The sequence below is a fragment of the Burkholderia catarinensis genome (assembly GCF_001883705.2).
In the GTDB taxonomy this organism is placed as follows: Bacteria; Pseudomonadota; Gammaproteobacteria; order Burkholderiales; family Burkholderiaceae; genus Burkholderia; species Burkholderia catarinensis.
This window is the reverse complement of record NZ_MDEQ02000023.1, coordinates 1-53,556: the sequence shown is the minus strand read 5'-3', so window position 1 is coordinate 53,556 and position 53,556 is coordinate 1. Positions and strand designations below refer to the sequence as shown.

59 protein-coding genes, 2 pseudogenes and 1 riboswitch (1 of these 62 only partly in view) are annotated in these 53,556 nt (G+C 66.8%); of the genes and pseudogenes, 36 read left to right on the top strand and 25 right to left on the bottom strand.

What is annotated here, in order from left to right:
- On the bottom strand, positions 1-658 hold the 5' portion of the coding sequence (locus BFF94_RS29090) for a hypothetical protein (RefSeq protein WP_128845365.1). 68 nt of this gene lie to the left of the window's left edge; the window shows 658 of its 726 coding nt (coding positions 1-658); the start codon lies at positions 656-658; the stop codon falls past the left edge of the window.
- A 721-nt stretch (positions 659-1,379) separates the two neighbouring features.
- On the opposite strand from BFF94_RS29090, the gene BFF94_RS29085 reads away from it, so the two are divergent.
- Positions 1,380-1,637: a type II toxin-antitoxin system ParD family antitoxin gene (locus BFF94_RS29085; RefSeq protein WP_128845373.1), complete on the top strand. Its 258-nt coding sequence runs from the start codon at positions 1,380-1,382 to the stop codon at positions 1,635-1,637.
- Positions 1,634-1,933 (top strand): type II toxin-antitoxin system RelE/ParE family toxin, encoded by a 300-nt coding sequence (locus BFF94_RS29080; protein WP_128845367.1) that lies wholly within the window; start codon positions 1,634-1,636, stop codon positions 1,931-1,933. Before BFF94_RS29085 ends, BFF94_RS29080 begins: the two co-directional genes overlap by 4 nt.
- 175 nt (positions 1,934-2,108) lie before the next feature.
- Here the strand turns inward: BFF94_RS29080 and BFF94_RS29075 are convergent, their stop codons facing one another.
- The 4 genes from BFF94_RS29075 to fae all read right to left on the bottom strand — a co-directional run bounded on the left by BFF94_RS29075 (position 2,109) and on the right by fae (position 6,658).
- On the bottom strand, positions 2,109-3,443 hold the full coding sequence (locus BFF94_RS29075) for an MFS transporter (RefSeq protein ID WP_246637451.1): 1,335 nt from the start codon (positions 3,441-3,443) through the stop codon (positions 2,109-2,111).
- Positions 3,444-3,603: 160 nt separating this feature from the next.
- Positions 3,604-5,055 carry an NAD-dependent succinate-semialdehyde dehydrogenase gene (locus BFF94_RS29070; protein WP_128847489.1) on the bottom strand — a complete coding sequence of 484 codons (1,452 nt, stop codon included), beginning with the start codon at positions 5,053-5,055 and terminating at the stop codon, positions 3,604-3,606.
- Positions 5,056-5,069: 14 nt separating this feature from the next.
- Entirely contained in the window at positions 5,070-6,092 is a 1,023-nt protein-coding gene (locus BFF94_RS29065) for an aldo/keto reductase (RefSeq protein ID WP_128847491.1), read from the bottom strand.
- Positions 6,093-6,133: 41 nt separating this feature from the next.
- Complete coding sequence (gene fae, locus BFF94_RS29060; protein WP_031397394.1) at positions 6,134-6,658, bottom strand: formaldehyde-activating enzyme; 525 nt, start codon at positions 6,656-6,658, stop codon at positions 6,134-6,136.
- A gap of 325 nt (positions 6,659-6,983) precedes the next feature.
- On the opposite strand from fae, the gene BFF94_RS29055 reads away from it, so the two are divergent.
- From BFF94_RS29055 to BFF94_RS29045, 3 genes are all read left to right on the top strand, one after another.
- Positions 6,984-7,997 carry a LysR family transcriptional regulator gene (locus BFF94_RS29055; protein ID WP_246637446.1) on the top strand — a complete coding sequence of 338 codons (1,014 nt, stop codon included), beginning with the start codon at positions 6,984-6,986 and terminating at the stop codon, positions 7,995-7,997.
- A gap of 184 nt (positions 7,998-8,181) precedes the next feature.
- Positions 8,182-8,532 (top strand): hypothetical protein, encoded by a 351-nt coding sequence (locus BFF94_RS29050; protein ID WP_128847493.1) that lies wholly within the window; start codon positions 8,182-8,184, stop codon positions 8,530-8,532.
- Positions 8,533-8,684: 152 nt separating this feature from the next.
- Positions 8,685-9,245 (top strand): hypothetical protein, encoded by a 561-nt coding sequence (locus BFF94_RS29045; RefSeq protein ID WP_128847495.1) that lies wholly within the window; start codon positions 8,685-8,687, stop codon positions 9,243-9,245.
- Here the strand turns inward: BFF94_RS29045 and BFF94_RS29040 are convergent, their stop codons facing one another.
- Complete coding sequence (locus tag BFF94_RS29040; protein ID WP_011356411.1) at positions 9,246-10,121, bottom strand: LysR family transcriptional regulator; 876 nt, start codon at positions 10,119-10,121, stop codon at positions 9,246-9,248.
- 161 nt (positions 10,122-10,282) lie between these two features.
- Here BFF94_RS29040 and BFF94_RS29035 point away from each other — a divergent pair, with 161 nt between their 5' ends.
- On the top strand, positions 10,283-11,602 hold the full coding sequence (locus tag BFF94_RS29035; RefSeq protein WP_128847497.1) for a DUF3422 family protein: 1,320 nt from the start codon (positions 10,283-10,285) through the stop codon (positions 11,600-11,602).
- Between the two features lie 29 nt (positions 11,603-11,631).
- Entirely contained in the window at positions 11,632-11,832 is a 201-nt protein-coding gene (locus tag BFF94_RS29030; RefSeq protein WP_128847499.1) for a hypothetical protein, read from the top strand.
- A 73-nt stretch (positions 11,833-11,905) separates the two neighbouring features.
- Here BFF94_RS29030 and cynR read toward each other — a convergent pair whose 3' ends face one another.
- Positions 11,906-12,793: a transcriptional regulator CynR gene (cynR, locus tag BFF94_RS29025; RefSeq protein ID WP_128847501.1), complete on the bottom strand. Its 888-nt coding sequence runs from the start codon at positions 12,791-12,793 to the stop codon at positions 11,906-11,908.
- A gap of 113 nt (positions 12,794-12,906) precedes the next feature.
- Between cynR and BFF94_RS29020 the strand changes: the two genes are divergently transcribed.
- From BFF94_RS29020 to BFF94_RS29010, 3 genes are all read left to right on the top strand, one after another.
- Entirely contained in the window at positions 12,907-13,566 is a 660-nt protein-coding gene (locus tag BFF94_RS29020; protein ID WP_128847503.1) for a carbonic anhydrase, read from the top strand.
- 30 nt (positions 13,567-13,596) lie between these two features.
- Positions 13,597-14,067, top strand: a complete 471-nt coding sequence (gene cynS, locus BFF94_RS29015) for a cyanase (RefSeq protein WP_089491865.1) — start codon at positions 13,597-13,599, stop codon at positions 14,065-14,067.
- Positions 14,068-14,324: 257 nt separating this feature from the next.
- Positions 14,325-14,759: a GNAT family N-acetyltransferase gene (locus BFF94_RS29010; protein ID WP_128847505.1), complete on the top strand. Its 435-nt coding sequence runs from the start codon at positions 14,325-14,327 to the stop codon at positions 14,757-14,759.
- Positions 14,760-14,838: 79 nt separating this feature from the next.
- On the opposite strand, the gene BFF94_RS29005 is transcribed toward BFF94_RS29010, so the two are convergent.
- A complete protein-coding gene (locus tag BFF94_RS29005) occupies positions 14,839-15,735 on the bottom strand; it encodes a LysR family transcriptional regulator (RefSeq protein WP_128847507.1) in 897 nt (298 codons plus the stop codon).
- A gap of 146 nt (positions 15,736-15,881) precedes the next feature.
- On the opposite strand from BFF94_RS29005, the gene tam reads away from it, so the two are divergent.
- Positions 15,882-16,667: a trans-aconitate 2-methyltransferase gene (gene tam, locus BFF94_RS29000; protein ID WP_128847509.1), complete on the top strand. Its 786-nt coding sequence runs from the start codon at positions 15,882-15,884 to the stop codon at positions 16,665-16,667.
- 68 nt (positions 16,668-16,735) lie between these two features.
- A pseudogene (locus tag BFF94_RS38030) lies at positions 16,736-16,939 on the top strand (porin); the annotation flags it as partial.
- Between the two features lie 63 nt (positions 16,940-17,002).
- Here BFF94_RS38030 and BFF94_RS28990 read toward each other — a convergent pair.
- Both BFF94_RS28990 and BFF94_RS38025 read right to left on the bottom strand, forming a co-directional pair.
- The gene (locus BFF94_RS28990) at positions 17,003-19,453 is read right to left on the bottom strand and encodes a phosphocholine-specific phospholipase C (RefSeq protein ID WP_128847511.1); all 2,451 of its coding nucleotides are present in this window, start codon (positions 19,451-19,453) and stop codon (positions 17,003-17,005) included.
- Positions 19,454-19,496: 43 nt separating this feature from the next.
- Complete coding sequence (locus BFF94_RS38025) at positions 19,497-19,634, bottom strand: hypothetical protein (protein WP_226127085.1); 138 nt, start codon at positions 19,632-19,634, stop codon at positions 19,497-19,499.
- A gap of 258 nt (positions 19,635-19,892) precedes the next feature.
- On the opposite strand from BFF94_RS38025, the gene BFF94_RS28980 reads away from it, so the two are divergent.
- From BFF94_RS28980 to BFF94_RS28970, 3 genes are all read left to right on the top strand, one after another.
- Positions 19,893-20,186 (top strand): DeoR/GlpR family DNA-binding transcription regulator, encoded by a 294-nt coding sequence (locus BFF94_RS28980; protein WP_246637445.1) that lies wholly within the window; start codon positions 19,893-19,895, stop codon positions 20,184-20,186.
- A gap of 140 nt (positions 20,187-20,326) precedes the next feature.
- The gene (locus BFF94_RS28975; protein WP_128847514.1) at positions 20,327-20,818 is read left to right on the top strand and encodes a molybdopterin-dependent oxidoreductase; all 492 of its coding nucleotides are present in this window, start codon (positions 20,327-20,329) and stop codon (positions 20,816-20,818) included.
- Positions 20,819-20,936: 118 nt separating this feature from the next.
- Complete coding sequence (locus BFF94_RS28970; RefSeq protein WP_128847547.1) at positions 20,937-21,260, top strand: winged helix-turn-helix domain-containing protein; 324 nt, start codon at positions 20,937-20,939, stop codon at positions 21,258-21,260.
- Positions 21,261-21,283: 23 nt separating this feature from the next.
- Here the strand turns inward: BFF94_RS28970 and BFF94_RS28965 are convergent, their stop codons facing one another.
- Together BFF94_RS28965 and BFF94_RS28960 are read right to left on the bottom strand one after the other, a co-directional pair.
- Complete coding sequence (locus BFF94_RS28965; RefSeq protein WP_128847516.1) at positions 21,284-22,630, bottom strand: DUF2325 domain-containing protein; 1,347 nt, start codon at positions 22,628-22,630, stop codon at positions 21,284-21,286.
- 109 nt (positions 22,631-22,739) lie between these two features.
- Positions 22,740-23,237, bottom strand: a complete 498-nt coding sequence (locus BFF94_RS28960; RefSeq protein WP_128847518.1) for a hypothetical protein — start codon at positions 23,235-23,237, stop codon at positions 22,740-22,742.
- 77 nt (positions 23,238-23,314) lie between these two features.
- On the opposite strand from BFF94_RS28960, the gene BFF94_RS28955 reads away from it, so the two are divergent.
- Both BFF94_RS28955 and BFF94_RS28950 read left to right on the top strand, forming a co-directional pair.
- Positions 23,315-23,539 carry a hypothetical protein gene (locus BFF94_RS28955; protein WP_246637443.1) on the top strand — a complete coding sequence of 75 codons (225 nt, stop codon included), beginning with the start codon at positions 23,315-23,317 and terminating at the stop codon, positions 23,537-23,539.
- A gap of 147 nt (positions 23,540-23,686) precedes the next feature.
- Positions 23,687-24,091, top strand: a complete 405-nt coding sequence (locus BFF94_RS28950; RefSeq protein WP_128847520.1) for a nuclear transport factor 2 family protein — start codon at positions 23,687-23,689, stop codon at positions 24,089-24,091.
- A 123-nt stretch (positions 24,092-24,214) separates the two neighbouring features.
- Here the strand turns inward: BFF94_RS28950 and BFF94_RS28945 are convergent, their stop codons facing one another.
- The 5 genes from BFF94_RS28945 to BFF94_RS28925 form a co-directional block, all read right to left on the bottom strand.
- A complete protein-coding gene (locus BFF94_RS28945) occupies positions 24,215-24,418 on the bottom strand; it encodes a hypothetical protein (RefSeq protein ID WP_246637442.1) in 204 nt (67 codons plus the stop codon).
- 144 nt (positions 24,419-24,562) lie between these two features.
- Positions 24,563-25,519: a flagellar motor protein MotB gene (gene motB, locus BFF94_RS28940; protein WP_128847522.1), complete on the bottom strand. Its 957-nt coding sequence runs from the start codon at positions 25,517-25,519 to the stop codon at positions 24,563-24,565.
- Positions 25,520-25,529: 10 nt separating this feature from the next.
- Complete coding sequence (motA, locus tag BFF94_RS28935; protein WP_128847524.1) at positions 25,530-26,399, bottom strand: flagellar motor stator protein MotA; 870 nt, start codon at positions 26,397-26,399, stop codon at positions 25,530-25,532.
- A 497-nt stretch (positions 26,400-26,896) separates the two neighbouring features.
- On the bottom strand, positions 26,897-27,052 hold the full coding sequence (locus BFF94_RS28930) for a hypothetical protein (protein WP_158062073.1): 156 nt from the start codon (positions 27,050-27,052) through the stop codon (positions 26,897-26,899).
- A 62-nt stretch (positions 27,053-27,114) separates the two neighbouring features.
- Positions 27,115-27,999 carry a helix-turn-helix transcriptional regulator gene (locus tag BFF94_RS28925; RefSeq protein WP_128847526.1) on the bottom strand — a complete coding sequence of 295 codons (885 nt, stop codon included), beginning with the start codon at positions 27,997-27,999 and terminating at the stop codon, positions 27,115-27,117.
- Between the two features lie 187 nt (positions 28,000-28,186).
- On the opposite strand from BFF94_RS28925, the gene BFF94_RS38020 reads away from it, so the two are divergent.
- On the top strand, positions 28,187-28,678 hold the full coding sequence (locus BFF94_RS38020) for a hypothetical protein (protein ID WP_246637441.1): 492 nt from the start codon (positions 28,187-28,189) through the stop codon (positions 28,676-28,678).
- Here BFF94_RS38020 and BFF94_RS28915 read toward each other — a convergent pair.
- From BFF94_RS28915 to BFF94_RS28900, 4 genes are all read right to left on the bottom strand, one after another.
- Positions 28,596-29,981 carry an MFS transporter gene (locus BFF94_RS28915; RefSeq protein ID WP_128847528.1) on the bottom strand — a complete coding sequence of 462 codons (1,386 nt, stop codon included), beginning with the start codon at positions 29,979-29,981 and terminating at the stop codon, positions 28,596-28,598. The genes BFF94_RS38020 and BFF94_RS28915 overlap by 83 nt on opposite strands.
- A 182-nt stretch (positions 29,982-30,163) precedes the next feature.
- A complete protein-coding gene (locus BFF94_RS28910) occupies positions 30,164-31,027 on the bottom strand; it encodes an XAC2610-related protein (RefSeq protein WP_128847530.1) in 864 nt (287 codons plus the stop codon).
- Positions 31,028-31,074: 47 nt separating this feature from the next.
- Positions 31,075-31,443 (bottom strand): hypothetical protein, encoded by a 369-nt coding sequence (locus tag BFF94_RS28905; RefSeq protein ID WP_128847532.1) that lies wholly within the window; start codon positions 31,441-31,443, stop codon positions 31,075-31,077.
- 23 nt (positions 31,444-31,466) lie between these two features.
- The gene (locus BFF94_RS28900) at positions 31,467-31,847 is read right to left on the bottom strand and encodes a winged helix-turn-helix transcriptional regulator (RefSeq protein WP_128847534.1); all 381 of its coding nucleotides are present in this window, start codon (positions 31,845-31,847) and stop codon (positions 31,467-31,469) included.
- Between the two features lie 137 nt (positions 31,848-31,984).
- Here BFF94_RS28900 and BFF94_RS28895 point away from each other — a divergent pair, with 137 nt between their 5' ends.
- Entirely contained in the window at positions 31,985-32,623 is a 639-nt protein-coding gene (locus BFF94_RS28895) for a glutathione S-transferase N-terminal domain-containing protein (RefSeq protein ID WP_128847536.1), read from the top strand.
- A gap of 5 nt (positions 32,624-32,628) precedes the next feature.
- Here BFF94_RS28895 and BFF94_RS28890 read toward each other — a convergent pair whose 3' ends face one another.
- Entirely contained in the window at positions 32,629-33,639 is a 1,011-nt protein-coding gene (locus tag BFF94_RS28890; RefSeq protein ID WP_128847538.1) for a sodium:calcium antiporter, read from the bottom strand.
- A gap of 61 nt (positions 33,640-33,700) precedes the next feature.
- Positions 33,701-33,876, bottom strand: a riboswitch (yybP-ykoY riboswitch).
- 115 nt (positions 33,877-33,991) lie between these two features.
- On the opposite strand from BFF94_RS28890, the gene BFF94_RS28885 reads away from it, so the two are divergent.
- From BFF94_RS28885 to BFF94_RS28870, 4 genes are all read left to right on the top strand, one after another.
- Positions 33,992-34,267 carry a metal/formaldehyde-sensitive transcriptional repressor gene (locus tag BFF94_RS28885; protein WP_128847540.1) on the top strand — a complete coding sequence of 92 codons (276 nt, stop codon included), beginning with the start codon at positions 33,992-33,994 and terminating at the stop codon, positions 34,265-34,267.
- A gap of 12 nt (positions 34,268-34,279) precedes the next feature.
- Positions 34,280-35,329: a CDF family Co(II)/Ni(II) efflux transporter DmeF gene (gene dmeF, locus BFF94_RS28880; protein WP_219140112.1), complete on the top strand. Its 1,050-nt coding sequence runs from the start codon at positions 34,280-34,282 to the stop codon at positions 35,327-35,329.
- 2 nt (positions 35,330-35,331) lie between these two features.
- A complete protein-coding gene (locus BFF94_RS28875) occupies positions 35,332-35,517 on the top strand; it encodes a DUF1289 domain-containing protein (RefSeq protein ID WP_128841483.1) in 186 nt (61 codons plus the stop codon).
- A gap of 96 nt (positions 35,518-35,613) precedes the next feature.
- On the top strand, positions 35,614-36,822 hold the full coding sequence (locus tag BFF94_RS28870) for an MFS transporter (RefSeq protein WP_128841484.1): 1,209 nt from the start codon (positions 35,614-35,616) through the stop codon (positions 36,820-36,822).
- 24 nt (positions 36,823-36,846) lie between these two features.
- On the opposite strand, the gene BFF94_RS28865 is transcribed toward BFF94_RS28870, so the two are convergent.
- Positions 36,847-38,265 carry a heavy metal sensor histidine kinase gene (locus BFF94_RS28865; protein ID WP_219140111.1) on the bottom strand — a complete coding sequence of 473 codons (1,419 nt, stop codon included), beginning with the start codon at positions 38,263-38,265 and terminating at the stop codon, positions 36,847-36,849.
- Positions 38,262-38,933 carry a heavy metal response regulator transcription factor gene (locus BFF94_RS28860; RefSeq protein ID WP_128841485.1) on the bottom strand — a complete coding sequence of 224 codons (672 nt, stop codon included), beginning with the start codon at positions 38,931-38,933 and terminating at the stop codon, positions 38,262-38,264. Before BFF94_RS28860 ends, BFF94_RS28865 begins: the two co-directional genes overlap by 4 nt.
- Before the next feature lie 267 nt (positions 38,934-39,200).
- Between BFF94_RS28860 and BFF94_RS28855 the strand changes: the two genes are divergently transcribed.
- The 10 genes from BFF94_RS28855 to BFF94_RS28810 all read left to right on the top strand — a co-directional run bounded on the left by BFF94_RS28855 (position 39,201) and on the right by BFF94_RS28810 (position 49,571).
- The gene (locus tag BFF94_RS28855; RefSeq protein ID WP_128841486.1) at positions 39,201-39,566 is read left to right on the top strand and encodes a hypothetical protein; all 366 of its coding nucleotides are present in this window, start codon (positions 39,201-39,203) and stop codon (positions 39,564-39,566) included.
- Positions 39,567-39,653: 87 nt separating this feature from the next.
- On the top strand, positions 39,654-39,935 hold the full coding sequence (locus tag BFF94_RS28850) for a hypothetical protein (RefSeq protein ID WP_128841487.1): 282 nt from the start codon (positions 39,654-39,656) through the stop codon (positions 39,933-39,935).
- Positions 39,932-41,428: a TolC family protein gene (locus BFF94_RS28845; RefSeq protein WP_128841488.1), complete on the top strand. Its 1,497-nt coding sequence runs from the start codon at positions 39,932-39,934 to the stop codon at positions 41,426-41,428. The genes BFF94_RS28850 and BFF94_RS28845 overlap by 4 nt, the downstream gene beginning before the upstream one ends.
- 1 nt (position 41,429) lies before the next feature.
- Positions 41,430-42,725 carry a multicopper oxidase family protein gene (locus BFF94_RS28840; RefSeq protein ID WP_128841489.1) on the top strand — a complete coding sequence of 432 codons (1,296 nt, stop codon included), beginning with the start codon at positions 41,430-41,432 and terminating at the stop codon, positions 42,723-42,725.
- A 68-nt stretch (positions 42,726-42,793) separates the two neighbouring features.
- Positions 42,794-43,141: a copper-binding protein gene (locus BFF94_RS28835; RefSeq protein ID WP_128841490.1), complete on the top strand. Its 348-nt coding sequence runs from the start codon at positions 42,794-42,796 to the stop codon at positions 43,139-43,141.
- 14 nt (positions 43,142-43,155) lie between these two features.
- On the top strand, positions 43,156-43,536 hold the full coding sequence (gene copC, locus BFF94_RS28830; RefSeq protein WP_128841491.1) for a copper homeostasis periplasmic binding protein CopC: 381 nt from the start codon (positions 43,156-43,158) through the stop codon (positions 43,534-43,536).
- Positions 43,533-44,489 (top strand): CopD family protein, encoded by a 957-nt coding sequence (locus BFF94_RS28825; RefSeq protein WP_219140110.1) that lies wholly within the window; start codon positions 43,533-43,535, stop codon positions 44,487-44,489. Before copC ends, BFF94_RS28825 begins: the two co-directional genes overlap by 4 nt.
- 205 nt (positions 44,490-44,694) lie before the next feature.
- On the top strand, positions 44,695-46,509 hold the full coding sequence (locus tag BFF94_RS28820) for an ExeM/NucH family extracellular endonuclease (protein WP_128841492.1): 1,815 nt from the start codon (positions 44,695-44,697) through the stop codon (positions 46,507-46,509).
- Positions 46,510-47,248: 739 nt separating this feature from the next.
- A complete protein-coding gene (locus BFF94_RS28815) occupies positions 47,249-49,096 on the top strand; it encodes a S10 family serine carboxypeptidase-like protein (protein ID WP_128841493.1) in 1,848 nt (615 codons plus the stop codon).
- 82 nt (positions 49,097-49,178) lie between these two features.
- A complete protein-coding gene (locus BFF94_RS28810; protein ID WP_246637440.1) occupies positions 49,179-49,571 on the top strand; it encodes a 2-oxoglutarate dehydrogenase in 393 nt (130 codons plus the stop codon).
- 79 nt (positions 49,572-49,650) lie between these two features.
- Here the strand turns inward: BFF94_RS28810 and BFF94_RS28805 are convergent, their stop codons facing one another.
- Entirely contained in the window at positions 49,651-50,655 is a 1,005-nt protein-coding gene (locus BFF94_RS28805) for a helix-turn-helix domain-containing protein (RefSeq protein ID WP_128841495.1), read from the bottom strand.
- 157 nt (positions 50,656-50,812) lie between these two features.
- Here BFF94_RS28805 and BFF94_RS28800 point away from each other — a divergent pair, with 157 nt between their 5' ends.
- From BFF94_RS28800 to glyA, 3 genes and pseudogenes are all read left to right on the top strand, one after another.
- On the top strand, positions 50,813-52,060 hold the full coding sequence (locus BFF94_RS28800; protein ID WP_128841496.1) for a D-arabinono-1,4-lactone oxidase: 1,248 nt from the start codon (positions 50,813-50,815) through the stop codon (positions 52,058-52,060).
- Between the two features lie 45 nt (positions 52,061-52,105).
- On the top strand, positions 52,106-52,885 hold the full coding sequence (locus tag BFF94_RS28795; protein WP_128841497.1) for an SDR family NAD(P)-dependent oxidoreductase: 780 nt from the start codon (positions 52,106-52,108) through the stop codon (positions 52,883-52,885).
- Between the two features lie 245 nt (positions 52,886-53,130).
- A pseudogene (gene glyA / locus BFF94_RS28790) lies at positions 53,131-53,556 on the top strand (serine hydroxymethyltransferase); the annotation flags it as partial.

Genomic DNA, 53,556 nt, shown 5'->3' with positions numbered 1-53,556 from the left:
CGTCGAATGTCATCCAGCGATGTGATCCGGCGACGCGCCAGAATTCTCGCCCGAATCGCGTCTCGTAGAGTGCACGCAGCGACCGAAGCGACCCGTCGGCCAGACCGGCCGGGTCGCCCTGGAAATATTGAAACAGTGCCGCTTCGTCGCCATGCCTGTCGGGAATGGGGGCGTCGAAGCCGAGCCGTGGCCACGCGTAGTATCCGAACAGCCGGCGCCCGCCGGGCTTCGGTGCGGCCTTGCGGCCGCCCGCTGCAAGTGCGCTGATCCGGGCGATCCCCAACATATCGCATGCTCGTACGATTCGCCACAGCATGGCCGCCCCGAGTCCGGCGATTGCGTGATCGACGAGATCGATGGTGCCGAGTTCGAGTGCGGACACGTCCGATTTTCGAAAGACGGATACGCGATTTTCGGATCGGATCAACGTGGGGTGCGTGATGCTGAAAGTCAGCCTGTTCGCACTATCGACGTACGCTTGAATCTCCGACCCGGCAGGTGCTCCGCACAACGAAACGAGCAGTGCGTCGGGAACGTTGCCGTCCACGCCGAGCAACGCGGAGATATCTAGATCGTTTCGATCGACCTCGAGCCGATCGTCGAAGTACGTCGTTTCGTACGGCAGGACATGGCTGAGATCGACACGCTGGGCGGGCATGACCGTGAGCGATGAGTGGAAAGCGCCCAGCTTATCGATGCGAATCCGTCTCGCCGAGTCCGCCGAACGGCCAGTTCGCGAGTGCGCAAGCCGCTCGTCCCGCCCGCCTCACGACCAGTCGAACGTCCGCAGCGCAACGCGGCTGGCCGGTTCGTAGAACAAAATAATCCAGTCCGCGCCCATCGCGCGATATTCCCGGCCGGTCACGCCGGCGACGAAGCGCAAGCGCGCGCCGTCGGGGCCGATCGGCTGGATGTCGTCCGGGTCGCTGTCGTCGACCGGAACGTCGGAGGTGCCCGACCAGTTGCCCCGGTCGACTGGCCCGCCGAGCGGGTCGACGAGGTTGCACGGTTTTTCCCGGCTGAAATCGCGCGCGGCCGGCGCGAACCGGTGGGACGAGTAGAGCCGGCCGTGCTAGGCGAACACGTCGGAATCGGACGGGTAGGCCTTCCGGCCGGGATGTGGCGTGACGATGTCTTCGATCATGATCGGCGTTCGCACGGCGAGGGTCCCGCAAGGGCTACACGAGCGTGCGCGAAAACCGGATGAATGCCCGGTGGCGCCGCAGCCTGCCGGAAATGCGTTCCGTCCCGTTCCGTTCTGTCCGCCCGATCGGCAGCGAAAGCATGCGCGCCGATTCGTCTGGAGATCGCCTTCTTGATAATAGTTGATAACCGGGATACGCTTCATGGATCGAATTCAATGCGGTCGGGAGGTCGACATGATCAGTGCGGAACTGGGCCAGCAACTGGAGGCTTACGTCGCGAAGCTGGTCGAATCGGGGCGCTACGGGTCCAAGAGCGAGGTGCTTCGGGAAGGCGTGCGCCTGATCCAGGATCGCGAGGCGCAACTGAATGCGCTGGACGCGGTGATCGCGCGCAGCCTGGCCGATGCGGAAGCAGGGCGCGGCGCCGATGCGGCGGAGGTGTTCGATCGCCTCGAGGCGAAGTATCGGGCTCAGGCGGATCGTCAGGCATGATCGTCCGCTTGTCGGACTTCGCGATTGCCGAGCTCGAAGCGATTGCCGATTACATCGCGCGCGACAACCCGCAACGGGCCGTGACTTTCGTGCGGGAGATTCGCGACAAGTGCCTTGGCCTTGCCGGGATGCCGCTGGCGTTTCCGCTGGTGCCGCGCTTCGAGCGCCACGGCGTGCGGCACCGCGTGTACGGCAACTATCAGATCTTCTATCGGGTCGTCGGCGATCCGCCGGCGCGGATCGACATTCTTCATATCCTGCACGGCGCGCGGGATTACGCGTCGATGCTGTTCTGAGCGATTTCGCGAATCCCGTCTCGCCGGGAATGCGATCAGCCTCTGGCCCGAATGCACGAACCCGGCCTCGGCCGGGTTCGTTCAAATCGCGTTCCGTATCGTCGCGGCGTATCAGCGACGCATCGATGCGCAAACCTCGAGCATGACGAGGCAGGCATGAAGCCCGCCTCCGTCATCAATGCCCCGACGCCTCCTCCAGCGTCAGATGCTTCGTCTCCGGCGCCCACGCGATCGACACGATCATCCCCACCAGCAGCACGCCCGCCAGCGCGAACATCGTCGCGTGAAAACCGAGCGTCGTGATGCCGACCGGCAGCAGGAACGTGCCGATCGCCGAACCGAGCCGGCTGCACGCGATCGCCAGGCCGACGCCGCTCGCGCGCACTTCGGTCGGGAAGCACTCGGGCGGGAACACGCCGACGAGGTTGCTGAACGCCGACATCGTCAGCGTGAAGATCGCGAACGCGACGATCATCGCGATCGCCGCCGACGACGGCAGCACCGCCAGCGCGACGAGCGACGCGCACGTCACCGCGAACGAGCCGATCAGGAAGCCGCGCCGCGACAGCCGGATCGTCATCCAGATGCCGATCAGCGCGCCCAGCACGAGGAATGCGTTCAGCAGCAGGTCCGCGCCGAAGCCTTCGGCGAGGCCGATCGTCTTCAGGATCGTCGGCAGGAACGTGTAGATCGCGAAATACGGAATCACGAGGCACACGAAGAACGCGCAGTTGAAGATCGTCCGGCGGATCAGGTCGCGCCGGAACAGCCGCGCGAAGCCCGAATTCGCATGCGGCTCGGCCGAGCCGTCGAGCATCACGTGCGGCCCGAAATGCTTCGCGACGATCGCACGTGCTTCCTGCACGCGGCCCTTGCCGAGCAGCCAGCGCGGCGATTCGGGCGTACCGATCCGCAGCACCAGCACGATCAGCGCGGGCAATGCGGCCGACGCGAGCAGCCAGCGCCATGCGTCGGGCGCGGCGTCGCTGTATGCGAGGCCGAGCACGTTCGCGGCGACATAGCCGATCGTCCAGATCACGCTGAACGAACCGAGCAGCGCGCCGCGATGCTTGCGCGGCGAGAATTCGGCGAGGATCGCATGGCCGACCGTGAAGTCGCCGCCCATCCCGAAGCCGATCAGCACGCGCAGCACGCACAGTTCGAGCGGCGACGTGACGAAGAATTGCGCGAACGCAGCCGCCGTGATGATCACGAAGCTCGTCAGGAAAATCTTCTGCCGGCCCATCCGGTCGGACAGCCAGCCGAACACGAGGCTGCCGAAGAAGATGCCGATCAGCGCGGAACTGCCGATCATCCCCATCCAGAATGCGTCGATCGGCATCTGCCGGTCGAGCGCGGCGAGCGCGTAGCCGATCGTGCCGAGCGTGTAGCCCTCGGTGAAATGCGCGCCGAACGTCAGGCCGGCGATCTTCACGTGGAAACGGTTGAGCGGCACGTCGTCGAGCGCGACGGGGCGGTGCGGCGCGTCGGCGCCGCGCGGGAGCGGCAGGGCGTGCGCCGTGCCGGATTGGACGTTGGCTTGAGTCAAGCTGCCTCCAGGATTGTTATGCGTGATGCAGCGGCGCGCGCAGGCGGGACGCCGCCGCGAGAGCCGTGCGAGGCGCCGCGCGGCCGGGCGGCGCGCGGCGCGGATCGACCGCGGGGGGCGGTCAGCGGCCGAGGCCGGCCATCAGCGTGTACTTGAGTTCCACGTATTCGTCGAGGCCGTACTTCGAGCCTTCGCGGCCGAGCCCCGATTGCTTGACGCCGCCGAACGGCGCGACTTCGGTCGAGATGATCCCGTCGTTGACACCGACCATCCCGCTTTCCAGCGCACCGGCCACGCGCCACGCGCGGCCGAGGTCGCGCGTGTAGAAATACGCGGACAGCCCGAACGGCGTGTCGTTGGCCGCGGCGACGGCTTCGTCCTCGGTCGCGAAGCGGAAACAGCCGGCGACGGGGCCGAAAGTTTCCTCTTCGGCGATCAGCATGTCCTGCGTCATGCCGGTCAGCACGGTCGGCTCGTAGAACGTGCCGCCGAGCGCGTGACGCTTGCCGCCGGTGAGCGCGTGCGCGCCCTTCGCGGTGGCATCGGCCACGTGCCGCTCGACCTTGCCGAGCGCCGCTTCGTTGATCAGCGGCCCCTGGTCGACGTCGCCCGCGAGCGCGTTGCCGACACGCAGCGTGCGCACGGCGTCCGCGAGCTTGCGCGTGAACGCGTCGTACACACCGTCCTGCACGAGGAAGCGGTTCACGCACACGCACGTTTGCCCGGTATTGCGGAACTTCGACGCGATCGCGCCAACGACTGCCGCATCGAGATCGGCATCGTCGAACACGATGAACGGCGCGTTGCCGCCGAGTTCGAGCGACAGCTTCTTCAGCGTGTCGGCCGACTGCTTCGCGAGCAGCTTGCCGACCCGCGTCGAGCCCGTGAACGACAGCTTGCGCACGACGGACGAACTCGTCAGCGTCTCGCCGATCGCGACCGCGTCGCCCGACACCACGTTGAACACGCCGGCCGGCACGCCCGCGCGCTCGGCGAGCACCGCGAGCGCGAACGCCGACAGCGGCGTTTCCTCGGACGGCTTCAGCACCATCGTGCAGCCGGCCGCGAGCGCGGGGCCGGCCTTGCGCGTGATCATCGCGAGCGGGAAATTCCACGGTGTGATCGCCGCGACGACGCCGACCGGCTCGCGCGTGACGACGATCTGCGAATTCGGTTTCGGACTCGGGATCACGTCGCCGTACATGCGCTTCGCTTCTTCCGCGAACCATTCGAGAAAGCTTGCCGCGTATGCGACTTCGCCGCGCGCTTCCGCGAGCGGCTTGCCCTGTTCGCGCGTCAGCAGCTCGGCGAGCGCGTCGCGGTGTTCGAGCATCAGTTCGCCCCAGCGCTTCACGCGGGCGCCGCGCTCCTTCGCGGTCAGCTCGCGCCACGCGGGAAACGCACGGGCGGCCGCATCGATCGCGCGTTGCGTGTCGTCGGCGCCGCCTTTCGCGACCTTCGCGATGGTCTCGCCGGTTGCGGGATTCAGCACCGGGTAGGTCGCGTCGCTCGCGTCATGCGATTCGTGCCATTCGCCGCCGATGTAGTGGCCGGTTCTCAGAAATTCATTCATCTCGTTTCGTTCCTTCAGTCTGCCGCGAAGCTGCCCTGTGCCGGCCGCGACACGCGCGCGATGCGCTTGCCGGCCGTGTAGTCGTTGATCAGGTCGCACGGCGTGTAGTTGCGTTCCAGTTCGTGCAGCTCTTCTTCGGTGAGCCGCGTTTCGAGCGCGCCGAGCGCGCTGTCGAACTGGGCGACGGAATCCGCGCCGACCAGCATGCTGGCGATGCCGGGACGGCTCAGCACCCATGCCTGCGCGATCTGCGCGGGCGGCACGCCGCGCCGTTTCGCGACCTTCGCGACCGATGCGGCGATCGCGAGCGACGACGCGTCGCCGTACATCTGCGTGGTGAAGAAGTCGGTCTGGTTGCGCGTCGATTGCGGCTCGCAGGTCAGGAGGCCGCGCGCGAGCGGGCTGAACACCGATACGCCGACGCCCTGGTCGATGCAGTACGGCACCATCTCGCGCTCCTCCTCGCGATACGCGAGGTTGAGCTGCAGCTGCATGTTGATCGGCTTGTCCCAGCCGTTTCGTTCGCATGCCTGCATGATCTTCGCGAACTGCCACGTATACATCGTCGATACGCCGATGTAGCGCGCCTTGCCCGCGCGCACGATGTCGTGCAGCGTGCTCATCGTTTCCTCGACGGGCGTGTTCACGTCGAAGAAGTGCAGCATGAAGATGTCGACGTAATCCGTCCCGAGGCGCTTCAGCGACCCGTCGATGCCGTCGAGCACGTGCTTGCGCGAATGGCCGCCCGCGTTCGGATAACTGCCCATGTCGTAGCCGACCTTGGTCGTCACGACGAGCTCCTCGCGGCGCGCGTTGCGCTTCAGGATGCGGCCGACCACTTCCTCGCCGACGCCCGTCGAATAGAAATCCGCGAGATCGATGAAGTTGACGCCGGCGTCGAGCGCGCGGCGCACGATCGGCTCGCTCTGCGCTTCGTCGAAGATCCACGGCTTCCATTCGGGCGTGCCCATGTTCATCGTGCCGAGACACAGGCGGGACACCTTCAGGCCGGACTGGCCGAGGCGGACGTATTCCATGTTTCCTCCAGTTGCGGCCTTGTGCCGGCCGCTTGTCGTCGTCAGTTTTTCTTCGGGGTGTAGAACGGATTCGACACATCGCGCGCGGCGGCGAATACGGCGTCGCGATGCGGCAGCCCTTCCATCGCGGCGACGATCGCGTTGCGGCACGCGCGGTAGTTGTTCTCGAACACGGCGTCGAGATCGTCGGTCTGCGGATTCACCCAGTTCGCCGACACGACGACCCAGTCGTTCTCCGCCTCGGGCGGCAGCGTGCCGTTCTCGAGCGCTTCGGCCACGGCCTTCGCGATGCCGGCCTGCGATGCGCCCCACGTGGCATTGCCGTGGAAGTCGCCGGCGATCTGCGCCTTGTTCACGTACAGCGTGAGCGGCTTGGTCGGCACGCCCGGCTGCGCGATCACGACGAACGGCGCATGGCCGGCCGACGGCGTCGCGAGCGCGGTCGCGAACGCCTGGCCCGCGGGGCCGTTGCGCGGTCCGACCAGCACGTTGATGTGCGCGAGGTTGACGCCGGGGCCTTCGAAGCCTTCGCCGATGTAAAGCTGCCTGGGTTGGGATGCGGTCATTGCGGTGTCTCGTCCATGAGGTTGGTGTGGGGCGATTGTGGTGGGCCGCGGCGCGGCCGGTGAATCGATGTTTCCTGATCGGGCTATGAGTTTTCGTCGTCTCCGGGAAAGCCCCGAACCCGGCGCGCGAACGCCCGCCGGGCGGGCCGAGGCCGCCGTCGTGACGGCATGCTCGGCGGAGTCGGCGGGTGGACTTTCGCGTACCGGCTCCGGGTTTGTCATACCCGGGCAGGGGTTGGAGGGCCGGGCGCATCCGGACAACAATCGGCGTACTCCGAGCCCTATCTTTCGTCTTCCCTTCCATTTTCGAAAGCGAGTAATTCCGATGGCTGCCATTGAGAAACCTGTCGCTTCGCGCGAGACCTCCCAAGGGGGGGCGTCCCCCAGGGGGACTTCCTTCGGGACGGAAAACGCGGGGCGGCCCGGCGTTTTCTCGAAGCCCGATTGGTCGAAACTGAGTTCGCTCGATCCGGAGCTGATCCGGGCATTCGTCGCCGTCGTCGAAAGCGGCGGCTTCACCGCGGCGGCCCGGCAACTGCATCGCACGCAGTCGACGATCAGCCTGCGCATCCGCACGCTCGAGGAGCGGCTCGACACGCATCTGTTCATGCGCAACAGCCGGCGGCTCGAGCTGTCGCGCGATGGCGAGAATTTCCTGATCCACGCGCGGCGGATCATCCAGGTGCAGAACGATGCGATCCGCGCGCTGAAGCAGGCGAGTAGCGATCGCGGCGTGGTGCGCTTCGGGCTGCCCGAGGACTATGCGGAGCTGTGGCTGCCCGACCTGCTGAAGTCGTTCTATGCGAAGCGGCCGGGCGCGCGCCTGCATGTGCAATGCCGCACGTCGCTCGAACTGCTCGAACGGCTGCAGGCCGGCGAGCTCGACGTCGCGCTCGTCGTGCGGCACGGGCCGAACGCGGGCGGGCGGCTGCTCGGCCGTCACGACGTCGTGTGGGCCGCGCATCGCGACTTCGCGCTCGGCGCGCATGCGTCGGTGCCGCTCGCGCTGTTTCCCGAAACGTGCTGCTACCGGCAGCGCGGGCTGCAGGCGCTCTCGATGGCCGAGCGGCCGTATCACGTCGTCTATACGAGCCAGAGCCCGACCGGCATCAAGATCGCGGTGAACCACGGCGCGGCCGTGACGATGATCGATCGCTGCACGCTGCCCGAGAGCTGGCGCGTGCTCGACGAGACGGACGGGTTGCCGCCGCTGCCGGCGGCCGATCTCGAACTGCATCGCTCGCCCGGCATCTGCGACCCGCTGACCGACGATCTGGTGTCGCTGATCGAATCGATGGTCGACGAGCGGAGGCGCGCGTCGCTCGAGGCGTTCGCGTAGCGGCGCAACCGGGGCGCCGACGCGAACGACGGGACGCGATCCCGGCGCGCGCAGGCCGGCAGGCGGCACGTTGCGTCCCGCATGCCCTTTTTTGCACCGCCTCGGCGTTTTTTTGCACGACGTTTATGCGGTCTCTTCTAAGCTGCGGATGTGTCGAACAGCCGAGACGGCTTCCGTCCGCTCCATGACCTTCATTCATCCCGTTCCCGCCTTCGATGTCGCCGGCCGCCGGTTGCGTGCCGGCGCACGCAACAACGTCATCCCATTCCCGCCGCCGCTCCCGCGCCTGCAGTTGCCCGTCACGCTGACGGCCGACTCGGGTGAACTCGCGCGCGCCCGGCTCGCGGCGCTGCTGAATTCCCCGCTCGGCGTGTATGTCGTCAGCGCGCGGGCCGTACGCGACGTGATCCACGTGCACTTCGACATCGCGGCGGAGGATCTGGATTTCACGCTGCACATGCTGATCGCGCAGCAGGCCGATGCGGTGATCGGGCCGGTCGCGCGTCGGTTGCGCGTGGGGCCGAAGGCCCGGTGAATCGGGGAACGGATATTGCTCGTTCTTCGTTGATGACTGGTTTGATCCGCCGCCGGACTGCCCGTCGCCGTGCCGCCCGCCCGCAGGCGGCGGACGTGCGTGTGTGTGTGCGACTCGCCGTGTGCGGCGCCGATCCTGAATACGGAGGGGTCATGGACCTCATGGAAGCAGTGCCTGTCGCGCAACCGGCAAGCCGCCGCGTACGGCCGGCGTCGCTGCCGTCGGGCCAGCAGCTCGCGCGTCAGCTCGTCGCGACGGTTCGCGTGGCCGAAGTGCTGCTGCACCAGGCGATCGTCGTGCCGGACGGGCATCAGTGGTCGGTCGATACCGATCGGGCCGACATGGCCGGCGGGCCGCTCGTGGCCTGGGAGACCTGTGTGACCTGGCGGATCGGCAAGGTGTTCGCGCCGGCGGTCAGCCCGGCCGCGCGCGTCAACGATCCCGGCCAGGTCGCGGTCGAGATCCGCCTGTGCCTGCCTGAGCAGGAGTATGTGGCCGAGCGGCGCGTGAGCATCTTCGGCCACCGTCACGGCAACGGGTTCGGCGCGATGCTGTCGGTCGCGTCGGGCCCGCAGTGGAGCTGGCGACGCACCGAGCACGTCGTGCCGGAACACAGGCACATGCGCGCCGATACGCTCGAAGCACTCGTCGATGCGATCGCCGCGAACGTCAACGCGGCGCTCGGCGCGGCCGGATTCGGCGCGACGCGCTGATCACGCGTCGCCGGTTTGCCCCGTCTGGCGCTGCAGGTCTTCCATCAGCTGTTCCGCGAGAAAGTCGCACGGCGGCCGCTTCGATTTCGTGCTGCGCGCGAGGATCAGCTCGAGCGGCGGCAGGTCGGGCAGCCCGTGCGAGCGGCCGAGCATCGACAGTTGCGCGGGAATCGCGCAGCGCGCGAGCGGCGCGACCGCGAGGCCGGCCTCGACCATGCTGAGCAGCCCGAGCAGGCTCGGGCTTTCATAGGACGTGCGGTACGGCACCTTCGCGCGTTCGAGGCTGCGGATCGCGTTCTCGCGCGCGACGCTGCCCGGCATGAACACCGCGATCGGCAGCGGCCGTTCCTCCCATACGCGCGGCCCGTTCGTCATCGCGGCCCACGCCATCGGCTCGTGGCGGATGAAGTCGCCGGACAGCCCCTTGATGCGCGTGCCGCACACGAGATCGACGGTGCCGTCCTTGATCAGCGGCGCGAGCGCGCTGCTCGGCAGCCCCATCACCTGGATCTCGACCTTCGGGTAGGTCGCCGAGAATTTCTTCAGGACCGACGGCAGCAGCGACGACGCATAGTCGTCCGGCACGCCGATCACGACTTTACCGGTCACTTCCGGTCGCACCACGGCCGCCCACGCCTCGTCGCGCAACGCGAGCATTCGTCTGGCGAATCCCAGCAGCACCTCGCCTTCGCGCGTCAGCACGATGCTGCGCGGCTTGCGCACGAACAGCGGCCGGCCGATCGCGTCTTCCAGGCTCTTGATCTGCATGCTCACGGCCGACTGCGAGCGGTTCACGGCCTCGGCGGCGCGGGTCATGTTGCCGGTCTCCGCGACGGCGACGACGGTGGCCAGCACGTCGTGATCGAGCATCTTCATCGGTATCAGGAAAACTGAATGTAACGATCAGCATTATGCGTTTTTATTGTTGCTGTGTGTCTGCCATAGTGCGATCACGCTGGCGTTGCGCCCGAGGGCGGCGCGGCGGTCGGGCCGGCTGAGCCGGCGTGCAGGACTGAACAGGGAAGAATGGTGTATCGATGATGGACCATCCGTTGCGCGCCGCACTGGCCGCGGAATTGCATGCCCGGCCGTTCCTGCGGCTCGCCGAAGCCGTGTCGCTCACGCATTACGCGATCTACGCGGACGGCCAGCCCGATATCCACGAAACGCTGCTGCACGCGCTGTGCCGCGATACCGGCATTGCCGCGCCGCACGAAGGCGCGACGCACTACGCGGTGCAGTCGCCGAGCGGCTGGCACCTGAAGTGGGAACGCCACACCGAATTCTCGACCTTCACGTTCGTCGCGCCGCGTCGCGACACCGGCTATTTCGACGGTCTCGCGATCGACGGCATTCCGGCCGCGTGGTTCGCGCGGCTTGCCGGCATCCGCTTCGTCGCGGTGCGGATGGAGTTGCTGTCGGGCGACGCCGCGCGGCTCGTCTGCGGCGACCTGCGCCGCTGGATCGACGGGCCCACGCTCGTCGGCAGCAACGTGCTCGGCGGCGGCAAGGTGTTCTGCGACTGGCATGTGCGCGACGACGGCTTCATGCGCTTTCTCGTCGTCGACGAGGATTTCCGCGAGGAGCAGGGCGGCCGCCTGCTGCAGCGTCTTCACGAAATCGAAACGTACCGGATGATGGCGCTGCTTGCGCTGCCCGTCGCGCGCCGGATGAGCCGCGAGCTCGACGAGATCCATGCGGCGCTGCATGCGCTGATGCAGCGGATGGATGCGAGCGGCGCCGACGGCGACGACGCGGCGCTGCTCGTCAAGCTCACGCATCTCGCGGTGCGGGTCGAATCGCTGTCGGGATCGGGCGCGCGCTTCAGTGCATCGCGCGCATACGAAAAGCTCGTGCTGGCGCGCATCCAGGAATTGCGCGAGGAGCGCATCGAAGGCATGCCGACGATCGCCGAATTCATGGAGCGGCGCTTCGCGCCGGCGATGGAGACGTGCCGCAGCGTGTGGGCGCGCCACGAGCAGATCGCCGCGCGGATCGCGCGGGCGGTCGACCTGCTGCGCACGCGCGTGAATCTCGCGCAGGAAAAGGACGTGACGCGTCTGCTGGCGGGAATGGAGCGCACCGCGCGCAATCAGCTTCATTTGCAGCATGCGGTCGAAGGGCTGTCGGTGGCGGCCATTTCGTACTACGTGCTGTCGCTCGCGACGGCGGCGTTCAAGGCGCTACACGTGATGAACCTGCCGGTCGATCCGGAACTGGCGGAAGGCCTGCTGATCGCGCCGGTCGTGTTCGCGGTGATTCACATCACGCGGCGCACGCGCGCGCAGCTCGCGCGATCGGAGGCCGCGCAAGACGGCACGCCCGTGCATGCGGCGGCGTTGAAGCAGGTCAGCTAAAAAATCAACGACATATCAAAGGAGTGGAGATGACTTTTTCGCAGAAACAAGCGGCGTTTTTCAGCGGTTTCGACGCGTTCGACGAACCGGTATCGGATGATGCCGGTGCGCCGGAAGAGGCGCGCGTGACGTCGTACCAGGCCGTGCTGCAGGAACCGATGACATCGCTGGTCGGGAACACGCTCGACCGGCCGGATGTCGCGTCGGTGGCGATTCTCGGGTACAACTGACGCGACTGTTCGCGCCGATCCGATGTAGCGCAGGCGTTCATGACCCGGCTGTCGTCGGGCGTGGTTCGCCTGTTCATTTCCCTTTCCCCGCCCCCTGCGCGAGCGCCAGCTCGACGAACGCACGCGCGGCCGCGCTCCGGTACGCGCCCTTGCGCTGTAGCAACACGGCCGTGCGCCGCAGCACGGCCGGATCGAGCGCGACGGCGACGAGATCGTCGTGCCCGGTCGCGATCGTTGCGGGCACCAGCGTCGCGAGGTTCGTGCGGCGTACGATCTCGATCACCGCACCGAGCGAATTCGCCTCCATCAGCACGCGCGGCTGCACGTCGTGCTCGCGGAAATAACGGTCGATCTGTGCGCGCGTCGCGAACTCGGCGGTGAGCAGCACGAGCGTCGCGTCGTGCAGCGCGCGCAGGCCGGCCTTGCGTTTCCCGGCGAGCGGGTGCCCGCGGTTCACGACGAGCGCGAGCGTTTCGACCAGCAGCGTTTGCGCTTCGATATCCGCCGTCTGCACATCCTCGAATGCAATGCCGACATCGAGCTCGTCGTCGACGAGCAGCGCCTCGATGCGTTCCTGCGACATTTCGCGCACCGACAGTGACACGTCAGGATAGCGGCCGTGAAACGCCTCGACGAGCGGCCCGACGAGATAGCTCGTGAAGGTCGGCGTGAGCGCGATGCGCAGCGAGCCGCGGCTCAGATCCTGCACATCGTGAATCGCACGCCGGCCTTCCGCGAGATCGTGCAGCGCCTGCCGCGCATAGCGGAAATACACGTCGCCGGCGTCGGTCAGACGCGTGACGCGCCCGGTGCGGTCGAACAGTTGCGCGCCGAGCGTTTCCTCGAGCTGGCGAATCTGCTGCGACAGGGCGGGCTGCGACACGTGCAGCGCAGCGGCTGCGCGCGTGAAGCTGCGGTGTTCGGCGACGGCCAGGAAGTAGTTGATATGGCGCAGCAGCATGGTGATTCCTATAAGTCGTGCTTATCCGCTAGATCATAAATCAGTCTTTTACGTTATTGGAAGTCAGGCGTAACCTGCCCTTCATCGATTCCACCTGTACCGGAGAACACGCGATGAAGGACATTATTGAAGGCTTCCTGAAGTTCCAGCGCGACGCCTATCCGGCGCGCGCGGCGCTGTTCCGCGATCTCGCGCGCAGCCAGAACCCTCGGGCGCTGTTCATCTCATGCTCGGACAGCCGGCTCGTGCCCGAACTCGTCACGCAGCGCGAACCGGGCGACCTGTTCGTGATTCGCAACGCGGGCAACATCGTGCCGTCCTATGGCCCCGAGCCGGGCGGCGTGTCGGCGTCGGTCGAATATGCGGTCGCCGCGCTGCGCGTCACCGATGTCGTGATCTGTGGGCATTCCGATTGCGGCGCGATGACCGCGATCGCGACGTGCCAGTGCATGGACCACATGCCGGCCGTCGGCCATTGGCTGCGCTATGCCGATTCGGCGCGCGTCGTGAACGAGGCGCGCACGCATCGCAGCGAACGTGAGCGGATCGACTCGATGGTGCGCGAGAACGTCGTCGCGCAACTTGCCAACCTGAAGACTCACCCCGCCGTGCGGCTCGCGCTCGAAGAAGGGCGTCTCGCACTGCACGGCTGGGTCTACGACATCGAATCGGGCTGCATCGACGCCTACGACGGCGCGACCGGCCGGTTCGTGGCCCTCGCGAACCATTCCGGTGTTCGCGCCACCCCCGCGACGCTCCCTGTCGCGGCCTGAATCGCCCCTACCCAACTACGAGGAATTGCCATGATCCAGTCCCAGCACAGCCAGACTGCGCGCCACGCGCTTGCGGAAACCGTCGTTCTCGCGAAGGCGCGCAAGAACCTGTCGTTCGCACAGCTTACCGAAGGCACGGGCCTGAGCGAAGCGTTCGTCACGGCCGCGCTGCTCGGCCAGCATGCGCTGCCGGCCGACGCGGCGCGCGTCGTCGCCGACAAGCTCGGCCTCGACGACGACGCGGTGCTGCTGCTGCAGTCGATCCCGCTGCGCGGCAGCATCGACGATCGCGTGCCGACCGACCCGACCATCTACCGTTTCTACGAAATGCTGCAGGTGTACGGCACGACGCTGAAGGCGCTGGTCCACGAGAAGTTCGGCGACGGCATCATCAGCGCGATCAATTTCCGGCTCGACGTGAAGAAGGTCGACGATCCCGAAGGCGGTTCGCGCGCGGTGATCACGCTCGACGGCAAGTACCTGCCGACCAAGCCGTTCTGACGCCGACGCGGCGCCGCAGCAGCGGTGCCGTACAAGTTCGCACGACGTGCGCCGGCGGGCGCTGTACCCCGTGCGCTTGCCGAGCGGCAAGACGGTCGTGTCGAACCTGTCGAGCGCGCACCTGATGACCGACGGCGCGCGCGCGATGCGCCCGCCGTCCGCGTTCTTTCGCGATCGTGCGGGGTGGGCGCCGGTCCTGCTTTGCTGGCATCATGTCGGACGAATCGTCGCCGACCCGTTACCCACGCCTTCGCGCCATGACAGCCCATCCCGACGTTACCCTTCGACTGACCGATACCGAACAGCCGGCTGCACGCGACCTCATCAGCCGCAAGCTCGGCGAATTCAACCATGCGATGACGGGGCGCGCCGACGCGGCCACGCTCGACGTCTACGTGACCGATCCCGCAACCGGCGAGATCGTGGGCGGCCTCACCGGCCGTACTTCGCTCGGCCTCTTCTTCATCGATCTGTTCTACCTGCCCGAATCGTTGCGCGGCGGCGGATTCGGCAGCCGGCTGCTGCGGGAGGCCGAAGCAGAAGCGAAACGGCGCGGGTGCGCGCGGGCGGTGCTGTACACGATCTCGTTCCAGGCGCCGGACTTCTACCGGAAGCAGGGTTACGAGACGTTCGGCGAAGTGCCGTGCGAGCCGGAAGGGACCGCGCGCGTGTTCATGGTCAAGGTGCTTTGAGCGCGTTTTCGGGCAACAGGCGTGTTCCCGACACCTGCCGACATCCGGCGATGCCTCCGGCACCTGTACCACTCACCGATCACCGCGCCGGCGCCGCGCGCTCGACGATCATGTCGTAAAGCGCGCGCGCCGCGGGCGACAGTTGCGCGCTCTTGCGCGTCACGAGCACGAGCGTGCGCGACACCGACGGCTCGACGAGCTCGACCGTGCGGATCATCGGATACGCGTTCTTCTGGATCGCGAGCTTCGGCACCACGGCCGCGCCGAGCCCTTCCGCGACGAGCCCGAGCGCCGTCGAGCTGCGCTGCACTTCGTAGAACGAATGGAGCGATACGCCGCTCGTCTTCAGCGCGCCTTCGAGCAGCCCGCGATTGCCGCTCACTTCGCCGGCGAAGATCAGCGGATGCGGCTGCAGTGCCGCCCAGCGGATGCGCCGCCGCTTCGCGAGCGGATGATCGTCGCGGCAGACGAGCACGTAAGGGTCGTGCGTGAGCGGCACACTGACGAGTTCGGGGTGCTGGTCGCCGGCGATGCCGATGCCGAACTCGGCTTCGCGCCGCAGCACGGCCTGCAGCACCGAGGCCGATGCGTGATCGAGGATCTTCACGCGATCGTGCGGCCGGTGCGCGGAGAACGCGCGCAGGATACGGGGCAGGTATTGCACGCCGACCGTCGGCACGCACGCGATCGTGACGTCGCCGCGCTGGCTCAGGCCGGTCTCGCGGATTTCGGTCAGCGCGTCAGACAATTCGTTCAGCAGCCGGCGCGCCTGCGGCAGGAAGCGCCGGCCGATCTCGGTCAGCGTGGTGCGGCGCGTCGTGCGTTCGACCAGCGCGACGCCGAGATACGCTTCGAGCTTGCGCAGCCGCTGCGTGATCGCCGTCTGCGTGACGTGCAGCGTGTCGGCTGCCTGCCTGAAGCTGCCGCCGTCGGCGATCGCGACGAAAGCCTGTACCCCGAGCGTATCGATCTTCATCAGAATTTTGAATCAATAGCGATATTAAATTCATTTTACTGAAGGTCGATCGAAGTCGCAGAATGCGCTGCATCGACGGCTGCATGCATCCCGCGCCCGGATGCGCCGCAGCCTTCCATGCAGTGCATGCCATCAGGAGAACCATCGTGACGACCCCGCTCGATCAATACGCAAGCCAGTACGTGCAATTCGAGGACGAACGCACGCGGCCGGTGCGTGACCTGCTGGCCGCCGTGCCGAAGACGCCGATCCATACCGCAATCGACATCGGCTGCGGCCCCGGCAATTCGACCGAAGCGCTGATCGCTCGCGCACCGGACGCGACGGTCCACGGGATCGACGCATCGGCGGACATGATCGCGGCCGCGCGCAAGCGCCTGCCGGCGCTGCGTTTCGATCTCGCCGATGTTGCCGCGTGGGACGATCCGGGCGGCTATGACCTGATCCTGTCGAACGCGGTGCTGCAGTGGGTGCCCGCGCACGACATGCTGTTCCCGACACTCGTCGGCCGGCTCGCGCCGGGCGGCCATCTCGCGGTGCAGATGCCCGACAACCTCGACGAACCCGCGCACCGGCTGATGCGCGAAGTTGCCGCGGCCGGGCCCTGGGCGGACAAGCTGAAAGACGCGGCGCGCACCGAGCGGTTCGACGCGCGGTACTACTACGCGCTGCTGTCGCCGCTGTGTTCGCGCGTCGACGTGTGGCGCACGACCTACTACCACCCGCTGCGGGGCGGCGCGGACGCGGTCGTCGAATGGTTCAAGGGCAGCGCGCTGCGGCCGTTTCTCGCGGCGCTCGATGATGCCGAACAGCGCGCGTTCCTCGCGCGCTATCGCGATGCGCTTGCCGGGCCGAACGGCTATCCGGCGCTCGACAACGGCACCGTGCTGCTGCCGTTTCCGCGGCTGTTCATCGTGGCGACGCGAAAGTGATGCGGCAATGACCGGACGGGCGGCGGTGCGTCAGCGCACCGGCCGCACCGATTGAAGGCAAGTGACGCGAGGTCAAGGCCGCAGTCGACTGCGCGCTGTCGAGGCACACCGACGTGTACGTGAGCGCGGCCTGCCAGAAGGCGTCGGGCAGCGACACGATCAACGGCCGAGCGGTGCCGGTGCGGGCCGAGATCGGCTCGTCGGCGTCGTTCGTCGGCAACGCGGGCGCGAACACGCAGCTCGTCACGCGGATCGGCCTGCGCCACACGTTCCGATCGACACGGCACACGAGCGGGCGCTCCACACACCGGAGCGCCCGTTTCGCCGTGGCGCCCTCAGATGCTGATCGCGACGGGCCCCGCGAGCGGCGTGTAGCCGTCATCGAACAGATACCACGCGTCGTACTGGCCCGACGCGAGCGTGCTGTTCGCGGTCGACGAGAACAGCAGCGAGCCGGTGCTCTTGGGCAGGTATGCCCACGACTTGTAGCTGCCCCTGGTCGGCTGCGCGCCGCGCGCAAAGATGCCCACCCAGTTCTTCGGGCTGTGGCTCCACGGCGGCGCGACGTAGTCGAACCGCAGCGTGCCGAACGTCGAGCCCTGAGACGCGAGCGACGCGACGAACTTCTTGCCGGTATTGCCGATCGCCGAATCCGTGAGCAGCGCGCCGGATTGCGTCTGCACGCAGCCGGCCACCCGGCGCAGGAAGTTCGGATCGTTCGCGTCGCGGATGCTGGCGTCGTACCAGCCGCCGTCGCCGTACCACGTGACCGCTTGCGTCGCGCCGGCGGCGACGGTGACCGACTGCCGCGTGTTCATGCCATATGCGTTGTCGGTGAGCTGGAACGTCGTCGCGCTGGAACCTGCCGAGTTGTCGAGCGTGATCTGCACATTGCCGTTCGCTACGTCGTAGCACAGGCTGATTTCGGCGGTCGACCCCGTGTTGCCGGACGAACCGATGCTGCCCCGGAACGTCTGCAGGAAGCCGTTCGGCCCGTACACCGAATAATCGTAGCTGCCGCCGCTATTCAGCGCGAGCGAATCCGACAGGTTCGTGCACGGGCTCGCGCCGGCCGCGATCGTGTAATGCCGGGGGATCGTGCTCGTGCCGTCGACCCACGCCTGCAGGTGCACGCCGGCGGTGCCTGTGTTGGTCATCGTCAGCGCGAGCGCGTTGCCGGCGCGGTTGACCTTGCCTTGCACGAAGAACTCGTAGGGCAGGCGGCAGGCGGTGCTGCGGCCGGCGGTCTGCGCCGGCACCGCGGTGGTGGTCGGATAGGGGATCAGGACGGTCGAGCCGTTCGGGTTCATGTTGCTCGCCGGCGGCTGGATCGCGGGCACCGTCTGGTCGGCGTTCGAGAAATCGAAGGCCGACGTCAGGTCGCCGCACACCGCGCGTCGCCACGGCGAGATATTGGTTTCCTGGAACCCGAATCGCGCCTCGAGGAACCGGACCACCGACGTGTGATCGAAGACCTGCGAATTCACCTTGCCGCCCTTCGACCACGGCGAGATCACGAACATCGGCACGCGCGGCCCGAGCCCGATCGGCACGTCGCCGCTGGCCGAACCATCCGATGCGCTGCCGCTGCTGGCGACGAATTCCGCGGCCGTCGAGACCGTCGACTGGCCGGTGCCGGCAGCAGAGCTGGCCGGGACGGCGGGCGGCACGTGATCGAACAGGCCGTCGTTCTCGTCGTACATCACGAGCAGGACCGTGCTGGCCCAGACCTTCGGATTCGAGGTCAGCGCATTCAGCACGTTGCTCACGTACCATTCGCCGCCGCTCGCGGCCCACGACGGATGCTCACAGTACGCATAAGGCGCGGCGATCCACGACACTTGCGGCAACGTGTCGTTCGCGACGTCGGCCTGCAACTGGCTGAACAGGTTCGTGTCGTATTCCTTGCCGCCGCCGCTCGGGTCGATCTGCGTGCCGTTGATCGCGGGCGCGAGCGGATCGTTGGCGCCGAGGTTCTGGTACTGCTTGAAGTTGAGAACGATGTTGTCGCCGTAGTTCCCGTTCCACCAGAGCGTGCTGCCGGCGCTGTTGGAATTGCCGTATGCGTGGCCGGAATCCAGGCCGTTGCCCTTGTCCTGGTAGAACTTCCACGTGACGCCGGCGGCGTTCAGCCGCTCGGGCAGTGTCGTCCAGCCGGTGCCGGTCATCGTGTTGTCCGTGTACGGCGAATAGCCCGGCACGTTGCCGCAGCAGCCGGTCCACAGATACAGCCGGTTCGGATCGGTCGGGCCGAGCATCGAGCAGTGGTAGTCGTCGCACACCGTAAACGCGCTCGCCAGTGCGTAGTAGAACGGGATGTCGTTCTGCGTGAAGTAGTACATCGTGCCGCTGGTCTTCGCACCGGTCCAGTTGTCATAGCGGCCGTTGTTCCAGGCGCTGTGCGTGGTGCCCCAGTCGTGAGGGAGGTCGCCGTAGTAGGTGTCGCCGTTCGCCGTGCCGGAGGGCGGGGACGGGTTGAACGGGAACACGTAGGACAGCATCCAGGGCTGGCGCCACACCGGATACCCGCTCGAAATCACGACCGGCCGCGGATCGCCGAAGCCGCGCGCGCCGCCCAGCGTGCCGAGGTAGTGGTCGAACGAACGGTTTTCCTGCATCAGGATCACGACGTGCTTCACGTCCTGGATCGTGCCGGTCACGGTGGCAGCCGGAATCGCCTGGGCGCGCGCGATGCTTTCGGGCAGCATGCCCGTGATCGCGGTGGCGCCGGCGAGCTTCAGCGCATCGGCGAGGAACTGACGTCGTGTTGCGGGTTTGTTTTGCATGATCGCTCTCTGTCTTGGATGGCTGGCCTGGGGCCTGCGTCGGTCAGTGGCACGCGCTCGCGCAGTGCAGGACGGGCGTGGACGCCGAACCCGGTGCGGCCGCACGCGCGGCCGCCACGTTGGCCGCGGTGCCCGAGTCGCCATCGCCGCAAGCGGCCAGCGTGCACAGGAGTGCGATCATGAAGACGCCGCGCCAGTGCGGAAAGGCGCTTTCCGGCCGTGGCGGCGTGACGAAAGGCTTTCGATCCGATTCGAATCGGATTGCTGATTGATCGGGATGGTTGCTGCGTGTTCCGTATCTCATTACCCCTCCAGACATGAAATGGACAGCAGAGAATATCGCCCGAATCAGAACAACTTCATGACAGGCCATCCGCGCGTGCCCGCCGCTTGCGAAAGCCTCGAGTCGGGATTGGTCGCGACCGGATCCGCATGATTCATGATCGGCACCATCAGCTACCGCGCCGATCTCGCGCTGCTGTCGCCGGTCGGCGTCGATCACGTCCGCGGCGCGACGAACTACAACCGGATGGAATCCGAAGTGGCGCGCGCGATGGTGAGCAACGCGGCGGACGTGGCGATCCTGGCCGATTTCAGCAAGCTCGGCACGAACAGCCGGATCAGCTTCCGCGAGCCGGCGCGCATCGGCGCACTGGTGACGGACCAGAAGGCGGAATCGGTCGACAGCTTCAGGAGCATCAGGAAGGTCATCAAGAACATCGTGCTGTCGTAGCGCCGGGCGGCGCGGGTACGATCGGCCGCCGTCATGCCGCCCATGCGACGCGCATGCTGCCGGCCGGACTTTTCCCGGCGTAATATATCCACCGATACAACGAAGGCGCGCCGACCGGCGGGCCGTCACGGAGGCGGGCGATGGAGATGGCAGGGACGGCGGCGCCTTCGGCGCATCAGGTGGCGGCAGGTTCGATCACGCTGACGGGCGCATTCGTGCGGCCGATGACGGTGACGCTCGACGATCTGCGCCGGCACGCAAGCGCGACCGCCGAGCCGTTCGACTTGCGCTGCTTCACGACGAACCGCTTCATCCGCGCGGTCGCGCCGTATCGCGGCGCGCGGCTGAAGGATCTGCTCGATGCGGCCGGGCTGCGCAACGACGCGCCGGGCGACTTCAAGCGCATGGTGTTCATCGCGCATGCGCACGACGGCTATGCGGTCGCGTTTTCCTGGCACGAGCTGTTCAACACGCCCGTCGGCGAACACGTGATCGTCGCGTTCGAATGCGGTGATGCGCCGCTGTCGATCGACGACGGCGCGCCGCTGCTGTTCTCGGGCGCCGATATCCTGCCCGCGCCGCGCCATGTGAAGCGGCTGGCCGGCATCGTCGCGCGCGTGCTCGAGGTCTGAGCTGGCGCTTGCTGCGGGCGTTCGCCGCGCCGGCCATCGTGTATGCTTGCCCGCATCGTTTAACCGGCCAGACAACATGAAGACTTCGGCACACCCCAAGCCAGAGGTGCGGTTCAGGATGCGCATCCAGCAGGCCGACACGATCGCGCTCGGCCCGGGCAAGGTCGCGCTGCTCGAAGCGGTGCGCGAGCACGGTTCGATTTCGGCGGCGGCGCGCAGCCTGGAGATGTCGTACCGGCGCGCGTGGCTGCTGATGGACGAGCTGAACCGCTCGCTGAAGTCGCCGGCGACGGTGTCCGAGCATGGCGGGCAGAGCGGCGGCGGCAGCGTGCTCACGCCGGTCGGCGAGGAGATCATCCGCCTCTATCGCGGAATCGAGGCGCGTGCTTACGCGGCCTGCGCCGACGAAATTGCCGCGCTCACTAAAATGGTGCGCCGCTAACAGGATCGTTGCGGGAACAGGCCCTAGCCGTGCCGCAGGCAGAAGCGCGGCGTGTCGCCCGTGGACGCATCCGCCGGCATGACCTCGCGCGCTTGCGCATCGAGCCGCCCGATCAGTTCGACGAAGCTGGCGACGCTGGCGGTCCGCAGCGGGTAATACGCGATGTGATGGCGTTCGCAGATGCGCTTGAGCAGGTTCATCGAATCGTGGTCGATGCAGTCGACCGGGAACACGACCATGTGCGCGCCCGGTAGCGCAGCGGCCAGCAGGCCCTTGCGATCCTCGATGCCGCCGTCGTGCAGCGTCACGTCGCCGCCCGCGGCTTCGACGATCCGCCGGATCGCGCGGTTCGAACCGGGCCGCCCGCCGACATAAACAACGCGCTTGCGCTGCAGCATCGACAGCGACTCCGCCACGGGCGCGGCGGGATCGTCCGTCGACGCCTGCACCGCCTGTTCGATCGCGCTCGCTTCCGCGCGCAGCGTCTTCACCATCGCCATCAGGTCGTCGAGCCGCGCACGCATTGCGCGGGCACTCGCCTGTTCGGCGGCGATCCGCTGTTCCGCCGCCTCGCGACGGCTCGTGTGCAGTGCAACGCGTTCGTCGCGCGCGGCCAGCGCTTCGCGCAGTTCGTGCACTTCATCGCGCAACACGCTTTCGGCGCTCGTCGGCTGTGCGTGCTGACGCGCGATGCATGCGTCGCGCTCCTTCAGTGCGGCATCGCGCTCCACGCTCATCTCGTGCAGGCGCGCCTGCTGCCGTTCGATCTTCGCGTGCAGCACCGCGTTCTCTTCCTCCAGCGCGACCAGCCGCCGGATATCGGCGCGATTGGCCGCGCCGACCAGGTGCGACAGCATGTGCAGGTCGCCGAACGCGGCCTGGCGCACGCCCATCGTCGCGCGCGGATGCGTCATCAGCGCCCAGTACGCGGGCGGAATGTCGCCGTTCTTCAGCGCTTCTTTCCAGCGCGCGAGGAGTTCGTCCGCGTCCTTTGCGTTTTCGAACGCGCGTATCGCCCCGGCATAGCGCTCGTCGAGCGCCTTGTGCAACGCTTTCGCGCCAGCCGTGCCGTCGATCGCGAGTTCGACGGCCGCATGGTGGATTTCGAGGTCGGTTGCGCGCTGGCGGTCGAGATCGGCGAATTTCGGCACGAGCTTGCGCAGTTCATGCGTGGTCAGGCAGGTGCCGATGATCGAGCAGTGCAGGTGCGAATCGAGTTCGGACAGGCGCGCGCGGCGCTTCAGCGCGGCCTGTTGCGCGCGGGACGGCGCGCAGCATGCATCGATCCGCATGCCGGTTGCAGCGGGGGTATGACCGCCGGACGACGAGAGATCCGCCGTGCGGGCAAGGCGAAAGGGCGGAGCGTGCATGTTGACCTCGATCCGGCGCTGACGGCCCGGAGACGGATGCGCGAAAGATTCGCGAAATATACCACGGAATATAACGGTAGAAATGTCGGGGAAGCGCCCGGCTCGCGGGTCAGCAGAGCGCGGCGGATTCCGGGCGCGATGCGGGCGTGTGGCGTTCGATCACGTGTTCGACGCACAGCCCGACCAGCAGCACGTCGACCCGCTCCAGCGCGGCCGCCGCATCGCGCATCGCGGCCGGGTCGTTGCTGAACGCATCTGAAAACACGTCGTCGCGCGTGCGCTCGAGGGCGCGCGCCTGCCCAATCGCGCGTTCGAGGTCGGACAGGCGCGTGAAGCGGGCGGCACGCGCATCGCTTTCGAGCGTCGCCAGCAGTTCGCGCAGGCTCAGCGCGGACAGCGTTTCGTCCGTCGCTACAGAGAACACCCGGACGAAACGGATGACGCTGCCGCGCAGGCGCCGGAACGCATCGACGACGTCGGTGACCTGCTGCGCGCGCCCGTCGTTCGGCAACGGCCTGAGCGTGCTGATCTTGCGCGTGAGTGTCAGCGTCGGCGCCTGGGCGCGTGCGACTCGCAGCGGGGCGCGGTCCGTCGGCGTGTGAGGCATGGCGTGTCTCCGGTGGTACAGATAGCAATATATTCTATGGGATATAACGATGGCGCGGCGAACATGCTTCGCGGATTTTGATCGACATCGCGACGCGCGAGAAAGCGAGTCGCGCGGCGTCGGCACGCGATGTCGCCACCGCTTATTGCCTGGGAACGCCGCTGCACGATGAAATCGCCGTGCGCAATGCCGGCTTGCTTGAGCTGGCGATGGACCGGGCGACCGAGGCCATTGTCGCCCGCCATGGCGACGGGCCGGTGGTCGGCAATATTCAGGCGCACGTCATCGTGGCGGCAGGATAGCGGGGCCGCGGTTTGCTCATACCAAATCCACGCTGCCCGATTGCTCGTGAACCCCTGCGTGCCGCCCCACGGTTCGACTATGCTGAATTGTCTGCGGCCCGAACTCCGCGCCGCAGCGCGGCGAACCGGCAATGACGGGAGGGCGCGATGAGCGAGCAAAGCAACGTGCAACTGGTGCAGCAGGCGTACGCGGCGTTCGGCAGGGCCGATATTGACGGCGTGCTGCAGACGCTGTCCGAAAGCGTCGACTGGTTCATCCCGGGGCCGGCCGACGTCGTTCCGTTCGTCGGCAGAAGACACGGGCCGCAGGAGGTCGCGGCGTTCTTCGCTGCGCTTGCGTCGACGCAGACCGCGGAACGGTTCGAGCCGCTCGAGTTCATCGCCAGCGACAACCGGGTCGTCGCGCTCGGCACGCAGCGCTGGCGTGTCCATTCGACCGGACGCACGTACGAGGACGACTGGGTGCACCTGTTCACGATCGAAAGCGGGAAGGTCGCGACGTTTACCGAGTATCACGATACGGCGGCCGAAGCGGCGGCACATCGACGGTGACGGCGCTGCAGGCGTGCCGGGCTGCCGAGGAAAACCAGGTCGACCAGGCGGGGCCGCCGTGCCCTGCGGCCCCGGCATCCGGCGCGGCTGGTTCAGCCCGCCGTGCCGCTGCCCGAAGCGGCCTTACATGAAGCCCGGATTCTTCGGAAGATAGCGCGTCCTGTCGCCGCAGTCGTGCGTGGACATCGTCACCATCGGCAGCGTGAATCGCATGCCTTGGCTGGCCGCGATCGCCAGTGCGTCGCTCGTCCCGTGAACGAACGCGGAGACCTGCGTTGCCTCGCCTGCGACGGCCAGCGCCAGCGCCGCCCGGAATGCATCGGGCATCGCATGTGCGTGCATGACCGCCAGCGGACCGATGTGGCCCGTGGCGGCAACGTATGCATAGCCGACACGCAAAAAAACGACACCGTCCCACCTGGCACGGTGTCGCCAACGGCCTGAACGGCCGCGCTCGTCAGTCGATCGAGTCTAGTGCGGCCGCATGGCCGCCGCCGGCGAGACGGCGGCCCGGATGCCGGGTGTCTCGTCCACGGTCGTCCGGCCGCCGTCGCGAAAGAACGCCTGCTCGGCGGTATTGTTCATGACGAGGATGCTGATGCGGCGATTGGTCGGCTCGTCCGCCACGTTCTTGTCGAGCGGCAGCACATCCGCGAGCCCCCGCACCTGGAGCAGCTTTGCTTCCCGCAACCCGCCGGCGACCAGCGCGCGCCGCGCGGCGTTCGCCCGATCGCTGGAGAGTTCCCAGTTCGAATAGCCGGTCGGGCCGTCGGGATACGGCGTCGAGTCGGTGTGCCCCGCGATCGACACGCGGTTCTCGACATCGTCGAGGGCCGCGCCGACCTGCGTGAGAATCGCGGTGGCATAGCTTTCGGGCTGCGAACTGCCCGACGCGAACATCGGACGCTTGAGCGAATCGACGATCTCGATGCGCAAGCCCTCGTTGGTGATCGCGATCCGGATCTGGTCCTGGTAGGCGCGCAATGACGGACTTTGCGCAATCGCGGCGGTCAGCTTCGCCTTCAGGCGTTCGAGCTTTTGCGTATCCACGGCGCCGGCGAGCGCCGCGGGCGCGTCGGCCGGCGACGGTTGCGCCTTCCTGTCGACCGCCGGCGTCGGGTCCGACATGTCGCGGCCGCCGCCTTGCACGATGCTCGGACGCGGCGCGTCCGCGTCTTTCCCGCCGGACAGGAGCGTCGACAGCGGCGTGTTGAAATAGTCTTCGATACCCTGCTTGTCGTACTTGGAGAGCGAGCCGAGCAGCCACATCAACAGGAAGAACGCCATCATCGCCGTGACGAAATCGGCGTAGGCGATTTTCCATGCACCGCCGTGGTGGGCGTCATGGTCGTCGCCTTTCTTGCGACGCACGACGACGAGCGAGGACGGCACGGACGGTTTCGACGGGTTGGAGCGACTGTCGGCCATGGCGTCTCCGTTACGCTGCCTTGGGCGACTTCGTCGCGCGGACGGCCTCGTCGAGCTCCTTGAAGCTCGGGCGATCGGCCGTGAACAGGACCTTGCGGCCGAATTCCACCGCAACCGACGGCGCGTAGCCGCTCATCGATGCGAGCAGCACGGCCTTCACGCACTGAAACGGCTTGGCCGCGGCGCGGCCCTTCGCATTGAGCAGGTCGGCGAGCGGACCGACGAAGCCATAGGCGAGCAGGATGCCGAGGAACGTGCCGACGAGCGCGCCGGCGATCATCTTGCCGAGCACGGCGGGCGGCGCGCCGACCGAGCCCATCGTATGCACGACACCCATCACCGCGGCGACGATGCCGAACGCCGGCAGGCCGTCCGCCATCTTCTGGATCGCATTGGCCGCGACCGACGCCTCCGCATGATGCGTATGCAGTTCTTCATCCATCAGATCCTGCATCTCCAGCACATTCACGTTTCCGCCCGACATCATCCGCAAGTAATCGACGATGAAGTCGAGCAGGTGATGATCTCCGAGCACATGCGAATACTTCTGGAACAGCGGGCTTTGTTCGGGCGCATCGACGTCGGCCTCGAGCGACATGATGCCGTCCTTGCGCGCCTTCTGCAGGAGTTCGTACAAGAGGGCGATCAATTCGACGTATTGCTGCTTCGTATAGCCGCCGCCCTTGAAACAGGTGGGCAGGCTCTTGAGCGTCTTCTTCAGCGTCGTGACCGGATTGCTGACGACGAATGCGCCCAGCGCGGCGCCGAAAATGCACAGCAGCTCGAACGGTTGCAGCAAGGCCGGCAAATGGCCGCCGACGCCGACAAAACTTCCGATCACGGACCCGATCACGACGATCCACCCGATTGCAACAAACATGTTTGCCTCTTCTGTGACTTGCGCGGCTGCGTCCGGTTATCGAAAAGCGAGCGGGACGTGTGCGCCGGACGGGCGTGGTCGGTTCCGCATCGTTCCCGCACGGCAGTGGCGCATCGCGTTCCAGGTTCGATCCGGCTGCTTTGCCGATCGGCGGGGTGTGGATGCAATAACGGCAGCGGTCCGCACAACTGAACCCGGGATTCCGCGTATTACGCGTTGCCAGCGTTTCGCGTGTGCGCGGCCTCTGTTCTGGGTTGGCGGGCGGTTTGCTCGGGAATGCGTATTGGCGTCGCGTCACGCGACGTGCGATTTTGTTGATCGAGATCAAGAAAATGTGCCGGCGCGTCGCGATCCATTCCTGTCGGGGCGACCCTCGAACGTCGAGACGACTCACGTGACGGCCCGCTGGCCCGTCGGGCTTCAACGGATGCCGTTGCAAAAAAGCGGCACCGCGCCACGAGACACGGTGCCGCCAACTGCCTGAACGGCCGCTCGGGTCAGTCGATCGCGCGCATCGCGTGGCGCAGTTCCTGATAGCTTCGCAGCCCCGCGACGCCGAGCCCGAAGCCGCCCCGGCACACGTGCCGGTAGATGAGCGGCGGCGCGTTGATCCACGCGAGCCCTGCGCGCTTTTGAAGTCGCAACGTTTGCATCGACGAGGCTCGATGCGAGCGGCGGCGCCGCATCGACGCGGCGCAACTGAAGGCGGCCGCGCTCAGCGGGCGATCGAGGGGGGCGCGGCGCCGTCGTGTGATCCGGTGGAAGGGAAGGCCGCCGTGGCCGAACCCCATGCGGCGAGCTCGCGCTTGGTGCGCACGCCGAGCTTCGCGAACGCGCGCTTCACGTACGACTCGGCCGATGCGACGCGCACGCCGAGGATCGCCGCGGTCTCGGGCACGGTCTTGCCGGAGATCAGGTGCTTGCAGGTTTCGTATTCGCGCTTCGACAGCTTCACGCCGTCGGCCGCGATCCGCGCATCGAACTGCGCGAGCGGATGGACTTCGAGCGTCGGGTGCGCGACGCGCCGCACGGCCGTGGTCGACGCGTGCAGTTCGAGCAGCGGGAACAGCACGTCGCTGATGCTGCGGAAGCGGTTCATCTCGGCGAGCGTGAACGGCGGCCGGTCGCGGCCGCGCTCCAGCGCGATCGAGTGCTGCGAATAGCGCGTGCCGCGCGCGAGCACGCATTCGTGCCCGATATGCACGTCGTCGAACAGCCGCTGGCGGAATTCGCCGGGCGGGATCGCCGCGATGTCGCGCACGACGAGCATCGTGCCCGTCTTGCCGCGCAGCCCCGCGAACAGCGGGTCGCTGTCGAGAAAGCGCTCGTAGTAGAGCGTCATCACGTCGGAGATTTCCGTGGACGCGGTGCCGATGCCGCTGCTGCCGATCCATTCGCAGCGGTAGCCGGTGGGCATCGTGCCGTCGACGCGCGAGCGTTCGACGTGCGCGACGTCGAGCGGCACCACGTCGTTCAGAAGTTGCGTGAGGCGGGGTATGAAATGCGGCGTGCCGACCGTCTCGATCAGCTCGCCCAGCGCCTTGAACGACACGTTGAAGCGATCGTTGTCGCGGTGGAAGGGGTTCACGTTGGGCAGCATGCGGTTCCCCGGTGAAAAGCGGCGCGATTGTAGCGTTCGAGGCCGGAAACGTCATTAAGGGGAAATACCGGCAGCTGTCCTTTCGACCTGCCCCGGCCCGGTAAGACACGGATTGTCCCCCTGAAGGGGGAGCATACCGGGGCAGTGTAAGTGAGGAACTTTATCTCTGGGGCAGGTGATGCGGAGCATGGTGCTGCTCGCCCATATCTTTCCGATGCCGGGCGGCGCCTGGGGCGCGCACGGCGTGTTCGGTTTCGTCGCATGCGTGCTCGGCGTGCTCGTGCTTGCGACGCCGCTGTTTCGCCGCGGCGAGACGCCGGCCGGCGTTGCCGGCAGCATCGACCGCAAGGGCGCGATGCTCGTGCTGTGCGCGCAGCTCGCGCTATACGGCGGCGTCGGTCGCGACGTTCACGCTCGGCGCGATCGTGTTCATCGGTTGCTGGAAACGCTGCTGACCGTCGGCATCGATACCGATGCGTGCGCGCTCGACTACGTGGCCGGCAATCCGCACGACCTCGCGCGCGACGGGTTCCTGTGGTTCCGATACACGGAAAACGGGAAAGCAGGGCGGCACGCGCGTGCCGCCCGAGTGGCGTTTACGCGTCGATGCGTTCGACCTTGCCGACGAGCAGCCCGTACGACAGGCTGCCCGCGAGCGCCATCGCGGCGATGTAGGTGATCGCGCGCGAGAAGTCCGCGCCGTTCACGAGCAGCCCGATCACGATCGGCGTCGCGATCGCGGCGAGGTTGCCGATCAGGTTGAACACGCCGCCCGTGAGGCCGAGCAGCCGCGCGGGCGCGAGCCCCGACACCAGCGACCACGTGATCGACGCGAAGCCGTTGCCGAAGAATGCGATCGTCATGAACGCGATCACCCAGCCCGTCGAGCTCACGTAGTTTGCACCGATGATGCAGGTGGAGATCAGCAGCCCCGAGATGATCGGCAGCTTGCGCGCGAAGCCCTGCGACGCGCCGCGGCGCATCAGCCAGTCCGACAGCACGCCCGAGCACAGCACGCCGACGAACGCGGCGAGGAACGGCAGCGACGCGAGAAAGCCCGACTTGATGAAGTCCATCCCGCGATACTTGACGAGGTAGGTCGGGAACCACGTGAGGAAGAACCACAGCGTCGAGTTCAGCGCGAACTGGCCGAGATAGATGCCCCACAGCTTGCGCTGGCCGAGCACGACGCCGAGGTCGCGCCACGTCGACGGCGTGCGCTCGCTGCGCGCCGCGATACGGTCTTCGAGATCGACGAGCCCGCCGCCGTCGCGGATCAGCGCGATCTCGGCCGCGTTGACGCCGCGAAACGCGCGCGGCTCGCGATACACCGCGTACCAGATCGCGGCCCATGCGATGCCGGCGCCGCCGGTCGCGACGAACACCATGTGCCAGCCGAGATGCCCCTGCAGCCACGCGAGCACCGGCGTGAGGAACGCGAGGCCGACGAACTGGCCCGACGTATAGCCGCCGATCGCGCTCGCGCGCTCGCGGGTCGGGAACCACGTCGTCACCACGCGGTTGTTGATCGGGTAGGCCGGCGCCTCGAGCGCGCCGACCGCGAGACGCAGCACGATCAGCCCGACGAACGAACCCGCGAAACCGAGCAGCAGCGTCGCGGCCGACCACAGCGCCAGCGCGCCCGCATACAGCACGCGCGGCGACACCTTGTCGACGAGCCAGCCGCCCGGAATCTGCATCAGCGCATAGGTCCAGCCGAATGCGGAGAACACGACGCCCGCGCGAACCGGATCGATGTTCAGTTCCTTGAAAAGCTCGGGCGCGGCGATCGACAGGTTGCTGCGGTCGAGATAGTTGATCACGACCGTGACGAACAGCAGCGCGAGGATCAGCAGCCGCTTGCGGCTCGGCGGCGTTGCCTGTGCCGCGGCCGCGCGGGCGGCGGAATCGGATGAGGTACCGGCATGCGCGGGTAGCTGTTCCGGCGGGTTGGCGCGGGTGCGCGACGCGGATTGGGCCACGGTTGTCTCCTGTGTTCTGTGCCCGGCCGTCGCCCGCGAGCGGGGCAGCCGAATCGAATGGCGTTGGGGCGAACGTTAGAGCCGTGGAGTGAAACGCGTCAACATTTGAACAGGCATCCCTATTAATGGGACGCTATGCGTTCAGTATGTGGGAAAGGGCGGCGGTGTCGCCGCATCGTGCATCAGCGGGCCATCGCATCCTTCGTACTGACCCAACCCTGCACGGCGCCGGCGTGCGGATTTCGATACTGCACCCTCAGCCACTGGAAATCGTCGCTCGCGTCGATCAGTTCCAGCGTATCGCCCGCGACGACGTAGCGGCGCGTGGGCCCATCGGTCATCGCGTCGTGCAGCGGCAGGCGCGCCGGGCGCACCTTGAACATGACCTTGCCGGCGTCATAGGCCTGCGGGCGCCGCGACACGCGCTTGCCGCGCGCGTCGTAGGTCAGCCGCATCGACGACGGGCCCGAATCGCCGTCGAGCAGGTCGCGCAGGTCGTCGGGTATCGCTTCGCCGGATTGATACAGATACATCTTGCCGTTGCCGTCGAAACGATAGGCATCGGTGTACCAGACAGGGCCGCCGCGGCACGAACTGTACAGCGTGCGCTCTTTCGGCTTCGCTTGCACGTTGATCAGGTCGTCGCAGTTGCCGTGCGGCATGTTGCCTGCCGGCATCGGCAGCGGCTCGAACTGCTGGCGCGCGGCGTTGTACAGGTAGATGCCGTAGTTTTCGTTGACCATGCCGAGCAGCGCATGCACCGCGAGATCGCGGTGGCCGTCGAAGTTGTAGTCGTCGGCCGCGAGGTGGTAGCGGCCTTCCTCGTCGGCGGCCGTGACGTCGAGCATCTGGGTTTTTCCGCCCGGCAGGAAGCGGACCGTGATGCGCGCGCTGTCGGCGCGCTCGACGCGGGCCGTGACGGTGTCGTCGACCTTGAACGTGAGCAGCGGTCCGGCCGCGTGCGCGGCGGGCACGATCGATGCGCAGGCAGCGAGCAGCAGCGCGGCGACGCGGGGAAGCGGTCGGAATCGCAGGGGGCGCGTCATGTGCGGGCGTCGGAACGAAAGTCGAGGATGAGGGTGAAGGTTGTTGTCTAGCCGCGTGTGCTGTCGTCGCGATAGCCGTTCTTGCCGACGAAGATCTCCTTCAGCGCGGCGCGCAGCGCGACCGGATCGAACTGGCCGGGTGCGAGATGGATCACGTAACGCGTCTGGCCGTCGAGACGCGCGGCGATGCCCGGTTCGATCTCGACATCGATCGTGTCGTCCGTGAGACGTACCGACAGATCCTTGACGCGCAGGTTGATCTGGTCGCGCACCATCACTTCGATCAGCGCGTCGTCCGGGAAGCGCGACAGCGCGAAGCAATAGTCCTGCTCCGCATCGTGGCAGTAGATGTTGGCGAAGCTTTCGTCGTCGTCGAGATCGGACGTTGCTGCGCCGACGGTGGCGTGAAGTTCCATGAACGGGGGTTCCTGCTTGATGGTTATCGGGGGGAATGCATCGTTGTTTCGGGCGCGGCAGCGGCTTCGGGCGTCGTATCGGCCTGCGCATCCCGCGCCTTCAGCCACAGCCCGAATTCGCGCATCACGTCGACCACGGGCCGCAGCCGGTCGCCGTCCGCGGTCAGATCGTACTCGACCCGCACCGGCACTTCCGGATAGACGGTCCGCTGCACGAGCCCCGCGTCTTCCAGCGCGCGCAGGTCGAGCGTCAGCATGCGCTGCGAGATGCCCGGCATGTCGCGGCGCAGGTCGCTGAAGCGCCGCGGCCCGTCGAGCAGATACGACACCAGCAACAGCCGCCAGCGGCCGCCGAGCAGGCGCATCGCTTCTTCGACGGAACATCCTGTCGCACTCGTTTTCATCGTGCTGAATCCTGGTCGGTAAATTTTTTGTGACTACGGCACAAACGACTGCCGTCTTCTCAGCCATGCGCCGATGCGAGATATTAGCGCCCGCGTCGCGGCGAATCGATACATGGACAACGAAACCAAGGAAACGCATGAAGCTCTATCACGCTCCCGGAAGCTGTTCGCAGGCGATCTGCATCGTGCTGCGCGAAGGCGATATCGACGCGGAGATCGTCAAGGTCGACGCGCGCAAGCATGTCGTCGAAGACGGCCGCAACTACTACGACGTGACCGAACTCGGCTACGTGCCGCTGCTCGAACTCGACGACGGCACGATGCTGCGCGAAGGGCCGGTGATCGCGCAGTATCTCGCGGATCAGCGCCCGGAAGCCGCGCTCGCGCCTGCATACGGCACGCTCGCGCGCTACCGGCTGATGGAATGGCTCAACTTTCTCGGCACCGAGATCCACAAGGGCTTCATTCCGCTGCTGTATGCGGTGCAGGCGGGGAAGTACGTGGAGCCGGCAACGCAGAAGCTCGATAGCCGCTTCGCATGGATCGACCGCCGGCTCGACGGCAGGGCGTTCGTCACGGGCGACACGTTCACGGTCGCCGATGCGTACCTGTTCGCGCTGACGGGCTGGGGCAAGGCCGACTGGATGCGCTCGGTGTACAACGCGGATATCGACCTGAGCCGGCATGCGCATCTGCGTGAGTGGTACGAGCGGGTGCGGGAGCGGCCGGCCGTGCAGCAGGTGCTGCAGGCCGACGCGCGGCTGAACGCAGCCTGACGCGTTCAGCGCGCCAGCGTCAGGACCAGATACCCCGCATAGCCCGCGCCATTCGCCAGCAGCGCCCAGATCGCGAGCCCGCGCGTACGCGCATTGATGCGCAGCCAGGCCGCCGCCGCGAGCGTGATGATCACGCCGCTCAGCACTTCGGGGCGCGGCTCCCACGGCGTCAGCATGATGCCGATCGCCGGCAGCAGCGTGCCCTGGAACACCATCGCGCCGGTGATGTTGCCGAACGCGAGCGTGTCCTTCTTGCGGCGGATCCACAGCACGCTGTTGACCTTCTCCGGCAATTCCGTGGCAATCGGCACGATGATCAGCGACAGCAGCAGCGCCGATATGCCGAGCGCGTGTGACACGCCTTCCACGCCGTGAATGAAGCCCTTCGCACCGCCGACCAGCAGCGCGAGGCCGATCAGCAACTGCAGCGCGATCGTCGCCAGGTTGGTCGACAGGCCCGCGCGCGACAGGAACATCGCATGCGGCGCCTCGGTGCCGTGCCCGGCATCGACGAGCCGGTTCGACGCGCGGAACGTCATCACGACGTACAACACGTAGATGCCGACCAGCATCGCGGCGAGCAGCGCGCGCACGGCCGAGTTGTGATGCGGGACGAACATCGCCGCGGTAGCCAGCGAGAACGCGGCGAGGAAGTAGTTCATGTCGCGCACGAAACCCGTGCGTTCGGGCGCGATCGTGCCGCGCAGCCCGCGCGAGCGGATCACGGCGAGCGTCATCAGGAAGGTGGTGAGCGTCGCGAGCATTAGCGGCGCGCCGAGAATCGCGCCGACGCCGATTTCCTCGTTCACGGCCTGGTTCGCCGTGCCGCCGGCCAGCGCGAGCAGCGGCACCATCGTTTCGGGCAGCGCGGTGCCGACGGCCGCGAACAGCGACCCGGTGACGCCTTCGGAAATCTTCAGGCGTTTGCCGAGATGTTCGAGCGCATTGGTGAAGACCTCGGCGGCCACGAGGATGACGACCAGCATGAACGCGAGTTCGAGAAACATGAAGGTCATGCGGCACCTCCGCAGGCAGCGGTGGAGCGTAGGGAGAGGGTGGGGAGGAACATGGGGACTCCGTGGTCGGACGCTGACGAACCATGGCGCATCCGCCGACGTCCGACCAGGAACGACGCGATGCGCCCATGGTCTCGCCAGACCGATTCGGCCGAACGCGCCACGGCTGAAAGCCGAGTGTGTTGACGCGTTCGCTTTCCGGGGACGGAAAGCAGGCTACTCCCCAAAGACGAAGGGCAGTCTAGCCGAGCGGATTTCTTTCGACAAGCCTTCATCTCGAAAAATATACCCCTCCACCCTATAGGGGAAGCTTTATGGATATATACTCCCCCTCCCTATCCAGGAGTCATCGATGAGCCACACAGTTCGTGAAAAACAGAAGCTGCTCAACCGCGTGCGCCGCATCAAGGGACAGGTCGAAGCGATCGAGCGCGCGCTCGAGGAAGAGCGCGGCTGCAACGACGTGCTGCAGCAGATCACGAGCTGCCGCGGTGCGATGAACGGCCTGCTGGCCGTCGTGCTGGAAGACCACATCCGGACGCATCTCGTCGATGCGGACACGCCCGACGCGCACGAAGGCAGCGCGACCGAGCAGCTCATCGACGTCGTCCACAGCTATTTCAAGTAACCGGAACGGAACATGAGCGAATTCGAGGGCAGGGCGGCCGGCGGCGCGCACAGCCATGCGTTTCTGGGCGCCGCGCACGAGCAGAACGAACGGAAGACATGGATGGTCATCGGCCTGTGCACGGCGATGATGGTGACCGAAATCGTCGGCGGCACGCTGTTCGGGTCGCTGGCGCTCGTCGCCGACGGGCTGCACATGTCGACGCACGCAGGCGCGATGCTGATTGCCGCGCTGGCCTATACCTATGCGCGCAGGCACGCCGACGATCCGCGCTTCGTGTTCGGCACCGGCAAGCTCGGCGACCTCGCCGGGTTCACGAGCGCGATCGTGCTGGCGATGATTGCGCTGCTGATCGGCTATGAGGCGGTCGCGCGTTTTCTGTCTCCCGTGCCCATTCATTTCAGTGAAGCGATTCCGATTGCCGTGCTGGGGCTCGCAGTGAACCTGGCCAGCGTGTGGCTGCTGAGCGGCGATCATCATCACGGGCATGGCCACGGTCATCATCACGACCACGACCACGACCACGACCACGACCACGACCACGACCACGACCACGACCACGACCACGATCATGACCACGACGATGAGCATCACGCGCATCACGATCATGGTTCGCACACGGCGGCCCACCGTGACCACAACATCCGGTCGGCCTACATTCACGTGATCGCCGATGCCGCCGTTTCGGTGCTGGCCATCGTCGGCCTGCTGCTCGCGCGCGCGTTCGGATGGGTCTGGATGGATCCGCTCGCGGGCATCGTCGGCGCGCTGGTGATTGCGAACTGGGCCTGGGGGCTGATGCGCGATACGGGCGGCATCCTGCTCGACGTCAACGTCGATCGCAAGCTGACGGACAACGTCCGTCGCGCGATCGAGGCACTCGGCGACAAGGTCAACGATCTCCACGTCTGGCGCGTCGGGCCCGGGCACATGAGCGCGATCGTGTCGGTCGAATCCGGCGACACGGCGCGCGATGCGCGTTTCTACCATGCGCTGATCGCGCGCTTCGACGGCGTTTCTCACGTGACCGTCGAAGTGATGACGCCCGCGAAGGCGGCCTGATCGTGGCCGTGAAATCGCCGTGTATCGACCTGTGCGCGTTCGACGGCCGAACGGGCTTTTGTGTCGGCTGCCTGCGCACGCGCGACGAGGCGCGCGACTGGAAGAAGCTGACGGACCATCGCCGCCACCAGATCCTGAACGACCGTGTGCGCCGGCAGGCGAAGATCCGGCGCGAGCCGGGGGAATAAGGCGGGCGTCCGGCAGCCGGCGCGTGTGACGGTGTCGCGGGCCTGCAGTAGTATCACTGGCATCGAGTTGCAGGATTCCTGAACCGGGAGCGCCTCGTGCAGACCGAACCGTCGACCGGCATTCTTCGCCAGATTCCGCGCAGCGTCTGGGTGCTGGGCTGTGTGAGCCTGCTGATGGACGTGTCGTCGGAAATCATCCACAGCCTGTTGCCGATGTTCCTGATGGCGGGGCTCGGCGCGAGCGCGACCACGATCGGCCTCATCGAGGGGATCGCCGAGGCGACGTCGCCGGTCGTCAAGGTGTTCTCCGGCACGCTGAGCGACTACCTGCGTAATCGCAAGTGGCTGGCGGTCGCCGGCTACGGGCTCGGCGCGCTCAGCAAGCCGCTGTTCGCGATCGCGCCGACGATCGGCGTCGTGGTGACGGCGCGGATCGTCGACCGGATCGGCAAGGGCATCCGCGGCGCGCCGCGCGATGCGCTCGTGGCCGACGTCACGCCGGACCACCTGCGCGGCGCCGCCTACGGGCTGCGACAGTCGCTCGACACGGTGGGCGCGTTTCTCGGGCCGCTGCTCGCCGTCGTCATCATGCTGATGTGGCGCGACGACTTCCGCCTCGCGTTCTGGCTGGCCGTGATCCCCGGCGTGCTGGCCGTGGCGCTGCTCGCGTTCGGTATCGACGAGCCGGCGCGCGCGCCGGGCGGGAAGCGCGTCAACCCGATCCGTCGCGACGTCGTCGCGCAACTCGGTGCCCGCTACTGGTGGGTGGCCGGCGTCGGCGCCGTGTTCGCGCTGGCCCGCTTCAGCGAGGCGTTCCTGGTGCTGCGCGCGATGGGCAGCGGCGTGCCCGTCGCGCTCGTGCCGCTCGTGATGGTCGCGATGAACGTCGTGTACGCGTTGTCGGCCTACCCGTTCGGCAAGCTTGCCGACACGACGAGCCACACGAAGCTGATGGTGGCCGGGCTCGTCATGCTGATCGCGGCCGACCTCGTGCTCGCGCACGGCGCGCACTGGGGAGTCGTGCTGGCCGGCGTGGCGCTGTGGGGGCTCCATATGGGAATGACGCAGGGGCTGCTCGCGACGATGGTCGCGGATGCCGCGCCGCCCGAATTGAGAGGAACGGCGTTCGGCGTATTCAATCTTCTCAGCGGCGTCGTGACGCTGGTATCGAGTGTCGTCGCGGGCGTGCTGTGGGACAGCGTGGGTGCCGCGGCCACGTTCTACGCCGGGGCGGTGTTCAGTGCGGCGACCATCGTGCTGCTGGTCTGCTTGCCCGGATCGTTCGGCGCTGCGCGGGATCGGTAGTCACGCGCCGGCGGCGAACAGGCCCTAGCTATCCGTGGCGCGCGGAAAGTAGAGTGCGAACGTCGTGCGCCCGTCGCGGCTCACGACCTCGACCTTGCCGCGATGCAGTTCCATGATCGACTTGACGATCGCGAGCCCGAGCCCCGCGTTTCTCGCCGCGCCGTGCCGCGATGAATCGATGCGGTAGAAACGCTCGAAGATCCGGTCGACCTGTTCGGGCGGAATCGCGGCGCCGCGATTCGTGACCTCGACGACTGCGTAACCGGCTTGCGCGGACACGGCCAGCTCGATCGTCGACGCGGCTTGCGCGTGTTCGAGTGCATTCGACGCGAGGTTGCTCACCGCGCGCCGGAACAGCGTCGCGTCCGCGACGACCGGCGCTTCGCCGTGCACGTCGATGCGCACGCCCGCCTCGTCGGCCAGCGCCTGGAAATACGACGCGAGCCGGCGCAGCTCGCTGCCCGCGTCGAGCTCGGCGGTCTTCAGGTGCTGCCGCGCATTGTCGGTGCGCGCGAGAAACAGCATGTTCTCGATCATCCGCTGCAGCCGTTCGCACTCCTCGATGTTCGAATCGATCAGCGCTTCGTATTCCTCGGTCGTGCGCGCGCGCGACAGCGTGATCTGCGACGAGCTGATCACGTTGGCGAGCGGCGTGCGCATGTCGTGCGCGAGATCGGACGAGAATTGCGACAGCCGCACGAATGCGCGTTCGAGGCGGTCGAGCATCCGGTTGACCGACGTCGCGAGTTCGCGCAATTCGACGGGGCCGCCGCGCGCGTCGAGGCGCGCGTTGAGGTTATGCGCCTCGATGCGCGACGTCTGCCGGCCGAGGCTCTCGACCGGGCGCAGGCCGCGCGATGCGACCGCATGGCCGAGCGCGCCGACCAGCAGCGCGCCGACGGCCGCCGCGAGCCAGATGTCGACGCGATAGCTTTCGAGCAGCGACTGCCGATCGGTTGCCGTGCGCGCGAGCGCGACCTGGATCGCTTCGCCGGACGGCAGCGTTTCGCGCGCGTAGACGCAGCGCGACGTGCCGATGCCGGGTGGCGTGCACGTGAACGGGCCGCCGATGCTGCCGGTTCCGCCGGCCGGATGTGGTGCCGCAATCACCGCGGCGAGCGTGTTGCCGGCTTCGTCGGAGTGCTCGACGAGCGGGCGGTTCTGCGCGTCGTAGATGCCGAGATAGACGCCCGGATGCGACAGCAGCACTTCATGGAACACGGCCGGATCGGCGCGCAGCGCGGCAGTCGATCCGCTTGCGTGCGCGAGCTGCATGAACTGGTTGAGCTTGCCGGAGATCTCGATGTCGTCGCGCCGCGTCAGCTCTGCGGACAGCGACCGGTAAAGATACGCGCCGGTCAGCGCGAACACGAGCGCGGCGACGACGGCGAACGCGAGCGTCAGGCGCCGCAGCAGCGAATACGAAGCCGGGCTCGCGGTCACGAACGATCCTCGAGCACGTAGCCCATCCCGCGGATCGTATGGATCAGCTTCCTGTCGTACGCGTTGTCGATCTTCGCGCGCAGGCGCTTGATCGCGGCATCGACGACGTTCGTGTCGCTGTCGAAATTCATGTCCCAGATCTGGGACGTGATGAAGGTGCGCGTCAGCACTTCGCCCTCGCGTTCCGCGAGCAGCTGCAGCAGCGCGAATTCCTGCGCGGTCAGGTCGATGCGGTTGTCGGCGCGCCGCACGCGGCGCCTGATCAGGTCGACTTCGAGATCGGCGACCTGCAGGATGTCGCGCACGTTGCGCGGTGCGCGCCGCAGCAGCGAGCGGATACGGGCCAGGAACTCGGCGTACGCGAACGGCTTGAGCAGGTAGTCGTCGGCGCCCAGTTCGAGCCCGGTGACCTTGTCCTCGATCGCCTCGCGGGCCGTGAGCAGCAGCACGGGCGTCTGCTTCTGCGCGCGCAGCCGCCTGAGCACCTCGAAGCCGTCCAGCTCCGGCAGCATCACGTCGAGCACGACGAGATCGAAATCCTCGTGCAGCGCGAGGAACAGCCCGTCCTTGCCGTTTTCCGCGACGTCGACCGTGTAGCTCGCCTCCATCAACCCCTTTCGGAGGTACGACGCCATCTTGGGTTCGTCTTCGACTATCAGTATCCGCATGGTGGGGCAGGCTGTCCGTGATTCCAGCCGGTCAGTGTAACGCCGGAGCTTACGGCGCCGCGCGTGCGCGAAGGATGACCGCCGGATGACGGAATTGTCATGAAGCGCGCGGGCGGCGCGCCGCCTCCGGTTTATGAAATTCCGGTCATGTTTCGGCCATGTCGTCGTCACCGCGGCGGCGATAAGCTGCAGCCGTCTTGTCCCCGGAGCGCGCCGTCGCGGCGCCGCGCCGGCCCAACCGGTCGTTGCCTGCCTGATTCCGCATCCATGTCGTACTGGCGCAAATTCCTCGTCGTCGTGCTGCTCGCGCTGAGCCTGCCGATCCAGTCGTTCGCGGCTGTTTCGATGCCGTGCGCGGGTGCCGTCGTGTCGCACGCGGAAGAGGCACCGCACACGATGCAGGCTGCACAGGCCACGCTGGGCAGCCACACCGATCACGACAGCCACGCACGGCATGCGTCGTCGTGTTCCGCCTGCGTGTCCTGCTGCTTCGGCACCGGCATGTCGGGCGCGCCCGCGGTGCACGCCGCGGCGGACGTCTGCGTTGCCGTCGTCGCGCATCCGCCTTCGGCCGGGGGCGTGTCGTTCCTGACCGGCGGCATCGACAGGCCGCCTCGCCGGATTCCCGTCTAGTCACCGCCCGCGGCCGACCGGCCGCGATCCGCCATCCGTACCGGCGACCGTAGCAGGTACGCCGGACGACTCACGACGAGACACTTCATGCGATTGATCACTGCGGCGCTGCTGTGCGCGGCGGCCTTCGTGCCGTCGCTCGCGCCTGCGCAAACCCCGTTTCCCGATCCGGCGGACGCCGCCGCGTCGGTGCCGGACGTCACCGTGACGTCCGCGTTCGACGGCTACCGGCCGTATCGGGACGATGAAGGTCCTGGCTGGAAACAACTGAACCGCGACGTGATGGAGCGACCCGCGAAAGGACGCCCGACCGGTGGCGCGGCCGGCACCGGCGCCGCTCATTCGAAGCACGGAGGGGCCGCGCAATGACCGCGCTTTCAATATCGCCGAGGATCGGCGCGGCTGCGGTCGTGCTGGCGTTCCTCGCGGGTTGCACGACGTTTTCGAAGGACGGCGGTTTCGATGCCGTTTCGTCCACCGCATCGGAACGCATCGGGAAGGACGCGGTGGTGGTCAGGACCGATGCCGACCGCGAAGCCGTCGACAAGCGAACCACGGAACTGCTTGCCAAGCCGCTGTCGATGGACGACGCAGTACAGGTCGCGCTGCTGAACAACCGCGGCCTGCAGGCGTCGTATGCGGAACTCGGGCTGTCGGAGGCCGACCTCGTGCAGGCCGGCCGGCTGCCGAACCCGCGTTTCTCGTTCAGCCGCACGCGCGCCGGCGACGGCGAGCTGACGCTCGGCCGCACGTTCTCGGCGAACGTGTTCGCGCTGCTGACCATGCCGCTCGCGACGAACATCGAACGCCGCCGCTTCGAGCAGACCAAGCTCGAAACGGCCGATGCGATGCTGAAGGTCGCAGCCGACGCGCGCCGTGCATACGTCGAGGCCGTCGCCGCCGGGCAGGCCGCGAACTACGCGCAGCAGGTGCGCGAGGCCGCGAGCGCGGCCGCCGAACTCGCGCAGCGCATGCGGCAGGCCGGCAACTTCAGCCGCCTCGATTACGCACGCGAACAGGCGTTCCATGCCGACGCGGTCGCGCAGCACGCGAAGGCGCGCCAGCAGGCCGTCGCGGCACGCGAGAAGCTCACGCGCGCGATGGGGCTGTGGGGCGAGCGCACGCAGTACGCGCTGCCCGAGCGCTTGCCGGACTTGCCGAAGGCGCGCCCGGACCTGCCCGATCTCGAACGTTTCGCGATGAGCAACCGCCTCGACATCCAGGCCGCGAAGCTGCAGACGCAGGGCGTTGCGTCGTCGCTCGGCCTGAGCAAGGCCACGCGCTTCGTTAACGCGGTCGATCTCGGCTACGTGAACAACTACGAGACCGGCAAGGGCCACGAGCACGGCTACGAGATCAGCGTCGAGATTCCGCTGTTCGACTGGGGCGGTGCGAAGGTCGCGCGGGCCGAGGCCGTCTACATGCAATCGGCGAACCGGCTCGCGAAAACGGCCATCGATGCGCGCTCCGAAGTGCGCGAATCGTATGCGGCGTACGTGACGAGCTACGACGTCGCGACACACTATCGCGACGAAGTCGTGCCGCTGCGCAAGACGATCTCGGACGAACTCCTGCTGCGCTACAACGGGATGCTCGCGAGCGCGTTCGAGCTGCTCACCGATGCACGCGAACAGGTCGGCGCGGTCAACGGCTACATCGATGCGCTGAAGGACTACTGGCTCGCCGAGACCGATCTGCAGATGGCCGTCGGCGGCCGCTTGCCGTCATCGGGCGCCGCGCCGCGCGCGACGCATTCCGCCGGGCCGGAACCCGCACCCAGGGCCGACGCTGCACCGCAGCCGGCTTCCACTCCCGCGGCGCAATCGGCGCCCGCTACGCAAACGCATCAGGAAGGTCATTGACATGGTGTCCCGTCGACAATTTCTCAGCGGCTCGGGCGCCGCGCTGCTGGGCGCCGCGATGGTCAGCAAGGCCGGCGCCGCGTCGCTGCCCGAAGCGCCCACGATGGCGAAGACCGGCACGCAGCCACCGCTCGTGCCGCCGAACGGCCGCCCGTACACGCCTGTCGCGACGCTGAACGGCTGGACGCTGCCGTGGCGGATGAAGAACGGCTGGAAGGAATTCCACCTGACGGCGGAGCCCGTCGTGCGCGAGATGGCGCCCGGCATGAACGCGAACCTGTGGGGCTACAACGGCCAGTCGCCGGGCCCGACGATCGAGGCCGTCGAAGGCGACAAGGTCCGCATCTTCGTGACCAACCGGCTGCCCGAGCACACCACGATCCACTGGCACGGGCTGCGGCTGCCGAACGGGATGGACGGCGTCGGCGGCCTCACGCAGCCGCATATCCCGCCCGGCAAGACCTTCGTCTACGAGTTCCAGCTCGAGGCGCACGGCACGTTCATGTATCACCCGCACGCCGACGAGATGGTGCAGATGGCGATGGGGATGATGGGCATGTTCATCGTGCATCCGAAGGATCGCGGCACGATGCCGGTCGATCGCGACTTCGTGTTCCTGCTCGCCGCATACGACATCGATCCCGGCAGCTATACGCCGCGCGTGAACGAGATGACGGACTTCAACATGTGGACGTTCAACTCGCGCGTGTTCCCGGGCATCGATCCGCTGCCCGTGCGCGCGGGCGACCGCGTGCGGATTCGTTTCGGCAACCTGACGATGACGAATCATCCGATCCACCTGCACGGCTACAGCTTCGAAGTCGCGGGCACCGACGGTGGCTGGATTCCGCCGGCGGGGCGCTGGCCGGAAGTGACGACCGATGTCGCGGTGGGCCAGATGCGCGCGATCGAGTTCACCGCCGATCGCCCGGGCGACTGGGCGTTCCATTGCCACAAGTCGCATCACACGATGAATGCGATGGGCCACCAGGTGCCGAACCTGATCGGCGTGCCGCAGAAGGATCTCGCGAAAAAGATCGGCAAGCTCGTGCCCGACTACATGGCGATGGGCAGCACGGGCGGCGCGATGGGTGGCATGGAGATGCCGCTGCCCGACAACACGTTGCCGATGATGACGGGCACGGGCCCGTTCGGGCCGCTGGAGATGGGCGGCATGTTCACGGTGCTCAAGGTCCGGCAGGGGCTGGGCCGCAACGACTATCGCGATCCGGGCTGGTTCCGGCATCCGAAGGGCACCGTCGCGTACGAATACACCGGCGAATTGCCGGACGGTTGAGCAGCAGCAGGCGGCGGCCGTACCGATGCGGCCGCCGGTTTCATTTCATTCACTCAGGAGTCGACACGATGAAGAAGGGACTGGTTTTGATGGCGACGGGTTGCGCGCTGGCGTTCTCCGCCGCGTCGTACGCGGCCGGCGACATGGCCGGCATGGACATGAACGGCGGCGCGAAGCAGGGCGCCGCCGTGAAGCCGGGCATGTCGCACGGTGAAATCCGCAAGGTCGACACGGCGACGGCCAGGCTGACGATCAAGCACGGCCCGCTGGAGAACCTCGGGATGGACGCGATGACGATGGTGTTCAAGGTGAAGGATCCGGCGATGCTGTCGCAGGTCAAGGCGGGCGACAAGATCGACTTCGTCGCCGAGGACGTGGACGGTGCGCTGACCGTCGTCGACCTGAAGAAGCCGTGACGCGGGACGTGAACATGAAGATCACGATTCTCGGACGGCTGGCCGGCTTCGCCGCGGCCGGCGCGATCCTCGCGGCCGCACCGGTCGCGGCCTCGGCGCACGGCAAGCTGGAAAGCGCCGCACCCGCGACGGGCAGCACGGTCGACACGGCACCCGACACGTTGCGGCTCACGTTCAACGAAGACCTCGAACCGGCGTTCAGCTCGGTGAAGGTGTCGGACGCGAACGGCAACGCCGTCACGCAGGAAAAGGCGAAGGTCGATGCGTCGAACCCGCGCGCGATGACCGTCGCGATGCCGAAGCTCGCGCCGGGTGCATACACGGTGCAGTGGGCGGTGATGACGGCGGACGCGCACCGCACCAAGGGAACCTATACGTTCAGGGTGAAGGGATGAACGACGGCATCGTCGGCCTGTTGCGGCTCGTGTCGGTGGCGATCCAGAACGCCGGGTTCGCCGTCGTCGTCGGCGCGCTGCTCGGTAGCCACTGGCTTGCGCGCGGCGCGTCGGCGTGGCAGCACGGCATCGGGTGCCGCCTCGTCGCGACGCTGCGCATCGCGTCCGTCGTGTCGCTGCTCGCCAGCATCACGGCGTTCTGGGCGCATTGCGCGCTGATGAGCGAAGTGTCGATGCTCGAAGCCGGGCCGGCCGTTTGCGCGATGCTCGCAAGCACAGGGTTCGGTCATGCGTGGCTGGCCGGCGCGGCGTTCATGCTCGTTGTCGTGCTGCTGTCGTTTCTCCGGCGCGCGACCGACACGCGCTTTCCGTTTGCAACGTGGGCCGCGCTCGCCTGCGTCGCGCTCGCACGCAGCAACGGCGGGCATCCGGTCGACGCGGGCCTGTTCAGCGTGCCGGTGTGGGTCGACTGGCTGCATCTGCTGGCGATCAGCGCGTGGGTCGGACTCGTGCTCGTGACGGCGTTCGGCGTGATGCCGCGGCTCACCGGGATGCCCGCGGGCGAACGCACGACGGGTGCCTCGTTCGTGCAGTCGCTGTCCGATGCGTCGACTTATGCATTGGTCGTGCTGTTCGCGACCGGTGCGTACAACGGCTGGCGCGGCGTCGATACGCCCGCCAACCTGCTTGCGTCGACGTACGGGCAGATCCTGCTGCTGAAGCTCGCGCTCGTGCTGATTGCCGCGATGCTCGGCGGACACAACCGGTTCTTCGGGATGCCGAAGCTGTTGGCCGCGCTGAAGGATCCGGCCGCCGCTATGCCGGCCGGCCCGTTGCGCCGGTTCGGCACGCTGCTGCGGATCGAGGCGGTCGTGCTGGGCGGCGTGCTGATGGCGGCGGCCGTGCTTGTGTCGAGTGCGCTGCCGGGGACGGTCTGGCGCGGCGGTGCGTAGTCGACGGTGCGCGGGGGAGCCGTCACGGGCACGGCGAACTTTTGTCAGACGATTCCACCGCTTTTTCACACCGCGATCGTGCGCGTGCGGCCGATTGCGATCGCGGCGTGATAACGGCAATTACATCGGCCTGTCTTTCGATTACTAAAAACTGTCATTGAGCGCCGCTAAGCTTTCGCCACCCTCACAACCGGGATTCCCCGTCATGCGCTCGACAATCCGCTTCCTTACCCCGCTATTGCTGCTCCCGACGCTCGCCGCGCCGGTGTTCGCCGCCACCGCCGCGCCCGTCAGCCCGAACTGCGGCGGCAGCACGACGCCGATCGCCGATATCCAGGGGCCGGGCGCGCCGTCGCCGCTTGCCGGCCAGAACGCATCGATCGAAGCCGTCGTCACCGCCGATTTCGGCGGCACGGACGGCTTCGGCGGCTTCTTCGTCCAGCAGGCCGACGCGCAGCGCCGCAACCAGCCGGGCGTGTCCGAAGGCCTGTTCGTCTATGCGCCGAAAGCGCGCGCGAAGGCGGGCGATCTCGTGCACGTGACGGGCAAGGTCGAGGAAAAATACGGGCAGACGCAGCTCACGCTGTCGGGCGCGATCGCGGTGTGCGCGAACGGCCAGACCGTCACGCCCGCGACGCTCTCGCTGCCGGTCGACAGCCCGAACGCGTTCGCCGCGTATGAAGGGATGCTCGTGCGCCTGCCGCAGACGCTGAACGTCACCGACAACTACGAGCTCGGCCGCTACGGCAGCGTGATGCTCAGCAATGGCCGCCTGCGCACGCCGACGAGCGTCGTGCCGCCCGCCCAGGCGCAGACGCAGATCGATGCGAACGCACGCAACCGCCTGATCCTCGACGACGGCTCGAACAAGCAGAACCCCGCGACCGTGCCGTATCCGGCGCCGGGCCTGTCGGCCGCGAACACGCTGCGCGCGGGCTACACGGTGCGCGACGTCGAAGGCGTGCTCGAAGTGCGTTACGGCGCATGGCGCGTGCAGCCGCTGCCCGGCGCGGCCGTGCCGGCATTCGACACGCGGTCGAACCCGCGCACCAATGCGCCTGCTCGCGATCCGAAATCGAACCTGCGGGTCGCGTCGTTCAACGTCCTCAACTACTTCAACGGCAACGGTCTCGGCGGCGGCTTCGACGATCCGAACAACCGCGGCGCGAAGAACTACCAGGAATTCCAGCGTCAGGAAGCGAAGATCGTCAGCGCGCTGAAGGCGCTCGACGCCGACGTGATCGGCCTGATGGAAATCCAGAACAACGGCTACGGCGAACTGAGCGCGGTGCGCCAGCTCGCGGCGAAGCTCGGCGACCACTGGCGCGTCGTCGATCCGGGCGTGTCGCGTCTCGGCGGCGACGCGATCGCGGTCGCGATGATCTACGACAGCCGCAAGGTCGAACCGGTCGGCCGCGCGGCGACGCTCGCGATCGACGACAAGAATCGCCAGCCGCTCGCGCAGTCGTTCCGGCGCATCGGCGGCAACAAGCAGGCGCTGACGATCGCGGTCAACCACCTGAAGTCGAAGAACTGCCCGGACGCCGCGAACGACGATCTCGACCAGGGCGACGGCCAGGGCTGCTGGAACCCGACGCGCACGCGCGCGGCGGCAAAGCTGGCCGACTGGCTCGCTGGCACGCCGACGGGCGTCGCGGGCCAGGGCGTGCTGCTGATCGGCGACTTCAACAGCTACACGTATGAAGACCCGATCCGCACGCTCGAATCGCGCGGCTACCGCAACCTCGTGGCGCGCTGGATCGGCGCGAACGCGTACAGCTACGTGTACAACGGCGAAGCCGGCTATCTCGATCACGCGCTCGCGACGCTGCCGCTCGCGTCGCACGTGAAGGCCGTGCACGAATGGCACATCAACGCGGACGAGCCGCTCGCGCTGCAGTACACGCTCGCGTACAAGTCGGCCGAGCAGCAGAAGACGTACTACGCGCCGGATGCGTATCGTTCGTCGGATCACGATCCGGTGCTGATCGATATCGCGCTGCCCGGCGGCGGGAAATGACGGCGGGCTGAGCCTTCGTGACGGACGACGTGCGGCACCGCCGCACGTCGTCGCGCGGGCGGCGGCGGGTCAGTGGCGCGCCGCCCGCGCTGCGGAAAATCCGCTCGGATATCGGGTAAATAATTCCGCCGCAACCGGCTTGAATTAACGAAATCGGTATTTTATGGGTGCCGGGATGCGCATAAGCACCCGGATTGAAGAATGGCAGAAGTGAATGGAATCTTGGAATTACGTGTGCATGCCGCTTCAGCGTATTAATCGATTGCGAATAATAAAAATGAAAGAAAAATCCTGTCGATCTGAAGGCTTTAGACGCGCTGCATCAATGCAGGCAAGCCTTCTGCGTTATGCGTGATAAGTAAAATATTCGGCGCAGCATTGCCGATAAAGCGCATCTTGCACGAATAATCCCGTTTTCTTTCAAATGCCAGACACTGTCCGCCGTTCGCATCATTGCGGGATTTTTAATATCCGAATGATCTTTGACAACGCGGTGCAGCACCGCCTATTTTTGTTCTGTCGTAAATTTTAGTTATATAAAAGTTGTCCAGACTGCAGGGGGCGCGTCCGAGCACCATTCTCGCCGGCAGTTTGCTGTGTCTGTATCAAGTTCAGTCTCTTAGAAGTCCAATCCCCAACCGCCGACTGCCGACCGTGCAACGCGAGTGGCGGGTAGGCCTGCGCGTTTCGCAGGCGTTGGCGGCCTTTGTGAAGCGGTATCCGAAATCAAAGGGCAGAGATGAAACCAGACAGGAGCTGTACCGGCAGCCGCCGTGGCCGTCACGGCCGGTTGGCCGGGCTAGGTGCATTGACCGTCATGACACTGGCGCTCGCGGCATGCGGCGGCGACGATTCGTCGTCCGTCGGCGCGTCGAGCCTCGCGCAGGCCACGGCCAGCCAGCAGGCCAGCGCGCAAGCGGCCGGCAATCAGGCGCCGGCGGCCAACCAGCCTTACATCGACCCGGTCGCGTATTCGATGAACGCGACCGACGGCCTCGCCGCGTCGCAGGTATCCGAGAAAGCGGCCGTCATGCATTACCAGTGGAAAAGCGGCGGCACGACCGTCAACTACACGACGACCACCGGCCACCTGACCGCACAGGATGCGAACGGCAACGCGGAAGCGTCGATGTCGTATGTCGCGTACACCGCGCCGAGCACGAACGGCAAGCCGCGCCCCGTCACGTTCGTGTACAACGGCGGCCCGGGCTCGTCGTCGATCTGGCTGCGGCTCGGCTCGTTCGCGCCGACCCGCGTCGCCACGCCCGATCCGCTGTTCGGCAGCAACTGGCCGAACTATCCGCTCGTCGACAACGCGGACAGCCTGATCGACACCACCGACCTCGTGTTCATCGACCCGCCCGGAACCGGGCTGTCGGAGGCCGTGTTGCCGAACACCAACCAGAAGTACTGGGGTTCGGACGTGGACGTGAACATCATGCGCGACTTCATCCAGCGCTACCTGAACGTTAACAGCCGGAGCACGTCGCCGATCTACCTGTACGGCGAATCGTACGGCACGCCGCGTACCGACATGCTTGCGCTGGCGCTCGAATCGTCCGGCGTGCACCTGACGGGCATCGTGCTGCAGTCGTCGATCCTGAACTACTTCGCGGATGCGGTGGAGGCGGTGGCGATCACGCAGTCGACGGAGGGGCTGCTGCTCGATACCGATACGGTGGCCGGTTATCTGCCCGGCTATGCGGCGGTCGCGGCGTACTTCAACCAGGTTTCGCCGGCGCCGGTGAACCCGGATCTGTACGCACTGCAGACGGAACTGTTCACGACGCTGATCTACAACCAGCTGCAGAAGTACTCGCAGTCGTGGGTGTTGAGCCAGCTCGGCATTCCGGATGCGCTCGGCACGCCGGTGTTCCCGAGCGACGCGACGCTCAGGCTGTGGTCGATCCCGTCGAGCCTGACGCAACAGGCGCTGCGCGGCTACTTCAACGCGAATCCGTTCGGCACGAGCCTGCTGCCCGGCACGACGATCGGCCGCTACGACGGACGCGTGTCGTTGCCGAACGCCGATCCGCGCCTGCAAACCGACGGCGACCCGTCCGACATCCTGATCTCGCAGCCGTTCACGAACGCGCTCGCGACGCAGATGCCGGACTACCTCGGCTACACCGCACCGAACGCGACGTACCTGCCGCTGAACGACAACATCATCGGCGTCTGGGACTTCTCGCACGACGGCCAGCCGATGCCCGACTCGATCCCCGATCTGCTCGGTGCGCTGCAGCTCAACCCGAAGCTTCGCGTGCTCGCGGAGAACGGCCTCCACGATCTGGCGACGCCGTTCTTCAACACCGAGAAGCAACTCGCGCGGCTGCAGACGGTGAAGGGCCTGAATCCGAAGCTGCAGGTGAACTTCTTCCAGGGCGGGCACATGACCTACCTGGACGACGTCGCCCGTCCGCAGATGAAGCGGGACCTGAAGACGTTCTACAAGGGCGCACGGATTCCGACGGCGCTGACGCTGCACATGCTGCCGCCGCCCTGGCCGGATGAGAACCCGGCCGGCACGCCGACGGGCAGCGTCCCGGGCGCGACGGCCGCGACGACGCTGGCGGTGGCCCCTTGAACGACGGACTCCTTGTCAAAGGAACCCTCTATTCATCCATTGAATGCGAGTGATCATGTCCCTAATCAAATTGATGCGGCGTATGTTTCCGTTGATCGTCCTCGGTGCCGTGACGAGCAGTGCCTACGCGTTGCCGCCGCAGGCGGTGGCGCCGGTGAAGCTGCCGCACGGCGGGCGCGGTGTCGACGGTCCGTTCTTTCCTGCGACGCGGGCGGCGCCGGTGTTGCCGTCGACCGGCTCGGCACTGCAGCAGCAGGCGCAGCAGCGCGTCGACGCGAGGCTCGGTGCCAATACGGTGCTGAGCAATGGCGCGGCTGTGACGAAGGCGCAGGCGCAGAGCAGCGGGCTCGGCTTCGTATCGAAGCACTTCGACGAGATCGATGCGAAGCACACCGGCCGCGTGACGATGAGCGATGTGCGGCAGTTCATCCAGCAGCGGCAGGTGCAGGCGCAGCAGGAACAGCAGGACGAGTGAGGGTGTGAGCAGGGCGGCGGCTGGTGCGGGATCCTGCGCACCGGCCGCCGGATGCTGGATGCTGGATGGCGACAGGCGACTAGGTAGCCCGGCGCGCGTAGCGCTTCGCCGTGGCCGACGGCAGTTCGCCGAACATCGCGCGATAGTCTTGCGCGAAGCTGCTCAGGTGCCAGAAGCCCCATTTGGTGGCGGCGAACGTCACGGATTCGCCGAGCCGAAGCTCGCGGCGCGCGTGATTCAGCCGCACGGCGCGCAGGTACGCAATCGGGTTCAGGTTGAGCGTGTCGTGGAACGCGTACTGCGCGGTACGCCGGCTGATGCCGAGCTGCACGCAAAGCTCGGCGATCGACAGCGGGCAGGTCGATGCGTCCCGGAGCCGCTCCTGCACCGCGTTGACCAGCGACCAGTACTTCGTCGGGCGCGCGACCTGCATGCCGGCGTCCGGCGTGGCGGCCGTCATCACTTCCGAGATCGCGTACAGCACGGTGCGCTCCAGCAGTTCGATCCTGTCCTGCGTCGCCACGTCGTCGATGCGCGTACTTTTCGCCGCGGCGGCCAGCGTCCGGCGCAGCAGGTCGCGAAGATGGTCCGCGACATAGGTGGCCATCGGGATCACCGGCGAGTGGGTTCGCGCGCGCAGCGACGCGGCGACCGTGCGCATCGCCTCCGTCGACAGCTTCTCGGGCTGGATTTCGACATTCACGAGTACGTGTCGGTCGGGTGAGTAGAACTCGAATTCCGGCTGGCTCGAGAACACGTGCAGGCTGTCGCGCCCGCTCTTCTCGCCGCACATGCGCGCATGCCCTTCCAGTTCCAGCGGCACGGCCACGGCGATCCGCTCCGACGGCACGGCGCCGTGCTGCAGGATGACCTTGTCGAGGTCTTCGACCAGCAGCTTGATGCCGCCCAGCGAAACGATCGACGACGAGCCGTGAAACAGGCCGCCCGAGATCTGCGTGTAATTCAGGTTCCAGCCGTCGAACGACCGTGCCTGTTCCGCCACGTCGGTGAACGCGCAGAACGCGACCGTTCGCGCGAACAGCGGCGTGCCGGAGAAATCGCTCGAGTGGGCAGACGGCGTCATCGGGGCAGGAAGGGGCTGGCCGGATCGAATCATTGTAGCCGGTCAAAAAGCGCCGCCCCGGCGCGTCTTCGTGGAAACCCTTGCTTGCCGAAATCCGATAGTGGAAAGCCTTTCGGCGCCCTACCTTTGGCACGAACACGATGCTGGAGAGACGGTTATGGAACTTCCCCGCGGCGGATTCTGGAGAAACTGGGTCGGCAATCAGTCGTGCGTGGCCGCGCACATGGCGTCGCCCACCAGCGAGGCCGAGATCGCGGAACTGGTACGCACCGCGACGCGCCAGGGCAAGCACGTCCGGTGCTCGGGGTCGGGGCATTCGTTCACGCCCGTCGTGGCCACCAGCGGGCTGCTGCTGTCGCTCCAGGATTACCAAGGCATCGTGGATGTCGATGAAGCGCGCAAGCGCGTGACGGTGAAGGCCGGCACCAAGCTCAATGCGGTGACGCGCCACCTGAAGGACATCGGCCTGTCGCTCGTCAACCAGGGCGACATCGATTCGCAGGCGATTGCCGGCGCGTTCGCCACCGGCACGCATGGCACGGGGACGACGCTGAGCAACCTGTCGTCGCAGGTCGTCGGGATGCGCATCGTGCGTCCCGACGGCTCGATCATGACCGTGAGCGACCGGCAGGACCTCGACCTGCTGTACGCGACGCAGGTGAATATCGGCATGTTCGGCGTGGTCTCGGAGATGACGCTGCAGGTGACCGATGCGTTCTGGCTGCACGACCGTGTGTGGCGCGAGGATTTCGAAGCGCTGATGGAGCAGTACGACGACCTGGCGGCGCAGCACCGGCATTTCGGCTTCTTCTGGTGCCCGACGTCCGAAAGCCGCGACCTGTACTGCCTGCCCGACACGACCCGTGTGTCGAACTCGAAGAAGGACTACGACGTGTGCGAGATCAAGGTGATGGACGTCACCGACGCGCGCACGTTCCATGAAGGCGAGCACGAGAAGATTGCCTACAGTTCCGAGGTGTATGCGATTCACTACGTGCCGAACTTCCACGAGCTCGAGTACGCGGTGCCCGCGCAGCACGGAAAGGAAGCGTTGCGCCGCGTGCGCGAGCTCATCCTCACGAAGCACCGCGACTGCATTTTCCCGGTCGAGTACCGCTTCACGAAGGGCGATCCGGCGTGGATCAGCCCGTTCAACCACCAGGACAGCGTGACCATTTCATGCTCGGGCGGCCCGAACGGCGTCGACTACTGGCCGTTCCTGAAGGACGTCGACGACATCCTTCGCGACTACGGCTCGCGCCCGCACTGGGGCAAGCTGCATTTCACGAACCGTGAAGACGTGGACCGCTGGTTCCCCAAGGCGGAAGCGTTCCGCGCACTGCGCCGCAGCGTGGACCCCGAAGGCTACTTCCTCAACGATCACCTGCGGACGCTGTTCAGTTGAGCATTCAGTTGAGCAGACCGAACGAACCGGATTGGAGAACTACACATGAATGTCAAGATTGATGGCCGCCTGGCCGGCAAGGTCGCCATCGTGAGCGGCGGCGCGGGCGGATGCGGCGCCGCTGCGTCCGAACTGTTCGCCGCGCAGGGCGCGAAGGTCGCGATCGTCGACCGCGACGGCGACGCCGCCGAAGCGCTCGCGTCCCGGCTGCGCGATGCCGGCCTGGAGGCGATCGGTCTCGGCGCGGACGTGTCGAAACAGGCGGAGGTCCGGCAGGCCGTCGATGCGGCGCGCAGGCAGTACGGCAACGCGGACATCCTGTTCAATCACGCCGGCACGCTGATCGTCAAACCGTTCCTCGACATCGAGGAGTCGGAATGGGACTGGCTGATGGGCGTGAACGTCAAGAGCATGTTCCTGATGACGAAGGCGGTGCTGCCGCAGATGCTGGAAAAGGGGCGCGGAAGCATCGTCTGTACGTCGTCGATTTCCGCGGTGTGCGCGACGCCGGGCGAGGTGCTGTACGACGCGACCAAGGGCGCGTGCCACATGTTCGCGCGGGCCATCGCGGTCGAGTACCGCGACCGCGGGATTCGTTGCAACGCACTGGCGCCGGGGTTCATCCGCACGCCGCACGGGATGCGCGAGCTCAAGGACCTGCAGGCGATGGGCGTCGACGCGACCGAGGCGGCGGTTGCGATTCAGCAGGGCCGCCTGTGCGAGCCGTCGGAAGTCGCGGCGGCCGCGCTGTTCCTGGCGTCCGACGAGTCGAGTTTCGTCAACGGCACCCACCTGTTCGTCGACAACGGCTTTTCCGCCGTCTGATCGCCGATATTCGCATCAGCCGATAGGCAGGCGCCACGCCTGCAGCCAGGTCGGCAAGCGTCGTCGAAGGTTCCGCAGCAATGCGAACCTTCGATTTTTTTTGCGTGCGCATCGCGCGGGGCGTCCTAGCGGATTGTCGCAATCCTTCTATCTGAATGGTTGCGCGTCTGATGGAATGCGAAGGCCGAATCACCATGCAGCCGGCATCCCGCGGTCAGTCAATCACTCTCTTTTGGTCAATCATCATGTTCAATCGCACCACCAGCACCGTTGCCAACGTCGATCCGGAACTTTTTGCAGCGATCGATCAGGAAAACCGCCGCCAGGAAGATCACATCGAGCTGATCGCGTCGGAAAACTACACGAGCCCGGCCGTGATGGCCGCACAGGGTTCGCAGCTCACGAACAAGTACGCGGAAGGGTATCCGGGCAAGCGCTACTACGGCGGTTGCGAGTATGTGGACGTGGTCGAGCAGCTGGCGATCGACCGCGTGAAGCAGCTGTTCGGCGCGGAAGCCGCGAACGTGCAGCCGAACTCGGGTTCGCAGGCGAACCAGGGCGTGTTCTTCGCGATGCTCAAGCCGGGCGACACGATCATGGGCATGAGCCTCGCGCACGGCGGCCACCTGACGCACGGCTCGCCCGTGAACATGTCGGGCAAGTGGTTCAAC

What these genes read in the sequence shown, in the direction of transcription:
- BFF94_RS28820 (WP_128841492.1), top strand. Translation starts at nt 44,695, where the DNA reads ATGCGCTCGACAATCCGCTTCCTTACCCCGCTATTGCTGCTCCCGACG.
- BFF94_RS28835 (WP_128841490.1), top strand. Translation starts at nt 42,794, where the DNA reads ATGAAGAAGGGACTGGTTTTGATGGCGACGGGTTGCGCGCTGGCGTTC.
- BFF94_RS38020 (WP_246637441.1), top strand. Translation starts at nt 28,187, where the DNA reads ATGGTGCTGCTCGCCCATATCTTTCCGATGCCGGGCGGCGCCTGGGGC.
- BFF94_RS29005 (WP_128847507.1), bottom strand. Translation starts at nt 15,735, where the DNA reads ATGAAGATCGATACGCTCGGGGTACAGGCTTTCGTCGCGATCGCCGAC.
- BFF94_RS29030 (WP_128847499.1), top strand. Translation starts at nt 11,632, where the DNA reads ATGACTTTTTCGCAGAAACAAGCGGCGTTTTTCAGCGGTTTCGACGCG.
- BFF94_RS38025 (WP_226127085.1), bottom strand. Translation starts at nt 19,634, where the DNA reads ATGATCGCACTCCTGTGCACGCTGGCCGCTTGCGGCGATGGCGACTCG.
- dmeF (WP_219140112.1), top strand. Translation starts at nt 34,280, where the DNA reads ATGAGCGAATTCGAGGGCAGGGCGGCCGGCGGCGCGCACAGCCATGCG.
- BFF94_RS28925 (WP_128847526.1), bottom strand. Translation starts at nt 27,999, where the DNA reads ATGCTGCCCAACGTGAACCCCTTCCACCGCGACAACGATCGCTTCAAC.
- BFF94_RS28815 (WP_128841493.1), top strand. Translation starts at nt 47,249, where the DNA reads ATGAAACCAGACAGGAGCTGTACCGGCAGCCGCCGTGGCCGTCACGGC.
- BFF94_RS29085 (WP_128845373.1), top strand. Translation starts at nt 1,380, where the DNA reads ATGATCAGTGCGGAACTGGGCCAGCAACTGGAGGCTTACGTCGCGAAG.
- BFF94_RS28980 (WP_246637445.1), top strand. Translation starts at nt 19,893, where the DNA reads ATGATCGGCACCATCAGCTACCGCGCCGATCTCGCGCTGCTGTCGCCG.
- copC (WP_128841491.1), top strand. Translation starts at nt 43,156, where the DNA reads ATGAAGATCACGATTCTCGGACGGCTGGCCGGCTTCGCCGCGGCCGGC.
- BFF94_RS28800 (WP_128841496.1), top strand. Translation starts at nt 50,813, where the DNA reads ATGGAACTTCCCCGCGGCGGATTCTGGAGAAACTGGGTCGGCAATCAG.
- BFF94_RS29045 (WP_128847495.1), top strand. Translation starts at nt 8,685, where the DNA reads ATGGACCTCATGGAAGCAGTGCCTGTCGCGCAACCGGCAAGCCGCCGC.
- BFF94_RS28855 (WP_128841486.1), top strand. Translation starts at nt 39,201, where the DNA reads ATGTCGTACTGGCGCAAATTCCTCGTCGTCGTGCTGCTCGCGCTGAGC.
- BFF94_RS29080 (WP_128845367.1), top strand. Translation starts at nt 1,634, where the DNA reads ATGATCGTCCGCTTGTCGGACTTCGCGATTGCCGAGCTCGAAGCGATT.
- BFF94_RS28885 (WP_128847540.1), top strand. Translation starts at nt 33,992, where the DNA reads ATGAGCCACACAGTTCGTGAAAAACAGAAGCTGCTCAACCGCGTGCGC.
- BFF94_RS29035 (WP_128847497.1), top strand. Translation starts at nt 10,283, where the DNA reads ATGATGGACCATCCGTTGCGCGCCGCACTGGCCGCGGAATTGCATGCC.
- BFF94_RS28900 (WP_128847534.1), bottom strand. Translation starts at nt 31,847, where the DNA reads ATGAAAACGAGTGCGACAGGATGTTCCGTCGAAGAAGCGATGCGCCTG.
- BFF94_RS28965 (WP_128847516.1), bottom strand. Translation starts at nt 22,630, where the DNA reads ATGCACGCTCCGCCCTTTCGCCTTGCCCGCACGGCGGATCTCTCGTCG.
- BFF94_RS28970 (WP_128847547.1), top strand. Translation starts at nt 20,937, where the DNA reads ATGCGCATCCAGCAGGCCGACACGATCGCGCTCGGCCCGGGCAAGGTC.
- BFF94_RS28850 (WP_128841487.1), top strand. Translation starts at nt 39,654, where the DNA reads ATGCGATTGATCACTGCGGCGCTGCTGTGCGCGGCGGCCTTCGTGCCG.
- cynR (WP_128847501.1), bottom strand. Translation starts at nt 12,793, where the DNA reads ATGCTGCTGCGCCATATCAACTACTTCCTGGCCGTCGCCGAACACCGC.
- BFF94_RS28960 (WP_128847518.1), bottom strand. Translation starts at nt 23,237, where the DNA reads ATGCCTCACACGCCGACGGACCGCGCCCCGCTGCGAGTCGCACGCGCC.
- BFF94_RS28795 (WP_128841497.1), top strand. Translation starts at nt 52,106, where the DNA reads ATGAATGTCAAGATTGATGGCCGCCTGGCCGGCAAGGTCGCCATCGTG.
- BFF94_RS28805 (WP_128841495.1), bottom strand. Translation starts at nt 50,655, where the DNA reads ATGACGCCGTCTGCCCACTCGAGCGATTTCTCCGGCACGCCGCTGTTC.
- BFF94_RS28825 (WP_219140110.1), top strand. Translation starts at nt 43,533, where the DNA reads ATGAACGACGGCATCGTCGGCCTGTTGCGGCTCGTGTCGGTGGCGATC.
- BFF94_RS28810 (WP_246637440.1), top strand. Translation starts at nt 49,179, where the DNA reads ATGTTTCCGTTGATCGTCCTCGGTGCCGTGACGAGCAGTGCCTACGCG.
- BFF94_RS28990 (WP_128847511.1), bottom strand. Translation starts at nt 19,453, where the DNA reads ATGCAAAACAAACCCGCAACACGACGTCAGTTCCTCGCCGATGCGCTG.
- BFF94_RS29065 (WP_128847491.1), bottom strand. Translation starts at nt 6,092, where the DNA reads ATGGAATACGTCCGCCTCGGCCAGTCCGGCCTGAAGGTGTCCCGCCTG.
- BFF94_RS28845 (WP_128841488.1), top strand. Translation starts at nt 39,932, where the DNA reads ATGACCGCGCTTTCAATATCGCCGAGGATCGGCGCGGCTGCGGTCGTG.
- BFF94_RS29050 (WP_128847493.1), top strand. Translation starts at nt 8,182, where the DNA reads ATGACCTTCATTCATCCCGTTCCCGCCTTCGATGTCGCCGGCCGCCGG.
- BFF94_RS28860 (WP_128841485.1), bottom strand. Translation starts at nt 38,933, where the DNA reads ATGCGGATACTGATAGTCGAAGACGAACCCAAGATGGCGTCGTACCTC.
- fae (WP_031397394.1), bottom strand. Translation starts at nt 6,658, where the DNA reads ATGACCGCATCCCAACCCAGGCAGCTTTACATCGGCGAAGGCTTCGAA.
- BFF94_RS28890 (WP_128847538.1), bottom strand. Translation starts at nt 33,639, where the DNA reads ATGACCTTCATGTTTCTCGAACTCGCGTTCATGCTGGTCGTCATCCTC.
- BFF94_RS29010 (WP_128847505.1), top strand. Translation starts at nt 14,325, where the DNA reads ATGACAGCCCATCCCGACGTTACCCTTCGACTGACCGATACCGAACAG.
- cynS (WP_089491865.1), top strand. Translation starts at nt 13,597, where the DNA reads ATGATCCAGTCCCAGCACAGCCAGACTGCGCGCCACGCGCTTGCGGAA.
- BFF94_RS29020 (WP_128847503.1), top strand. Translation starts at nt 12,907, where the DNA reads ATGAAGGACATTATTGAAGGCTTCCTGAAGTTCCAGCGCGACGCCTAT.
- BFF94_RS28910 (WP_128847530.1), bottom strand. Translation starts at nt 31,027, where the DNA reads ATGACGCGCCCCCTGCGATTCCGACCGCTTCCCCGCGTCGCCGCGCTG.
- motA (WP_128847524.1), bottom strand. Translation starts at nt 26,399, where the DNA reads ATGTTTGTTGCAATCGGGTGGATCGTCGTGATCGGGTCCGTGATCGGA.
- BFF94_RS28840 (WP_128841489.1), top strand. Translation starts at nt 41,430, where the DNA reads ATGGTGTCCCGTCGACAATTTCTCAGCGGCTCGGGCGCCGCGCTGCTG.
- BFF94_RS28950 (WP_128847520.1), top strand. Translation starts at nt 23,687, where the DNA reads ATGAGCGAGCAAAGCAACGTGCAACTGGTGCAGCAGGCGTACGCGGCG.
- BFF94_RS29070 (WP_128847489.1), bottom strand. Translation starts at nt 5,055, where the DNA reads ATGAATGAATTTCTGAGAACCGGCCACTACATCGGCGGCGAATGGCAC.
- BFF94_RS28895 (WP_128847536.1), top strand. Translation starts at nt 31,985, where the DNA reads ATGAAGCTCTATCACGCTCCCGGAAGCTGTTCGCAGGCGATCTGCATC.
- BFF94_RS28905 (WP_128847532.1), bottom strand. Translation starts at nt 31,443, where the DNA reads ATGGAACTTCACGCCACCGTCGGCGCAGCAACGTCCGATCTCGACGAC.
- BFF94_RS29055 (WP_246637446.1), top strand. Translation starts at nt 6,984, where the DNA reads ATGGCTGCCATTGAGAAACCTGTCGCTTCGCGCGAGACCTCCCAAGGG.
- BFF94_RS28945 (WP_246637442.1), bottom strand. Translation starts at nt 24,418, where the DNA reads ATGCCCGATGCATTCCGGGCGGCGCTGGCGCTGGCCGTCGCAGGCGAG.
- motB (WP_128847522.1), bottom strand. Translation starts at nt 25,519, where the DNA reads ATGGCCGACAGTCGCTCCAACCCGTCGAAACCGTCCGTGCCGTCCTCG.
- BFF94_RS28975 (WP_128847514.1), top strand. Translation starts at nt 20,327, where the DNA reads ATGGAGATGGCAGGGACGGCGGCGCCTTCGGCGCATCAGGTGGCGGCA.
- BFF94_RS28930 (WP_158062073.1), bottom strand. Translation starts at nt 27,052, where the DNA reads ATGCAAACGTTGCGACTTCAAAAGCGCGCAGGGCTCGCGTGGATCAAC.
- BFF94_RS29040 (WP_011356411.1), bottom strand. Translation starts at nt 10,121, where the DNA reads ATGAAGATGCTCGATCACGACGTGCTGGCCACCGTCGTCGCCGTCGCG.